This window comes from Phenylobacterium sp., assembly GCF_004799515.1.
Classification (GTDB): Bacteria; Pseudomonadota; Alphaproteobacteria; order Caulobacterales; family Caulobacteraceae; genus Phenylobacterium.
Genome location: NZ_SSMX01000047.1, coordinates 1 through 57,671, shown reverse-complemented (window position 1 = coordinate 57,671; position 57,671 = coordinate 1). Strand labels below are relative to the sequence as shown.

The 57,671-nt window shown below is 70.5% G+C and carries 46 protein-coding genes (1 of these 46 running past the window's edge); 24 read left to right on the top strand and 22 right to left on the bottom strand.

The window, feature by feature from the left end:
• On the top strand, positions 1-175 hold the 3' portion of the coding sequence (locus tag E8A49_RS18770; protein WP_293385140.1) for an acetyl-CoA C-acyltransferase. It extends 1,130 nt beyond the left edge of the window; the window shows 175 of its 1,305 coding nt (coding positions 1,131-1,305); its start codon lies off the left edge, out of view; its stop codon occupies positions 173-175.
• Between the two features lie 18 nt (positions 176-193).
• Here the strand turns inward: E8A49_RS18770 and E8A49_RS18765 are convergent, their stop codons facing one another.
• Positions 194-1,036, bottom strand: coding sequence for an alpha/beta hydrolase (locus E8A49_RS18765; protein WP_293385137.1), 843 nt, complete (start codon positions 1,034-1,036; stop codon positions 194-196).
• A 123-nt stretch (positions 1,037-1,159) separates the two neighbouring features.
• On the opposite strand from E8A49_RS18765, the gene E8A49_RS18760 reads away from it, so the two are divergent.
• The gene (locus E8A49_RS18760) at positions 1,160-1,957 is read left to right on the top strand and encodes a helix-turn-helix transcriptional regulator (protein ID WP_293385134.1); all 798 of its coding nucleotides are present in this window, start codon (positions 1,160-1,162) and stop codon (positions 1,955-1,957) included.
• Here E8A49_RS18760 and E8A49_RS18755 read toward each other — a convergent pair.
• Genes E8A49_RS18755 through E8A49_RS18740 form a run of 4 tightly spaced genes read right to left on the bottom strand, consistent with a single transcriptional unit; the run spans position 1,954 to position 8,114 of the window.
• A complete protein-coding gene (locus E8A49_RS18755; RefSeq protein WP_293385131.1) occupies positions 1,954-3,837 on the bottom strand; it encodes a biotin carboxylase N-terminal domain-containing protein in 1,884 nt (627 codons plus the stop codon). The two genes, E8A49_RS18760 and E8A49_RS18755, sit on opposite strands and share 4 nt — an antisense overlap.
• Positions 3,838-3,856: 19 nt before the next feature.
• A complete protein-coding gene (locus tag E8A49_RS18750; RefSeq protein WP_293385128.1) occupies positions 3,857-4,837 on the bottom strand; it encodes a DUF3667 domain-containing protein in 981 nt (326 codons plus the stop codon).
• A 2-nt stretch (positions 4,838-4,839) separates the two neighbouring features.
• The gene (locus tag E8A49_RS18745) at positions 4,840-6,429 is read right to left on the bottom strand and encodes a carboxyl transferase domain-containing protein (RefSeq protein WP_293385125.1); all 1,590 of its coding nucleotides are present in this window, start codon (positions 6,427-6,429) and stop codon (positions 4,840-4,842) included.
• A complete protein-coding gene (locus E8A49_RS18740) occupies positions 6,426-8,114 on the bottom strand; it encodes an AMP-binding protein (protein ID WP_293385122.1) in 1,689 nt (562 codons plus the stop codon). The genes E8A49_RS18745 and E8A49_RS18740 overlap by 4 nt, the downstream gene beginning before the upstream one ends.
• A 216-nt stretch (positions 8,115-8,330) precedes the next feature.
• Here E8A49_RS18740 and E8A49_RS18735 point away from each other — a divergent pair, with 216 nt between their 5' ends.
• The 7 genes from E8A49_RS18735 to glcF are packed head-to-tail and all read left to right on the top strand — an operon-like array spanning position 8,331 to position 15,838.
• Positions 8,331-9,485 (top strand): acyl-CoA dehydrogenase family protein, encoded by a 1,155-nt coding sequence (locus E8A49_RS18735; protein WP_293385119.1) that lies wholly within the window; start codon positions 8,331-8,333, stop codon positions 9,483-9,485.
• A gap of 1 nt (position 9,486) precedes the next feature.
• Positions 9,487-10,266 (top strand): enoyl-CoA hydratase-related protein, encoded by a 780-nt coding sequence (locus tag E8A49_RS18730; RefSeq protein WP_293385117.1) that lies wholly within the window; start codon positions 9,487-9,489, stop codon positions 10,264-10,266.
• A gap of 28 nt (positions 10,267-10,294) precedes the next feature.
• Positions 10,295-10,534, top strand: coding sequence for a hypothetical protein (locus E8A49_RS18725; protein ID WP_293385114.1), 240 nt, complete (start codon positions 10,295-10,297; stop codon positions 10,532-10,534).
• A 50-nt stretch (positions 10,535-10,584) separates the two neighbouring features.
• The gene (locus E8A49_RS18720; protein ID WP_293385111.1) at positions 10,585-11,853 is read left to right on the top strand and encodes a hypothetical protein; all 1,269 of its coding nucleotides are present in this window, start codon (positions 10,585-10,587) and stop codon (positions 11,851-11,853) included.
• A gap of 29 nt (positions 11,854-11,882) precedes the next feature.
• Positions 11,883-13,370 (top strand): FAD-linked oxidase C-terminal domain-containing protein, encoded by a 1,488-nt coding sequence (locus tag E8A49_RS18715; protein ID WP_293385108.1) that lies wholly within the window; start codon positions 11,883-11,885, stop codon positions 13,368-13,370.
• Entirely contained in the window at positions 13,371-14,546 is a 1,176-nt protein-coding gene (gene glcE, locus E8A49_RS18710) for a glycolate oxidase subunit GlcE (RefSeq protein WP_293385105.1), read from the top strand.
• Positions 14,546-15,838 carry a glycolate oxidase subunit GlcF gene (glcF, locus tag E8A49_RS18705; protein WP_293385102.1) on the top strand — a complete coding sequence of 431 codons (1,293 nt, stop codon included), beginning with the start codon at positions 14,546-14,548 and terminating at the stop codon, positions 15,836-15,838. Before glcE ends, glcF begins: the two co-directional genes overlap by 1 nt.
• On the opposite strand, the gene E8A49_RS18700 is transcribed toward glcF, so the two are convergent.
• A complete protein-coding gene (locus E8A49_RS18700) occupies positions 15,823-16,047 on the bottom strand; it encodes a hypothetical protein (RefSeq protein ID WP_293385099.1) in 225 nt (74 codons plus the stop codon). The genes glcF and E8A49_RS18700 overlap by 16 nt on opposite strands.
• Before the next feature lie 128 nt (positions 16,048-16,175).
• Here E8A49_RS18700 and E8A49_RS18695 point away from each other — a divergent pair, with 128 nt between their 5' ends.
• Positions 16,176-16,793 (top strand): glutathione S-transferase family protein, encoded by a 618-nt coding sequence (locus tag E8A49_RS18695; RefSeq protein ID WP_293385096.1) that lies wholly within the window; start codon positions 16,176-16,178, stop codon positions 16,791-16,793.
• Between the two features lie 49 nt (positions 16,794-16,842).
• Positions 16,843-18,318: an MFS transporter gene (locus tag E8A49_RS18690; RefSeq protein WP_293385093.1), complete on the top strand. Its 1,476-nt coding sequence runs from the start codon at positions 16,843-16,845 to the stop codon at positions 18,316-18,318.
• Here E8A49_RS18690 and E8A49_RS18685 read toward each other — a convergent pair.
• The 3 genes from E8A49_RS18685 to E8A49_RS18675 are packed head-to-tail and all read right to left on the bottom strand — an operon-like array spanning position 18,315 to position 21,604.
• Positions 18,315-19,871, bottom strand: a complete 1,557-nt coding sequence (locus tag E8A49_RS18685) for a long-chain-fatty-acid--CoA ligase (RefSeq protein ID WP_293385090.1) — start codon at positions 19,869-19,871, stop codon at positions 18,315-18,317. The genes E8A49_RS18690 and E8A49_RS18685 overlap by 4 nt on opposite strands.
• A 51-nt stretch (positions 19,872-19,922) precedes the next feature.
• Entirely contained in the window at positions 19,923-21,332 is a 1,410-nt protein-coding gene (locus E8A49_RS18680) for a hypothetical protein (protein ID WP_293385087.1), read from the bottom strand.
• On the bottom strand, positions 21,329-21,604 hold the full coding sequence (locus E8A49_RS18675; RefSeq protein WP_293385084.1) for a metal-sensitive transcriptional regulator: 276 nt from the start codon (positions 21,602-21,604) through the stop codon (positions 21,329-21,331). Before E8A49_RS18675 ends, E8A49_RS18680 begins: the two co-directional genes overlap by 4 nt.
• 297 nt (positions 21,605-21,901) lie before the next feature.
• Here E8A49_RS18675 and E8A49_RS18670 point away from each other — a divergent pair, with 297 nt between their 5' ends.
• The 3 genes from E8A49_RS18670 (at position 21,902) to E8A49_RS18660 (ending at position 26,807) form a co-directional block, all read left to right on the top strand.
• The gene (locus E8A49_RS18670) at positions 21,902-22,585 is read left to right on the top strand and encodes a response regulator (RefSeq protein ID WP_293385081.1); all 684 of its coding nucleotides are present in this window, start codon (positions 21,902-21,904) and stop codon (positions 22,583-22,585) included.
• Positions 22,586-22,681: 96 nt separating this feature from the next.
• Complete coding sequence (locus tag E8A49_RS18665) at positions 22,682-24,961, top strand: ATP-binding protein (protein WP_293385078.1); 2,280 nt, start codon at positions 22,682-22,684, stop codon at positions 24,959-24,961.
• 193 nt (positions 24,962-25,154) lie between these two features.
• Positions 25,155-26,807: a peptidase S10 gene (locus tag E8A49_RS18660; RefSeq protein ID WP_293385075.1), complete on the top strand. Its 1,653-nt coding sequence runs from the start codon at positions 25,155-25,157 to the stop codon at positions 26,805-26,807.
• A gap of 67 nt (positions 26,808-26,874) precedes the next feature.
• Here E8A49_RS18660 and E8A49_RS18655 read toward each other — a convergent pair whose 3' ends face one another.
• Positions 26,875-29,106, bottom strand: coding sequence for a glycoside hydrolase family 3 protein (locus E8A49_RS18655; protein ID WP_293385072.1), 2,232 nt, complete (start codon positions 29,104-29,106; stop codon positions 26,875-26,877).
• A gap of 137 nt (positions 29,107-29,243) precedes the next feature.
• Here E8A49_RS18655 and E8A49_RS18650 point away from each other — a divergent pair, with 137 nt between their 5' ends.
• Positions 29,244-29,708, top strand: coding sequence for a hypothetical protein (locus E8A49_RS18650; protein WP_293385069.1), 465 nt, complete (start codon positions 29,244-29,246; stop codon positions 29,706-29,708).
• Between the two features lie 77 nt (positions 29,709-29,785).
• Here E8A49_RS18650 and E8A49_RS18645 read toward each other — a convergent pair whose 3' ends face one another.
• Positions 29,786-30,307: a DUF1993 family protein gene (locus tag E8A49_RS18645; protein ID WP_293385066.1), complete on the bottom strand. Its 522-nt coding sequence runs from the start codon at positions 30,305-30,307 to the stop codon at positions 29,786-29,788.
• A gap of 91 nt (positions 30,308-30,398) precedes the next feature.
• Here E8A49_RS18645 and E8A49_RS18640 point away from each other — a divergent pair, with 91 nt between their 5' ends.
• Complete coding sequence (locus E8A49_RS18640; protein WP_293385063.1) at positions 30,399-31,346, top strand: ornithine cyclodeaminase family protein; 948 nt, start codon at positions 30,399-30,401, stop codon at positions 31,344-31,346.
• Here the strand turns inward: E8A49_RS18640 and E8A49_RS18635 are convergent.
• Positions 31,343-32,686, bottom strand: a complete 1,344-nt coding sequence (locus E8A49_RS18635) for an aspartate aminotransferase family protein (RefSeq protein ID WP_293385060.1) — start codon at positions 32,684-32,686, stop codon at positions 31,343-31,345. The genes E8A49_RS18640 and E8A49_RS18635 overlap by 4 nt on opposite strands.
• Positions 32,687-32,713: 27 nt before the next feature.
• Positions 32,714-34,024 carry a C69 family dipeptidase gene (locus tag E8A49_RS18630; RefSeq protein ID WP_293385057.1) on the bottom strand — a complete coding sequence of 437 codons (1,311 nt, stop codon included), beginning with the start codon at positions 34,022-34,024 and terminating at the stop codon, positions 32,714-32,716.
• Between the two features lie 216 nt (positions 34,025-34,240).
• Here E8A49_RS18630 and E8A49_RS18625 point away from each other — a divergent pair, with 216 nt between their 5' ends.
• Positions 34,241-34,603, top strand: coding sequence for a helix-turn-helix transcriptional regulator (locus tag E8A49_RS18625; RefSeq protein WP_293385055.1), 363 nt, complete (start codon positions 34,241-34,243; stop codon positions 34,601-34,603).
• A gap of 8 nt (positions 34,604-34,611) precedes the next feature.
• Here the strand turns inward: E8A49_RS18625 and E8A49_RS18620 are convergent, their stop codons facing one another.
• The 4 genes from E8A49_RS18620 to E8A49_RS18605 all read right to left on the bottom strand — a co-directional run bounded on the left by E8A49_RS18620 (position 34,612) and on the right by E8A49_RS18605 (position 40,140).
• On the bottom strand, positions 34,612-35,367 hold the full coding sequence (locus E8A49_RS18620) for a tetratricopeptide repeat protein (RefSeq protein ID WP_293385052.1): 756 nt from the start codon (positions 35,365-35,367) through the stop codon (positions 34,612-34,614).
• 17 nt (positions 35,368-35,384) lie between these two features.
• On the bottom strand, positions 35,385-37,526 hold the full coding sequence (locus E8A49_RS18615; RefSeq protein ID WP_293385049.1) for a TonB-dependent siderophore receptor: 2,142 nt from the start codon (positions 37,524-37,526) through the stop codon (positions 35,385-35,387).
• A 132-nt stretch (positions 37,527-37,658) separates the two neighbouring features.
• Positions 37,659-39,164: a sulfatase gene (locus tag E8A49_RS18610; protein WP_293385046.1), complete on the bottom strand. Its 1,506-nt coding sequence runs from the start codon at positions 39,162-39,164 to the stop codon at positions 37,659-37,661.
• A gap of 22 nt (positions 39,165-39,186) precedes the next feature.
• Positions 39,187-40,140, bottom strand: coding sequence for an SUMF1/EgtB/PvdO family nonheme iron enzyme (locus tag E8A49_RS18605; RefSeq protein ID WP_293385043.1), 954 nt, complete (start codon positions 40,138-40,140; stop codon positions 39,187-39,189).
• 102 nt (positions 40,141-40,242) lie between these two features.
• Here E8A49_RS18605 and E8A49_RS18600 point away from each other — a divergent pair, with 102 nt between their 5' ends.
• The 6 genes from E8A49_RS18600 (at position 40,243) to E8A49_RS18575 (ending at position 48,954) form a co-directional block, all read left to right on the top strand.
• Positions 40,243-40,923: a response regulator transcription factor gene (locus E8A49_RS18600; RefSeq protein ID WP_293385040.1), complete on the top strand. Its 681-nt coding sequence runs from the start codon at positions 40,243-40,245 to the stop codon at positions 40,921-40,923.
• Positions 40,910-42,268 carry a HAMP domain-containing sensor histidine kinase gene (locus tag E8A49_RS18595; RefSeq protein ID WP_293385037.1) on the top strand — a complete coding sequence of 453 codons (1,359 nt, stop codon included), beginning with the start codon at positions 40,910-40,912 and terminating at the stop codon, positions 42,266-42,268. The genes E8A49_RS18600 and E8A49_RS18595 overlap by 14 nt, the downstream gene beginning before the upstream one ends.
• 7 nt (positions 42,269-42,275) lie before the next feature.
• Positions 42,276-42,929, top strand: coding sequence for a response regulator transcription factor (locus tag E8A49_RS18590; RefSeq protein WP_293385034.1), 654 nt, complete (start codon positions 42,276-42,278; stop codon positions 42,927-42,929).
• Positions 42,930-43,080: 151 nt separating this feature from the next.
• Complete coding sequence (locus tag E8A49_RS18585; RefSeq protein WP_293385031.1) at positions 43,081-46,272, top strand: efflux RND transporter permease subunit; 3,192 nt, start codon at positions 43,081-43,083, stop codon at positions 46,270-46,272.
• Complete coding sequence (locus E8A49_RS18580) at positions 46,265-47,533, top strand: efflux RND transporter periplasmic adaptor subunit (RefSeq protein ID WP_293385028.1); 1,269 nt, start codon at positions 46,265-46,267, stop codon at positions 47,531-47,533. Before E8A49_RS18585 ends, E8A49_RS18580 begins: the two co-directional genes overlap by 8 nt.
• A gap of 11 nt (positions 47,534-47,544) precedes the next feature.
• Positions 47,545-48,954: an efflux transporter outer membrane subunit gene (locus E8A49_RS18575; protein ID WP_293385025.1), complete on the top strand. Its 1,410-nt coding sequence runs from the start codon at positions 47,545-47,547 to the stop codon at positions 48,952-48,954.
• Here the strand turns inward: E8A49_RS18575 and E8A49_RS18570 are convergent.
• Complete coding sequence (locus E8A49_RS18570; protein WP_293385021.1) at positions 48,951-49,598, bottom strand: AraC family transcriptional regulator; 648 nt, start codon at positions 49,596-49,598, stop codon at positions 48,951-48,953. The genes E8A49_RS18575 and E8A49_RS18570 overlap by 4 nt on opposite strands.
• Positions 49,599-49,714: 116 nt before the next feature.
• Between E8A49_RS18570 and E8A49_RS18565 the strand changes: the two genes are divergently transcribed.
• Positions 49,715-51,562 (top strand): aspartyl protease family protein, encoded by a 1,848-nt coding sequence (locus E8A49_RS18565; protein WP_293385018.1) that lies wholly within the window; start codon positions 49,715-49,717, stop codon positions 51,560-51,562.
• A 16-nt stretch (positions 51,563-51,578) separates the two neighbouring features.
• On the opposite strand, the gene E8A49_RS18560 is transcribed toward E8A49_RS18565, so the two are convergent.
• From E8A49_RS18560 to E8A49_RS18545, 4 genes are all read right to left on the bottom strand, one after another.
• Entirely contained in the window at positions 51,579-52,946 is a 1,368-nt protein-coding gene (locus E8A49_RS18560) for an amidohydrolase family protein (protein WP_293385015.1), read from the bottom strand.
• Entirely contained in the window at positions 52,946-54,409 is a 1,464-nt protein-coding gene (locus E8A49_RS18555; protein ID WP_293385013.1) for an amidohydrolase, read from the bottom strand. Before E8A49_RS18555 ends, E8A49_RS18560 begins: the two co-directional genes overlap by 1 nt.
• Before the next feature lie 147 nt (positions 54,410-54,556).
• Positions 54,557-56,503, bottom strand: coding sequence for a glucans biosynthesis glucosyltransferase MdoH (gene mdoH, locus E8A49_RS18550; RefSeq protein ID WP_293385009.1), 1,947 nt, complete (start codon positions 56,501-56,503; stop codon positions 54,557-54,559).
• 133 nt (positions 56,504-56,636) lie between these two features.
• A complete protein-coding gene (locus E8A49_RS18545; protein WP_293385006.1) occupies positions 56,637-57,311 on the bottom strand; it encodes a DUF998 domain-containing protein in 675 nt (224 codons plus the stop codon).
• Between the last annotated feature and the right edge of the window lie 360 nt (positions 57,312-57,671).

The following is a 57,671-nucleotide window of genomic DNA, read 5'->3' as shown; positions in this document are numbered from 1 at the left end:
GCTGAACCCGAACGGCGGCTCGACCGCCATCGGCCACCCATTCGGGGCCACCGGCGCGCGCATCCTCAGCCAGGCGGTGAAGGAACTGTCCGCGATGCCGTCGGGCGCGCACGCCATCGTCTCGATCTGCGCCGATGGCGGGCAGGGCACGGTGGCCCTGCTCCGCCGCGACTGACGCTTCAGGCCTGGGGGATCAGGCCTTCGCGAAGTCGACGATCGCCCGGTTCACCGCCTCGGCGTGGGTCAGGAAGAGGCCGTGCGGCGCGCCCTTCAGCACCTGCAGCTTCGCCCCGGGGATCAGCGCTGCCGTGGGCTGGCCGGTGATCTCCAGGGGCGCCGAGGCGTCCACGTCGCCGTGCACGATCAGCGCCGGGACATCGATGGCCCGCATATCGTCCCGGAAATCGACGTCGAAGTAGGCAATCAGGGTGGCCATGGCGACGCTGAGCGGACAGTCCAGCAGCATGTCGATCAGCCAGCGCATCGTGGGCTCCGGGGTGTCTGGCGTGAAGAAGGGCCCGGCGTTGTCGGCCACCCAGGCGGTGAAGTCGGCCCGCATGGCCGCCCGGCTCTGGGCGACCAGTTCGGGGTCGAGGCCTAGCGGGTTGTCGTCGGCCTTGACCAGGCAAGGCGTGGCCGGCGCCAGCAGCACCACCTTCACCACCCGTCCTGAGCCGTGGCGGCTGAGGTAGCGGGAGATTTCCGCGCCGGCCATGGAGTGGCCGACCAGGACCGCGTCCTTCAGGTCGAGCTGGTCGATCACCGCGGCCAGGTCGTCGGCCAGGGTGTCGATGTCGTAGCCTTGGCCATTGCCGCCGGAGCGGCCGTGGCCGCGGCGGTCGAAGGCCACGGCGCGGAAGCCGGCGTCGGTGAGCGCCGGGATCTGCTGGCGCCACATGGCCATCTGCATAGCCCAGCTGCTCACCAGCACGATGGGCGGGCCATCGCCCCAGCTCTCATAGGCCAGGGCCAGGCCGTCGGCGGTCTGGATGGCGGCCGGATAGTGAGCGGCGATCGTTTTCAGGGGGGCGTTCATGGGGGCTCCTTTCGGTTGACGCCCCAAGCCCACCACCGCCGGGTCATGACGTCGATTACGCGCCAGGTAATGGCTTCGCCGTCCGCAGGCGGCTTAGATCGGCCGGCAAACGCGGAGCGGACCATGAGCCCAGCCCAAGCCCGAACCTCCCCGGCGGTCGGCCCTCTGCTGCGCGAGTGGCGCGAGCGGCGCCGGCTGAGCCAGATGGACCTGGCGCTCGACGCAGGCGTCTCCACCCGGCACCTGAGCTTCGTCGAGACCGGCCGCGCCCAGCCGAGCCGCGAGATGGTGCTGCACCTGGCCGAACAGCTCGACGTGCCCCTGCGCGCCCGGAACGTCCTCCTGCTGTCGGCGGGCTATGCGCCGGCCTATGCGGAGCGGGCGCTGGACGACCCGGCGCTGGCCGGCGCGCGGCGGGCGATCGACCTGGTGCTGGCGGGCCATGAGCCGTGGCCGGCCCTGGTGGTCGATCGGCACTGGCAGGTGATCGCCGCCAACAACGCCATCCCGTCGCTGCTGCAGGGCGTCGATCCGGAGTTGACGGCGGGGCCGGTGAACGCCCTGCGGCTGGCGCTGCACCCTAAGGGCCTGGCCCCGCGCATCGCCAACCTGGCGCAATGGCGCGCCCACCTGCTGCACAACCTCCATGCCCAGATCGAGGCCACCGCCGATCCTGTGCTGGCGGCGCTGGAGGCGGAAGTCAGCGCCTACCCGGTGGACGATCCCGGCGAGGACGCCAGCGATGACCTGGGCGGCGTCGCTGTGCCGCTCCGTCTGCGGACGAGCGGCGGCGGCCTGCTGAGCTTCATTTCCACGACCACGGTGTTCGGCACGCCGCGCGACGTCACCCTGGCCGAACTGGCGCTGGAGACCTTCCTGCCGGCCGACGCGGCGACCGCCGCCGCCTATGCGCGGCCCTAGGCGGGCGTCAGCTTCGCCAGCACCGCGCCTTCGCTGACCTGGGCGCCTAACTGAACGGCGACGCTCTCCACCGTACCGTCGAAGGGCGCGGTGAGCGCGTGCTCCATCTTCATGGCCTCGAGGGTCAGGAGGCCCTGGCCCTTGGTTACCTTGTCGCCGGCCTTGACCGAAAGACCGGTGACCTTGCCGGGCATGGGCGAGCGGATCTGGCCGTCGGAGGCGCCGCCCGCCTCGCCGGCCGGCGGCGGGTGGCTGGCGAAGACGAAGGCCCGGCCGGACTCGAAGACCACGATCTCGTCGTCCTCGGTGAGCAGCGCCGAGCGCGGGGCGGCGGTCTCTGACAGGCGCGCCATCACCGGCTTGCCGTGCAGGAAGAGCCTGGTGGCGCTTTCCGGCTCGGCGTTCAGCCGGAAGCCCGCCAGGTCGCGCCAGGGCGACGGCGCGGGATCGAGGGATTCGTCCACCATCATCGCGGCTTCGGCGGCGGCGGACAACGCGGCGGGCGAGGGCTCCGGCGCGGCGGTGAGCTCGGCCAGGTTGCGCTCGATGAAGCCGGTGTCGAGGTCGCCGGCGATGAAGTCCGGCGCCTCCAGGCAGCGGGCCAGGAAGCCGGCGTTGGTCTTCACGGGCCAGACCTCGACGGCGTCGCAGGCCTCGGCCAGCTCGCTCAGCGCCATCTCGCGGGTCTCGGCGTGGGCGATCAGCTTGGCGATCATCGGGTCGTAGAAGGGCGTGACCTCGCCGCCCTCCTCGACGCCGGTGTCGGCGCGCACGTTGGGCGGCAGGACGAAGTGCTCCAGGGTCCCGGTGGACGGCAGGAAGCGGCCGCCGTCGACGCTCTCGGCGTAGAGCCGGGCCTCCACCGCATGGCCAACGAGGCCGATCTCCGCCTGTGTGGCCGGCAGGGGCTCGCCGCCGGCGACGCGGAACTGCCATTCCACCAGGTCGAGGCCGGTGACCATCTCGGTCACCGGATGCTCCACCTGCAGGCGGGTGTTCATCTCCATGAACCAGATGCGGTCGGGGCGCAGGCCCTGGCTGGCGTCGGCGATGAACTCCACGGTGCCGGCGCCGACATAGCCCACCGCCTGGGCGGCCTTGACCGCCGCGGAGGTGACGGCCTCGCGGGTTGCCGCGTCCATGCCGGGCGCCGGGGCCTCCTCGATCACCTTCTGATGGCGGCGCTGCAGGGAGCAGTCGCGCTCGTAGAGGTGGACGACGTTTCCGTGGGCGTCGCCGAACACCTGCACCTCGATATGGCGCGGGCGGCTGACATAGGTCTCCAGCAACACCCGGTCGTCGCCGAAGGCGGCCTTGGCCTCGCGCCGGGCCGCGCCAAGGGCGGTCTCGAAGTCGCCGGCCGCCTCCACCTTGCGCATGCCCTTGCCGCCGCCGCCGGCCACCGCCTTGATCAGCACCGGATAGCCGATGCGGCCGGCCTCGCGGGCCAGGGCCCCGGCGTCCTGGTCCTCGCCCAGATAGCCCGGGGTCACCGGCACGCCGGCCTTCTGCATCAGGGCCTTGGCGGCGTCCTTCAGCCCCATGGCGCGGATCGCCGCGCTGGGCGGGCCGATCCAGATCAGGCCGGCGGCCACCACGGCGTCGGCGAAGTCGGCGTTCTCCGACAGGAAGCCGTAGCCGGGATGGATGGCCTCGGCGCCGGTCGCCTTGGCGGCGGCGATGATCTTGTCGCCCACCAGATAGCTCTCGCGCGCCGCCGCCGGGCCGATCGGCACCGCGCGGTCGGCGTCGGCCACGTGGGCGGCGCCGGCGTCGGCCTCGGAGTAGACCGCGACGGTCTCGATCCCCATCCGACGCGCGGTGGCGAACACCCGGCGGGCGATCTCGCCGCGGTTGGCGACCAGGACGGACTTGAACATCAACGCCTCACCAGCCGGCTCATCGGACCGTCGCCAGGCCGAGCATCATCAGCGCCACGATCATCAGAGAGAATATGATCGAAGAGACAAAGAACAGCATCAACATCCGCAGCAGAGTGCCGATCACGCTGGTCCGGTACGTCCCGCGCATATGGACGAAGAGGTGCACGGGCGAAAGCCACAGGACGTTCCACGCCGCATCCGTCGCCATCGCCCCGAAGAAGCCCACCGAGAGCAGCAGGCCCTGGAACGACAAGGAGTGCATGGAGAAGATGAGGTGGTCGAAAACGTAGACGTTCTTCTTGAACAGGAAGAGCGCCGACAACATCAGGGCCGCGATCGGCAGCATGACCACCGCCAGCTCATGCGCCCACTCCACCGCCGAGGCGATGAAGGCTTGGGGATTGGCCGCGGCCTTGCGGATCTGGCCGCCCCAGAAGGCGCGGGCGCCGGGCGACTCCATGCCGATGCCCTGGATATCGGTGTCTTTCAGATCCTGCAGCCGGGCCATGGCTTGCTTGAAGCCGGCCTTGTCCTTGTCCGACATGTTCGCCGTGACGCTCGGGTCGTCCGGCGTCGCGATCTTGAAGTTCACGTTCTGGCCGTTGTGGCTGTGCTGACTGAAGCTTTGCCCGCCCGCGAAGAACACCAGCAGCAGCACGATCAGGAAGATGCGGAATGGCGGCACCTGGGTGGCGCGGTGGCCGTCCAGGTAGTCGCGGGTCAGCTTGCCGGGCCGCAGGATGAGCCGCGGGAACGTCTGCCAGATTCGGCCGTCGAGATCGGTCAGCCCCTCGAACGCCTCGCCCATCAGCCGCCAGATGGAGCGGTTGAACTTCTCCGCCCGCTGGCCGCAGGCGTAGCACCAGGGTCCGGCGAGCGCGGTGTGGCAGTTCATGCAGGGCGCGCCGATCGGCAGGCTGTGCTTCGAGGCGCGGTCGATCTCGTGGGCGATGGTGTCCGCCGTCACGGCCTCGAGGATTTCGTCTCCGGACGCCATGGCTACATCCTGAAGACGCCGAAGCGCGTCTCGGGGATCGGCGCGTTCAGCGAAGCGGCGATGGAGAGGCCCAGGACGTCGCGGGTCTGGGCCGGGTCGATGACGCCGTCGTCCCACAGGCGCGCGGTGGCGAAGTAAGGATTGCCCTCGTCCTCATAGCGCTGGCGGATCGGCGCCTTGAAGGCCTCTTCCTGGTCCTTGGTCCATTTGTCGGCGTCGCGGTGGACGGTGGCCAGTACGCTGGCCGCCTGCTCGCCGCCCATGACGCTGATGCGGCTGTTGGGCCAGGTCCACAGGAAGCGGGGCGAATAGGCGCGGCCGCACATGCCGTAGTTGCCCGCCCCGAAGGAGCCGCCGATCAGCACGGTGAACTTCGGGACCTCGGCCGAGGCGACCGCCGTCACCAGCTTCGCGCCGTCCTTGGCGATGCCGCCGGCCTCGTACTTGCCGCCGACCATGAAGCCCGAGATGTTCTGCAGGAAGATGAGCGGAATCTTCCGCTGGCAGGCGAGCTCGATGAAGTGCGCGCCCTTCAGCGCGCTCTCCGAGAACAGCACCCCGTTATTGGCCAGGATCGCCACCGGATAGCCCCAGATGCGCGCGAAGCCGGTGACGAGCGTCGCGCCGTAGAGCGGCTTGAACTCGTCGAACTCCGAGGCGTCGACGATGCGGGCGATCACCTCGTGGACGTCGTAGGGCGCGCGGACGTCGGTGGGGACGACGCCGTAGAGCTCTTCCGGATCGAAGGCCGGTGGCCGGGGTTCGGCCATCACCGGGCCCTCGGGGCGCGCGGTGTTCAGGTTGGCCACGATGTTGCGGACGAGGCTGAGCGCGTCCTCGTCGTCCTCGGCCACATAGTCGACCACGCCGGAGCGGCGGCCATGGGTGTCGGCGCCGCCCAGCTCCTCGGCCGAGATCACCTCGCCGGTGGCGGCCTTCACCAGCGGCGGACCGCCCAGGAAGATCGTGCCCTGGCCGCGGACGATCACCGTCTCGTCGCTCATCGCCGGAACGTAGGCGCCGCCGGCGGTGCAGGAGCCCATGACGCAGGCGATCTGGGAAATGCCCGCCGCGCTCATGCGGGCCTGGTTGAAAAAGATGCGCCCGAAATGGTCGCGGTCGGGGAAGACCTCGGCCTGGTGCGGCAGGTTCGCGCCGCCCGAGTCCACCAGATAGATACAGGGCAGGCGGTTCTGCAACGCGATCTCCTGGGCGCGGAGATGCTTCTTCACAGTCATCGGGAAATAGGCGCCGCCCTTCACCGTGGCGTCGTTGGCGACGATCATGCACTCGCGGCCGGAGACGCGGCCCACGCCCACGATGACGCCCGCGCCCGGGGCCTCGTCGTTGTAGAGGCCGTTCGCGGCCAGCTGGCCCACCTCCAGGAAGGGCGAGCCGGCGTCGATCAGGCGCATGACCCGTTCGCGCGGCAGGAGCTTGCCGCGGCCGACGTGGCGCTTGCGGCTTTCCTCCGGCCCGCCCAGGGCGGCGGCGGCGCGCTCGTGCAGCTCCGCCGCCAGCTTGCGGTTGACCTTGGCGTTGGCGGCGAAGCCCTGGCCGGCGGTGTCGATGCTGCTCGTCAGCTTCCTCATGCGGTCTTTTCCAGCACGAGGCCCATTTCCGCAATCATCGCCTCGCGCATGGCGAACTTTTGCACTTTCCCCGTAACCGTCGTGGGAAAGCCTTCCACGAATCGGATGTGCCTTGGAATCTTGTAGTGGGCGATCTGGCCGCGGCAAAAATCCTGGACCGCCTCGGCTGTCAGATCGGCGCCCGGCTTCAGCACGATCCAGGCGCAGAGCTCCTCGCCGTACTTGGGATCGGGAACGCCGATCACCTGCACGTCCTGGATCGCCGGATGGCGGTAGAGATATTCCTCGATCTCGCGCGGATAGACGTTCTCGCCGCCGCGGATGACCATGTCCTTGATCCGGCCCACGATGTTGGCGCAGCCGTCCGCGTCGAGGGTGGCGAGGTCGCCGGTGTGCATCCAGCCGGCGGCGTCGATGGCCTCGTCGGTCTTCGCCGGATCGTCCCAGTAGCCCAGCATCACCGAATAGCCGCGGGTGCAGAGCTCGCCCGGCTGGCCGCGCGGGACGATACGGCCGGCGTCGTCGACGATCTTCACCTCCAGGTGCGGATGGATGTGGCCGACGGTGGCGACGCGGACCTCCAGGCTGTCGTCGGCGCCGGACTGGAAGCTGACCGGCGAGGTCTCGGTCATGCCGTAGGCGATGGTCACCTGCGGCATGTGCATCCGCTCGATCACCTCTTTCATCACCTCGATCGGGCAGGGCGAGCCGGCCATGATGCCGGTGCGGAGCGAGGTCAGGTCGAAGCGGCCGAACTCGGGGCGCCCCAGCATGGCGATGAACATGGTGGGCACGCCGTAGAGGCCGGCGCAGGCCTCGGCCTCCACCGCCTCGAGCGTCGCCAATGGGTCGAAGCCCTCGGCCGGATAGACCATGGTCGCGCCATGGGTGATGCAGCCGAGGTTGCCCATCACCATGCCGAAGCAGTGGTAGAGCGGCACCGGGATACACAGCCGCTCGCCCGGCTGCAGGCCGATGGCCTCGCCGACGAAATAGCCGTTGTTCAGGATGTTGTGGTGGCTGAGCGTCGCGCCCTTCGGAAAGCCGGTGGTGCCACTGGTGAACTGGATGTTGATCGGGTCGTCGAACTGCAGGCCGGGCCCGATCTCGGCCAGGCGCGCGGCGTCGGCGGGCGTGCCCGCGTCGCAGGCCTGGTGGAAGGCCAGGCAGCCGGCGTGCTCGATCTCGCCCAGGGTGATGACCCAGCGGAGCGCCGGCAGGCGGCTGGCCAGCAGGGCGCCGGGCCGGCAGGAGGAAAGCTCCGGCGCCAGCTCGCGGATCATGTGCAGGTACTGGCTGGTCTTGTGCGCGACCGCGGTGACCAGCGCCTTGCAGCCCACCTTGTTCAGCGCGTACTCGGCCTCGGTCACCCGGTAGGCGGGGTTGATGTTGACCAGGATCAGGCCGGCCTTGGCGGTGGCTGCCTGGGTCAGCGCCCACTCCGCGCAGTTGGGCGCCCAGATTCCGACGCGGTCGCCGGGCTCCAGCCCGAGCGCCAGCAGGCCGGCGGCCAGGGCGTCGGCGCGGGCCTTCATGTCCTCATAGGTCCAGCGGATCTTCTGATGGCGCGAGATCAGCGCCAGCTGATGCGGATGCGCCGCGGCCGTCGCGTCGAACGCCGCGCCGATGGTCATCCCCAGCAGCGGCCGCGTGTCGGCCCCATGGACATAGCTCAGCTCTGTCACCGCTTCCTCCCGCCGCCGGGAAACCTACCGCCTTCCTCCCACGTGTCATCCCGGTTTCGCGAAGCGAAGACCGGAACCCATCGACATCTACTTCGGCAAGACTTTCGCGGCGTCGCGACCACGCTCGATCCGGCGCGACGGAGTCTATGGGGCCCGGACAAGCGCTGCGCGCTTTCCGGGATGACACTTGCGGGAGCAGGCGCCAGAGATGCCCGGGTGAGCGCCGAAACATTCCCCGAAATCCGCGAGGCGGTGCGCAGGCTTTGCGCGCGGTTTCCCGGCGCCTACTGGCGGGCGCTGGACCGTGAGCGGCAGTATCCCACCGAATTCGTCGCGGCGCTGACCGAGGCGGGGTTCCTGTCGGTGCTGATCCCGGAGGCCTACGGCGGCTCGGGGCTGGGCCTGGCGGCGGGCGCGGCGGTGCTGGAGGAGATCCACCGCTCGGGGAGCAACGGCGCGGCCTGCCATGCCCAGATGTACACCATGGGCGTGGTGCTGCGGCACGGCAGCGCCGAGCAGAAAGCCGCCTATTTGCCGAAGGTGGCGTCGGGCGAGCTGCGCCTGCAGGCCTTCGGCGTCACCGAGCCGGACGCCGGCACCGACACCACCCGCATCACCACCTTCGCCCGCCGCGACGGCGACCGTTACATCGTCAACGGCAAGAAGCTGTGGATCAGCCGCGCCGAGCACTCCGACCTGATGGTCCTGCTGTGCCGCACCACGGCCCGGGACGCCGCCGCCAAGCCTTCCGACGGGATGAGCGTGCTGCTGGTCGACATGCGCGAAGCCGTGGGCAAGGGCCTGACCGTCCGCCCGGTGCGGACCATGCTGAACCACGCCACCACCAAGCTCTTTTTCGAGGACCTGGAGGTCCCGGTCGCCAACCGCATCGGCGAGGAGGGCCAGGGCTTCCGCTATATCCTGGACGGCATGAACGCCGAGCGGATCCTGATCGCGGCGGAGTGCATCGGCGACGCCAGGTTCTTCATCGACCGCGCCGGCGCCTACGCCCGCGAGCGCCAGGTGTTCGGCCGGCCGATCGGCGAGAACCAGGGCGTCCAGTTCCCCATCGCCCGCGCCTACGTCCAGATGACGGCGGCAAGCCACATGGTCGACCACGCCGCGGCCCTGTTCGAGGTCGGCCAGCCCTGCGGGACCGAGGCCAACATGGCCAAGCTCGCGGCCTCGGAGGCCTCCTGGTACGCCGCCGACATGTGCGTCCAGACCCACGGCGGCTTCGGCTTCGCCGAAGAGTACGACATCGAACGCAAGTTCCGCGAGACCCGGCTCTACCAGGTGGCGCCGATCTCCACGAACCTCATCCTCAGCCACGTGGCCACCCACGTGCTGAACCTGCCAAAGAGCTTCTGACGTGCCCGAAACCATCCTCCTGACCGAGCCGCGAGCCGGCGTCGCCGTGGTCGCTTTCAACCGGCCCGAAGCCGCCAATGCGCTCTCGACCCAGATGGGCGAGGAGTTGCTGGAAGCCTGGACCGGCCTGGGCGCGCGCGACGACCTGCGCTGCGTGATCCTCACCGGCCAGGGCCGTCACTTCCAGGCCGGCGCGGACCTCAAGGAACGCAACGGCATGACGGACGAGACCTGGGCCCTGCAGCACCGGGTCTTCGAGGCCATGGTCCGCGCCCAGCTCTCCGTGCCCGCGCCGATCATCGCCGCGGTGAACGGGGCGGCCATGGGCGGTGGCTGCGAGATGACGTTGGCCTGCGATTTCGCCTACGCCGCCGAGACCGCCCGCTTCGGCCTGCCCGAGGTGGGCCTGGGCATCATGCCGGGCCTGGGCGGGACCCAGCTTCTGCGCCGCTGCGCCGGCGAGCGCCGCGCCATCGAGATCCTCACCACCGGCCGGCCGTTCACCGCCGCCCAGGCGCTGGAGTATGGCGTGGTCAACGGCGTCACGGCGCCGGACGCCTTGATGGAGACGGTGCTGGGCGTCGCCGCCGAGATCGCCGCCAAGGCGCCCCTGTCGGTCCGCGCCCTGAAGCACGTGGTGCGCGAGGCCCATTCGCTCGACCTGGCGGCGGCCATGGAGATGGAGCTGTCCGCCTACAACCGCCTGTTCAAGACCGCCGACCGCCGCGAGGGCGTGGCCAGTTTCAACGAGAAGCGGACGCCGGTGTTCAAGGGCGAGTAGGATGCCGTCTCACCCCTGGAGATTCCCCATGAAGTTCGTCACCGCCTCCGCCCTCACCCTGGCCTTCGCGCTCAGCGCCAGCGGCGCCGTTGAGGCCAAGGGCTGCGTCAAGGGGGCGGTGGTGGGCGGCGTCGCCGGACACCTCGCCGGCCATCACGCCGTGCTGGGCGCCGCGGCCGGCTGCGTTGTCGGCCATCACATGGCGCACAAGCAGGCGGTCGAACAGCGCCGCGCGGCCCAGGCCGCGGCGACCCAGCCGCATCGCTGACTTTCAGCGGCCGCCATGGACTTAGGGCGCAGTCCGTTCAGGGGTGTGAGATGACGCAGCTTGATCGGCGGACCGCTTTGATTTCCGGCCTTGGCGCCGCGGCTCTTCCGCTTGTGGCGCACGCCGCGCCAAGCGACCCGCTCTCCGGCGACGCGCTCTACGCCAATGTGAAGGGCTATTCGCTTCTCGGCGAGCACCGCACCGGGACGAGCGGCGATGCCGCGGGCACGGGTTGGCTGATGACGTCGCTGGAAGCGCGGGGCTTCAAGGCTGAGCGCCAGGGCTTCGACTATCCGGTGTTCGAGCTCGGAGCCTGCGGGATCGCGCTGGGCGGCCAGGCGCTGGAGGCCTTCCCTTACTGGACGCCCACGGCGACGCCGGCGGGCGGGGTCACCGCGCCGCTGTCCCTCGCCGGCGGGGCGGGGAAGATCGCGCTGGTCGACCTGCCGCCTGGAACCGGCGCGGGCCTCGACGCGCCGCCGCCGGCCCAGATCATAGCCGCCGTGGACAACGGGTCCGCGGCGGTGATCGCCGTCACCGAGAACCCGTTGGGCGAACTGCTGGCGATGAACCGCAACCCCAAGGCGCCCGCCTGGCGCTGCCCGGTGCTGCTCGCCGCCGGCCGCGACCTGGGCGCGCTGAAGGCCGCCGCCCAGGCCGGAGCGCCCGTCACCGTGCGGCTGGAGGGCCAGGTGCGGCCGCATCAGGCGCAGAACGTGATCGGCCGCCGCGTCCGTCCGGGAAAGCCGGTGGTGATCTCCACGCCCAAGAGCGGTTGGCGCCATTGCGCGGGCGAGCGCGGCTCGGGGATCGCCATCTGGCTGGGCCTGGCCGCGGCCCTGGCGAAGCGCGACGACCTCAATCTGATCTTCGTCTGCTCGTCCGGTCACGAATTCGACGGCTATGGCGCCCACCTCTTCACCGAGACCCTGGCGCCCAAGCCGGCCGAGACGCGGCTGTGGGTCGCCATCGGCGCCAATGTCGCGGTCTACGACCACGCCCTGCGGGATGGGACGGTCACGCGCCTGCCCGGCCCGCCCAAGGCGCGGACCATCGGGGCCAGCGCGCCGCTGACAGCGATGACGGCCCAGGCCTTCGCGGGCCAGCCGGGCTACGAGACGCCGCTGGACCTCGACGCCCACGACGCGCCCGGCGAGCTCGCCACCTTCCGCAAGCTGGGCTACCGGCCGCTGATCGGCCTGGTCGCCGCCTCGCCCCTGCACCACAGCGCCAAGGACCTGCCGGAGGTCACCGGCCCGGCCGTACTGGAGCCCGTGGCCAAGGCGCTGCACCGGACGATCCTCGGCGCCCTGACCTAGGGCGCGGAACAGGCTAGGTAGGACCGGCCATGAAGATGCCTGTCCCGGACGCCGCCATCATCGCCCGCAAGGCCGAGATCGTGCGCGCGCTGCAACGGCTGGTCCCCGGCGAGGGCGTGATCGGCGATCCCGCGGGCCTGATCCCGTTCCAGTCGGACGGCCTCTCGGCCTATCGCCAGACGCCGCTGGCCGTGGTGTTGCCGGAGACGGTGGCGCAGGTCTCCGCGGTGATGGCCTGGTGCCAGGCCAACGGGGTCAAGGTGGTGCCGCGCGGCGCGGGGACCTCGCTGTCCGGCGGGGCGCTGCCGCTCACCGACGGGGTCGTTCTCGGCATGGCCAAGTTCAACCGGGTGCTGGAGGTCGACCTCGCCAACCGCTGCGCGGTGGTCCAGCCCGGCGTCACCAACCTGGCGATCAGCGCGGCGGTGGAGGCGGATGGCTTCTACTACGCCCCCGATCCATCCAGCCAGATCGCCTGCACCATCGGCGGCAATGTCGCCGAGAACTCCGGCGGGGTGCACTGCCTGAAGTATGGGCTGACGACCCACAACGTCCTGGGCTGCGAGATCGTGCTGATGAGCGGCGAGGTGGTGCGGCTGGGCGGCAAGGGTTTCGACGCCGCCGGCTACGACCTCTTGGGCGTGGTGACGGGCTCGGAGGGCCTGTTGGGCGTGGTCACCGAGGTGACCGTCCGCCTGCTGAGGAAACCGCAGACGGCGCGGGCGCTGCTGCTGGGCTTCCCCTCGGTGGAGGCGGCGGGCGGAGCGGTGGGCGACATCATCGCCGCCGGCGTCATCCCCGCAGGGCTGGAGATGATGGACAACCCAGCCATCGTGGCCGCCGAGGCCTTCGTCCACGCGGGCTACCCCACCGAGTGCGCCGCCCTGCTGATCGTCGAGCTGGACGGGCCGGAGGCGGAGTGCGCGGAGCTCTCGGCGCACGTCGCCGAGCTGGCGCGGGCGCGGGGCGCCACGACCATCCGCACCTCCGCCAGCGACGCCGAGCGGCTGGCCTTCTGGGCGGGGCGCAAGGCGGCCTTCCCGGCGGTGGGGCGGCTGACGCCGGACTACTACTGCATGGACGGCACCATCCCGCGCCGGGAGCTGCCGCGGGTGCTGGCCGCGATCGGCGAGATGAGCGGCCGCTATGGCCTCAGGGTCGCCAACGTCTTCCACGCCGGCGACGGCAACCTGCACCCACTGATCATGTACGACGCCGACAAGGCCGGCGAGCTGGAGGCGGCCGAGGCCTTCGGGGCGGAGATCCTGAAGCTGTGTGTCGCGGTCGGCGGGGTGCTGACCGGCGAGCATGGGGTCGGCGTTGAGAAGCGCGACCTGATGGGCGAGATGTTCTCCGAGACCGACCTTGCCTGCCAGCAGCGGGTGAAGTGCGCCTTCGACCCTGACCTGCTGCTGAACCCCGGCAAGGTGTTCCCGCGGCTGCACCGCTGCGCCGAGCTGGGCCGGGTCCACGTCCATCGCGGCCAGACGGCCTTCCCCGAGCTGCCGCGGTTCTAGATGCTGGACGTCGCCGCGCCCCGCACCGAGACGCCGAAGACCGCCGACGAGGTGGCAGAGCTGGTGGCCGACGCCAACGCCACGGGGCGCCGCCTGGAGGTCGTGGGCGGCGGCACCAAGCGCGGAGTCGGCGCGGGCGTGGGCGGGGACGCCGTCATCAGCCTGGCGGCGTTGGACAAGGTCGTCGACTACGCGCCGGAGGAGCTGGTGCTGACCGCCCAGCCGGGCGTCACCTTGGCCGCCCTGGAGAAGCTGGTCGCTGCCCACGGCCAGATGCTGCCCTTCGAGCCGCCGCGCCTGGCGCGCCTGCTGGGGACTAAGGGCCACGCGACCCTCGGCGGGACCCTGGCCGCCAACCTTTCGGGGCCGCGGCGTTTGCGGGCCGGGGCCGCGCGCGACCACCTGCTGGGGCTTTCCGTCGTCACTGGCCGGGGCGAGGTGGTGAAGGCGGGCGGCAAGGTGGTGAAGAACGTCACCGGCTACGACCTGCCCAAGCTGATCGCCGGCTCCTGGGGAACCCTGGCGGTGATGACCGAGGTGACCATCAAGGTGCTGCCGGCGGCGCGGACCGAGGCGACCTTGCTGCTGTTCGGCCTGGAGGGCGCCCGCGCCGGCGAGGCCATGACCTTGGCGCTGAACGAACCCGCCGAGGTCTCGGCCGCCGCCCACCTGCCGGCGCGGACCGCCGCGCGGGCGCCACTGAAGGGCTCCATGTCGGTGACGGCGGTCAGGCTGGAAGGCTTCGCGGCGTCCGTGGCGGCCCGCGCCGAGCACTTGGCGCAGGCGCTGAAGGGCTTCGGGCGGCTGGAGCGCCTGGACGCCGAACACAGCCGCGCCTTCTGGCTCCAGGTGCGCGAGGTCGAGGCCTTCGCCAGGGACCCGCGTCCGTTGTGGCGCCTGTCGGTCCCGCCGGCGCACGGCTGGCGGCTGGGCGAGGCCCTGGCCGGCGACCTCATCTACGACTGGGGCGGCGGCCTGGTCTGGCTGTTGGCGGAGAGTGAGCCGGCGGCGGTGCGCGATGCGGCCCGGGCGCTGGGCGGCCACGCGGCGGTGTGGCGCGGCGAGGGGTCGGCGCTCGCGCCGGTCGAGGGGCCGCTGGCGGCGCTGAACGCGCGGGTGAAGGCGGCCTTCGATCCGAACGGCGTGCTGAACCCCGGCCGGATGGGCGCCGCCTGATGCAGACCGCCTTCACGCCCGAGCAGCTCGCCGATCCGGACTATGCCGCCAGCCACGGCGAGATCCGCAAGTGCGTCCACTGCGGCTTTTGCACGGCCACCTGCCCGACCTATGTGCTGCTGGGCGACGAGCGCGACAGCCCGCGCGGGCGGATCGAGCTGATCAAGGCGATGCTGGAGACGCCCGGGGCGCCGTCGCGCGAGGCGGTGACCCATATCGACCGCTGCCTGTCGTGCCTGGCCTGCAAGACCGCCTGTCCCTCGGGGGTCGACTACGCCCAGCTGATCGACCACGGCCGCGCCCACATCGAGGCGCACTATCGCCGCCCGCCGCTGGAGGCCCTACTGCGCTGGGCGATTCCGCAGGTGCTGACCCGGCCGGGCCGGCTGCGCCTCAGCCTGGCGCTGGGCCGGCTGGCGCGGCCGCTGGAGCCGGTGTTGGAGGCGCTGAGGCTGCGGCCGCTGGCGGCGCTGCTGCGGCTGGTCCCCTCGGCCGGGCCGAAGGCGACGGCGCAACAGGCGCATCCCGCGGAGGGCGCGCGCCGAGGCCGCGTCGCCCTGCTGCAAGGCTGCGTCGAGCCGGCGATGGCGCCCTCGGTCCGCGCCGCGGCGATCCGGCTGATCACCCGCGCCGGGTTCGAGGTGGTGCTGGCCGACGGCGAAGGCTGTTGCGGGGCGCTGTCGGAGCACCTGGGCCGCGGGCGCGAGGCCGCGCGGTTCGCGGCGGCCAATGTGCGCGCCTGGACCCGGGCCGGGCCCTTCGACGCCATCGTCACCACCGCCGCCGGCTGCGGCACGACGCTGAAGGCCTATGGCGAACGGCTGGAGGGCGACGTGGCCGCCGTGGCCGCCGCCGCCCGCGCCCGCGACGTGCTGGAGTTCATCGGCGAGGTCGGCCTGCCGCCGGTGAGGCGGCCCGGCAAGCTTAGCGTCGCCTACCACGCGCCGTGTTCGCTGCAACACGGCCAGGGCATCAAGACCGGCCCGGCGGACCTGCTGGCCCAGGCCGGCTATGAGGTGCGGGCGATCGCCGAGGGCCACCTCTGCTGCGGCTCGGCCGGGGTCTACAACATCCTGCAGCCGGAGCTGGCGGGGCGGCTGCGCACCCGGAAGGCGGTCAATATCGAGAAGACCGGCGCGGCGGTGGTGGCCGCCGGCAACGTCGGCTGCATCGCCCAACTGGCCCCTGTCCTTAGCCGGCCGGTGATTCATCCGGTCGAGCTGTTGGACTGGGCGACGGGCGGACCGCGGCCTGCCGCGCTGGACCTCTTAGCGCCTCAAATGGGCGCATAGGCGTCCGCGGCCGGTCTGTCGCAGGGGATCGGCGCTTCGGCCCCGCCCGCGCCGCGCGGCGGCCGGCGTGAGGTGACGAAACTGTCCCAGTCGTTGGGCCCATCGCGCCGCGGGCGAGCCGGGCGCAGGTTCATGCGGAGACGGGCGAGGAGGCTCTCGAGCGTTTCGCCAGAGCCCGCGAGGTCGGGTTTGAACTGTCGATCAGCCATGGGGCGCTCCTATACCCCAAAGTGCGTCGAAACGCCACGTTCGCCGGTAAAAATTTGGTTAATGGCTGATTCGTTGACCCTCCCCGCGGCGCCGCTTAACGGTCGCGCACAAAGCAGAGGATGCGTCCATGAAGCTCCATGTCTCGATCGGTCCGAACCCGCGCGTGGTGAAGATGTTCCTGGCCGAGAAAGGGCTGGAAATCCCCTTCGTGACGGTCGACCTGATGGGCGGCGAGAACCGCCGCGAGCCCTATGCCGTGGAGATCAACCCCGCCGGCCAGACCCCGGCGCTGCAGCTGGACGACGGGACCTGCGTCACCGAGATCACCGCTATCTGCGAATATATCGACGAGCGCCATCCGGACCCGCCGCTGATCGGGACAACGCCGGAAGAGCGGGCGGCGACGCGGATGTGGACGCGCCGGGTGGACATCAAGATCTGCGAACCGATGGTCAACGGCTTCCGCTACGCCGAGGGCCTGCGCCTGTTCGAAAGCCGCATGCGCGTGCTGCCGGAAGCCGCGCCGGGCCTGAAGGCCTTGGCCTGCGATGGGCTGGAATGGCTGGAGGGGCATTTCGAAGGGCCCTGGATCGCCGGCGGGCGCTTCACCCTGGCCGACATCCTGCTGTTCAGCTTCCTCGACTTCGGCGCGACGGTCGGCCAACCGCTCGACCCGAAGTTCGGCAAGTTGGCGGCGTGGGTCGAGCGGGTGAAGGCCCGCCCGAGCGCCGCGGCCAGCGCCTGATCGTGAGCCACCCGCGCCACCAATCGCCCGCTTGCGGGTTTGAGGCCCGATGCTGACCCCCGCCGGCAAGGCCACCCCCGCCGAGATCGCGCGCGAGGACAGCGACGCCCACGCGCCGTCCAGCATGCCGGACGGCCTGCCGGTCCCGCGCCGCTATTGGTCGGTGGCGGCGATCTGGCTGGCCATGACCATGTCGGTTCTGGACGGGGCGATCGCCAATGTGGCGCTGCCGACCATCGCCCATGAGTTGAACGCCTCGGCCGCCTCCTCGATCTGGATCGTCAACGCCTACCAGCTGGCGATCACGGTGACGCTGCTGCCCCTGGCGGCGCTGGGCGACCGGCTGGGCTACCGGCGGGTCTATATGATCGGGCTGGCAGTCTTCACCCTGGGCTCGCTGGGCTGCGCGCTCTCCCACACCCTGCCCAGCCTGACCGCGGCGCGGGTGCTGCAGGGCCTGGGCGCCGGCGGCATCATGAGCATCAACGCCGCCCTGGTGCGCTTCACCTATCCGAAGAAGTTCCTGGGCCGCGGCATCGGGCTGAACGCCCTGGTGATCTCGGTCTCCGCCGCGCTCGGCCCGACCATCGCCGCGGCCATCCTGGCCAAGGCGTCGTGGGAGTGGCTGTTCGCCATCAACGTGCCCCTCGGGTTCGTGGCCATCGCCATCGCCTGGCGGTCCCTGCCGGTGACGGTGGGCTCCGACCGCAAGTTCGACTGGATCTCGGCGCTCCTGAACGCGCTCACCTTCGGCTTCCTGATCACCGGGGCCGAGAGCCTGGCGCGCGACGGCGTCGTCCCCGGCCTGTCGCGGCTGGCCGTGGGCGCCGTCGCCGGCGGCCTGCTCACCTGGCGGGAGCTGCACCGCGAGGCGCCCCTTGTGCCCTTCGACCTCCTGAAGCTGCCGATCTTCGGCCTTTCGATCCTGACCTCGATCGTCTCCTTCGCCGCCCAGATGATGGCCTACGTCGGCCTGCCCTTCTATTTCCAGGCCGAGATGGGCCGCACCGCGGTGGAGACGGGCCTCCTGATGACGCCCTGGCCGCTGGCGGTGGGCATCTCCGCGCCGATCGCCGGACGCCTGGCCGACCGGCACCGGGCCGGGACCCTGGGCGGCATCGGCCTCAGCGTCTTCGCGCTCGGCCTCTTCGCGCTTTCGATCATGCCGGCGCACGCGGGGAACTGGGACATCGCCTGGCGGATGGCGCTCTGCGGCCTGGGCTTCGGCTTCTTCCAGTCGCCCAACAATCGCGCCATGGTCACGGCCGCCCCCATGCACCGCAGCGGGGCTGCCGGCGGGGCGCTGGCCACCGCGCGCCTGCTGGGCCAGACGGCGGGCGCGGTGACCACGGCGGTCTTCTTCCACCTGGCGGGGACGCGAGCGGTGACCAGCGCGCTCGCCACCGCCGCGGGCCTGGCGGCCCTGGCCGCGGTGGTCAGCCTGTCACGCCTGGCGCTGGCCCCGCGTCCACGGCCCGAGCCGCTCGACCGGATCGACCCCGCGCCGTCCGGCCCGACGCCCTAGCCGACGTTGCGGCCGAGGCCTTCCCAGTAGGGCTTGCGCAGCTCGCGGCGCAGCACCTTGCCCGAGGCGTTGCGCGGCAGGATGTCGATGAAGTCCACGGACTTCGGGGCCTTGAAGGCGGCGATCCGCTCGCGGGCCCAGGCGATGACCACGGCGGGGTCGCAGTCGCCGTCGGCGGCGCGCACCACGATGGCCTTCACCGCCTCGCCCCAGCGCTCGTCCGGCACCCCGATCACCGCGGCGTCGGCGACGCCCGGGCAGCCCAGGATCGCGTTCTCGACCTCGGCCGGATAGACGTTCTCGCCGCCCGAAACGATCATGTCCTTCACCCGGTCGTGGACGAAGATGTAGCCCGCCGCGTCGCGGTAGCCGGCGTCGCCGGTCTTCAGCCAGCCCTCGGGCGTCACCGCGTCGGCGGTGGCTTCCGGGCGGTTCCAGTAGCCGGCCATGACCATGCCGCCCTGGATGGCGATCTCGCCGATCTCGCCGACGCCCGCCTCGGCGCCGTCGTCGTCCAGGATGCGCACCGCCATGTTCGGCCAGGCCTTGCCGCAGGAGCGCAGCAGTTCGGGCCGGTGGTCCGTGGGCGTCAGGAAGGTCCCCGCGCCGCTGGACTCGGTCATGCCGTAGAACTGGATGAAGCCGCAGCCGAACCGCGCGGTGGCCGCCGCCAGCACCGCCTCGCCGATCGGCGAGGCCCCGTAGGCGACGCTCTTCAGGCTGGAAAGGTCGGCGCCCTCGATCCCAGGCGCCTGCAGCAGCATGTTGATCATCGCCGGCACCAGGAAGACGTGCGCCACCCGCGCCTGTTCGACCTGCTCCAGCACGGCGGCCGGGCTGAACTCCGGCAGCAGGATCACCCGGCCGCCCGACGCCAGGCCGGAGAAGCTGATGTTGGTCCCGGCCACGTGGAACAGCGGCATGACCACCAGCACCGTGTCGTCGGCGCCGTAGTCGAAGCCCTCGACCTTGGTCCGCAGCTCCAGGAAGGCGCGGTAGTTGGCGTTGTTCAGCCGCACGCCCTTGGGCAGGCCGGTGGTGCCGGAGGTGTAGAGCTGCAGGACGTCGTCGGAGAGCTGCGGGTCGGCGGACGGGGCCGGCGGGGCGGCGTCACGCAGAGTCTCGTACCGCTCGAAGCCCTCGGCGTCGGCGCCCACGCCGATCAGGCGGATCGGCCGCTCCAGGCGGGCGACCACCGCGCGGGCGGCCTCGAAGAAGCTCGGCGTCACGAAGAACAGGTCGGCGCTGGAGTCGTCGAGGATGAAGGCGATTTCCGGGATCGCCAGGCGCGAGTTGATCGGCGCCATGCAGATCCGTGACTGCGCCGCGCCGAAGAAGATCTCGAAGAAGGCCTCGTGGCTGCGGCCCAGCCAGGCGATCCGCTCGCCGGGCTCGACGCCGGCCTGGGCCAGCAGGCCCGCGGCCTGTCCAGCGCGCCGGTCGAGTTCCGCATAGGTCAGGCTGCGGCCTTCGCATTCGAGGGCCACGTGATCGCCGCGCGCGGCGGCATGGACGGCGGGGATGTCGGAGAGGAGGTTCAGCTCGGCGGTCATGGACGAATTGCTAGCGGATCATCGACGGCCCGCAAGCTCGGACGCGTTTCGCTAGCGTAACTTGAGCCGAACGAAGCCCATGACCCCGTGCGGATCGTCGCCGTAGGCGTCGCTCAGCGCGCCGGGGACGAAGTCGAAGGCGTAAAGCGCGCCCAGGCCCAGGAGCAGGTGCTCGGCCACCGCGAAGTCGCGGATCGCGCCGATCGAGACCTTGCCGACGGAGAACACCGGGCCGCGGTCGCCCAGGTCCGGGATAAGTTCATTGTTGTCCTCTTCTTCGGCCCTGGCGAAGATTGTCCAGTCGGCGTTGGGCTTGACCGCGCTTTCCAGCACCCAGGCGTCGAGGTCGACGCCCTGGCTGGAGCGCCGGCCCCACGCGGCGGTGGAGGACCACCAGCCATGGTCGCCGAAGGGGACGGTGTAGATGGCGCTGGCGGCGATCTTGCGCTGGTTCACGCCGGGCTCGAGCTGTTCGGGGCTGAGTTCGTTGGCCCAGGAGGTCTCCAGGGACAGCATCTTGGTGGGGTTCCACGACAGGCGCACGGCGGTGGAGTCCAGCGGCCCGGGCTCGATGGCCCAGCGGTTCTGGTCCGGCTCGCGGCCGTTGTAGGCCGAGGCTTCCAGTTTCCAGTCGCCATGCACGACGCCACCGGTGACCACGCCCTCGGTGATGTGGGTGGAATCCAGCCAGTGGTGGCTGATCGGCGCCTCGGGGCTGTCCTCGATGGACAGGCGGTGCATGAAGGCCGGCGGCCCGAAGGCCGGCTCGCCCGGCAGGCCCGCGTAGACGAAGACGCTGCTCTCCTTGTCCAGCCGGTAGGCATAGGAGACCGAGAGCTCCATGAAGAAGTTGTGCGGATGCTGGCGGTCGACCAGCGGGGTCTTGCCGTTGGCGGTCTCGCCGGTGGCCAGCAGCAGGGGATAGCCGGCCGGGCCCATCAGCGGCTCGGGGCTCAGCATGGCGCGCAGCTGCAGGGTCCCGGCGTCGCCCACCGGCCGCTGGGCCATGCCCATGACCATGCCGGAGACGAAGCCCATGTCGCCCCCGCGCGGGCCGCTCTGGCTGTCGTAGACCGCGTTGAGGTCGCCGTGGAGCATGACCATCCACGGCCCCTCGGTGAGATGCATCCCCTGGTCCGGTGAGGCGTCGGGCTGCCAGGCGGTGCCGGAGGCTTCCCGGCTCATGGAATAGGGGCCGTAGGCGCCGGTCATGCCGCCCTGCATTGCCCCCATGTCCATGCCCGCCATGTCCCCCGACATGTCCATGCCGGCCATGTCGTGGTCGGCCAGCGCGGGCGGAGCTCCGGAATGGTTCATCTTCGAATGGTCCATGCCGGGCATGTCCGGCATGTCCGGCAGAGGCGCTGCGGGGGGCGCGGCCGGCGGCGTCGCCGGCGAGGCGTCCTGGGCGCGCGCAGCCCCGGCGGCCAACACCGCGGCCGCCACGAAAAGCCATCTCATCGCGCGCTGTGCTCCAGGAGTTCGATCAGTTCGGCGGCCTTGCGGCGCTGCTCATCGCGGTCGCCGCTGACGATGGCGCCCTCGATGCAGTGGCCGAGGTGACCCTTGAGCAGCTCGGTCTCCACCCGCGCCAGGGCCGCGCGGGCGGCGCGCACCTGGGTCAGGATATCGATGCAGTAGCGCCCCTCGTCGACCATCCTCGAGACGCCGCGCACCTGGCCCTCGATGCGGCTGAGGCGGTTGAGCAGCTTCGGCTTGTCCTGGCGATCCATGCGCGGGTCCTCTCGGCGGCTTCCCAGGCGTTAAGCGTCGCCGCGCTGAAAGGCAATATGCCCCTGGGGGGTATGCGAAAATTTCACCGTTCGACTGACCGTCAAGGCAACGCTCAGAATAGGATCCTACGTATATCTACGTATACTTGATTCCGTAAACATACGGAGGTTGCAGGGAGCCAAAAAAACACCAACCATTAAGTGCAATCGACTAACCTTGGCCACAGTCCGGCAAAGTAAGAAGTGAAATCGGGCGGAGGCGCGGAAATGTATACTTACGGCGGCATAACTCCTGATATGAACCTGATCGCCTTGGCGGTGGTCATCTGGCTGGTGGCCATGAGCGTCGCCTTCGGCTTTTACATTCCCGTCCTGCGGGCCGAACGACGGATCCTGGCGCGCGGGCCGCAGTGGACGCCCGAACCGGTCGGGGACGACCTCGATCATGCCGCGTCATCGATGACAGCTTTCGCTGCCGAGGGGGCGGCGCCCCCGGTTCCGGCGCAAGTTCCCGCCAAAGCGGTCACCGCCCAGGTCATTCCGCTCGATCCCGCGCCACTCTCCGTCGCCGCCATGCGCCCGGCCGAGCCGGACGCGTTCAGCGTCCTCATCGTCGACGACAACGCCATCAACCGTCAGGTGCTGGAGCTGATCCTGGACAGCGTCGGCATGGCCCATGCCTCGGTGGAGAACGGGCTGGAGGCGGTGCGGGCCATGGAAGGCTGCGCCTACGATGCGGTCCTGATGGACCTGCAGATGCCGGTGATGGACGGCTTCGAGGCCACGCGGCGCATCCGCGCCCTTGAAGCTGCGCGCGGCGGGCGTTCCACCATCATCGTGGTCTCGGCCAACTATCTCGACGAGGATGTCGACGCCGGGCGCAGCGCGGGCGCCGATGCGCACCTGCCCAAGCCGATCTCCGCCGCCACCCTGGTGCAGCAGCTGGCGGCCTGTCCGGCGGCCAATCGGATGGCCGCCTGAGCCCCGCGAACCTTTACGGCGTAAGACTTCGGGCAGCCAATTTTGTTAACCCGCGAACCCTAGTTTCGCCCCGGTAAGCAACGGAAAGTCCGAAGTTTGTTCGCCGTCCTGACCTGCATCTTCGCGCAGCATGACCTGCGCCTGGTGGCGGCCGCGGCGTTGATCTGCGTGGTCGCGGCGAGCAGCGCCTTTGGATTCCAGGCCCGCGGCCTCGCCGTCACAGGGGGCCTGCGCTGGGCCTGGCTTTTCCTGACCGCCCTGGTGGCCGGCTCCGGCGTCTGGGGCACCCACTTCCTGGCCATGTTGGCCTACCAGCCGGCGCTGCGCATCGGCTACGACCTGCCCGAGACTTTCGCTTCCCTGGCCGCCGCCATCGTCGGCATGGGTCTGGGCTTCTCGCTGCCGGCCTGGCGCCACGGCCGCGGCGGGGACCTGATCGGCGGGACGCTGGTGGGCGCCAGCGTCGTGGTCATGCACTTCATGGGCATCGACGCCATCCGCACCCAGGCCCATGTGTCCTGGGACCCGCGCTATGTGGCGGCCGCGCTGCTGGCCGCGGCGGCCGGCGGCATGGCGGCGTTCTCCCTGCGCCGCGCGACTAGGGGCCGATGGGCGTGGGCGCCGCCCGCCGCGGCCCTGGTCCTCGGCATCGTCGGCCTGCACTTCATCGCCATGACCGCGATCACCCTGGTCCCGGATCCCCGCCTGACCATGCCGGCTGAGGTGATGGACCGCGCGGGCCTGGCGCTCGCCACCGGCGGCCTGGCCGCGCTCATCCTGGGCGCGAGCGCCGCCCTGATGCTGATGGAGCGGCTGGGCCGGCGCGGCGCCTTCGTCATGGTGCGCCAGGCGCTGAACGCCGTGCCCGCGGGCATCGTCTTCTACGACCCCCAGGACCGGGTCCGCGACTGGAACGCGGGCTTCGCCGCCCTGATGGCCGAGTGCGGGATCGCGCCGCAGGTGGGCCGTTTGCGAGCCGACTATGTGCAGGCCTCCGCCGCCGCCGGCTGGGAGGCCGAGATCGAGGCGGAGCGTCCGCATTGGGTGGAAGAGCATTCCTCCCAGCGCCTGACCGGGACCCGGGACCTGCAGCTCCCCGATGGCCGCCACCTTCGAATCGAAATGTTCCGCACCGACGACGGCGGCGGAGTCACGGTGATGAGCGACATCACCGCCGAAAAGCGGAGCGCCGCGGCCATGGCCGCAGCCCGCGACGCCGCCGAGGCCGCCAACCGCGCCAAGAGCGACTTCCTGGCCAATATGAGCCACGAGATCCGCACCCCGCTGAACGGGGTGCTGGGCATCGCCGAGGTGCTGCTGCGCACCGAACTCAGCGACGACCAGCGAAAGCTGGTGGGCGTGATCCAGCAATCCGGCGGCCTCCTGAACGGCCTGCTGAGCGACCTCCTGGACCTGGCCCGGGTGGAGGCCGGCAAGGCCGACCTGCGCATCGAACGCGCGCGGCTGGATGAACTGGCGGGGGTGGTGGGCGATCTCTTCGCCACCGCCGCGCAGGAAAAGGGCCTGACGCTCGACATCCAGGTCGCCCCCGGCGCTGAGGGCGAGGTCGCATGCGATCCGCTGCGGCTGCGCCAGGTGCTGGGCAACCTGGTGAGCAATGCGGTCAAGTTCACCGACGCCGGCCAGGTGACGCTGGGCGTCGCGCGGAACGGGGCGCGGGTGCGGTTTGCGGTCCGCGACACCGGCCAGGGTATCGATCCAGCCGAGAAGGCGGTGATTTTCCAGCGCTTCCACCAGGCCGACAGCTCCGCGACGCGGCGGCATGGCGGCGTGGGCCTGGGCCTGTCGCTCTGCGACAGCTACGTCCGCAAGATGGGCGGCGAACTCACCTGCGAGAGCACGCCCGGCGAAGGCTCGCTGTTCGCCTTCGAACTCGAGCTGCCGGCCCTGGCGCCGCTGAGCGCCGGCGAAGCCGCGGTCTTGGCGCACGAAGAGGACGCCGTCTCGGTGTTCGACCGCTTCAACGTGCTGGTCGTCGACGACAATCCGGTCAACCGTCAGATCATGGAGCTGATCCTGGGCAGCGTCGGCATCCCACACGCCTCGGTGAAGGACGGGCTGGAAGCGGTGGAGGCGATGACCACCGGCGACTTCGACGCGGTCCTGATGGACATCCAGATGCCGGTGATGGACGGCCTCGAAGCCACCCGGCGCATCCGCGAGTGGGAGCGCGGGGGTGGGCGCAAGCGCTCCCCGATCCTGATCGTCTCGGCCAACGGGCTGAAGGAACACATCGAGGCCGGCCGAGCGGCGGGCGCCGACGCCCACCTCAACAAGCCGATCTCGGCCCAGGTCCTGCTGAACGAGCTGGAAGCCCAGCGCGCCGCCGTCGCGGCGCAGCAACAAGCCGCCTAGCGGCGAAACTTTCCGACGAGCGCCCTGCCTACTGTCTCGGCAGGCCCCGCTCTGCGTCGGATTGCGACGGTATCGAAATGCTTCGGCAAAACAGCGGCGCAAGGTTGCGCAGCGTCAGCGCGTGGGCTCATGTCCCACGCCTGGGCGCGGTCGGGAGCCGCGCCGTCGAGAACCAAATTCAAGGGGTGCACGTATGATCCGTAAGACCGCGGCCGCTGTGGTCGCGTTGGGCCTTTCCGCCACCGCCGCCTTTGCACAGCCGCCAGCGCCGCCGACCGCGCCGAGCGCCGCGGGCCGCGCCGCCCGTGTCACCCCCGATGAGCCGCCGAACAACGCCGGCCCCGTCGTCGAGCGCCGCTCGGACCGCGGCGCCATGGCCAGCGAGCGCAAGATCGGCGACAGCGACATCGCCACCGCCCCGATCAACGAGGTGGCCAAGACCTCCCACCACACCGTGACCATCGGCGGCAAGACCATCCCCTATACGGCCACGGCCGGCACGCTCACCCTGCGCGACGACGACGGCAAGCCGATCGCCAGCATGTTCTACGTGGCCTACACCGCCGACGGCCCGCGCGATCCCAGCCGGCCGGTGACCTTCAGCTACAACGGCGGCCCGGGTTCGGCGTCGCTGTTCGTGCACATGGGCCTGGCCGGTCCGATGCACGTGATGACCGACTCGCCCAACGCCACCCACAACGCGCCGTTCACGATCACCGAGAACCACGAGTCCCTGCTGGACAAGTCGGACCTGGTGTTCCTCGACGCCATCGGCGCCGGCTATTCGCGCCCGCTCGGCGACACCAAGGGCACGGCCTTCTGGGGCGTGGACCAGGACATCGACGCCTTCGCCCGCGGCATCCAGCGCTACATCACCATCAACCACCGCTGGAACTCGCCGAAGTTCCTGTTCGGGGAAAGCTACGGCACCACCCGTTCGGCGGGCCTGGTCTACGCCCTGCAACAGCGCGGCATGCAGGTGAACGGCGTCCTGCTGCTCTCCTCGGTGCTGAACTACGGCGCCCATGACTCGGGCTTCGACCATTCCTATGTCAGCTACGTCCCGAGCTTCGCGGCCACGGCCGTCTACTGGAAGAAATCGGCGACCCAGCCCGCCGACCTTCCCGCCTATCTGCAGGAAGTGCGCGCCTGGGCGTCGGGTCCGTACCTGACGGCCCTGACCAAGGGCTCGAACATCTCGCCGCAGGAATTCGACGCCACGGCCAAACAGCTCTCGGCCTACATCGGCCTGCCGGTGGACTACATCAAGCGGGCCAACCTGCGCATCGACTTGAGCCGCTTCCGCACCGAACTGCTGCGCGACCAGGGCCGCATCCTCGGCCGCTACGACACCCGCTTCACCGGCATCAATTCGGACAACGCCGCGGAGAACCCGGAGTACGATCCCTCCGACACCGGCATCAACGGCGCCTATGTCGGCGCCCTGCACGACTGGCTGGAGCAGGGCCTGGGCTACACCACCGACCTGAACTACTGGCCCTCGGGCCCGGGCATCAACCAGGCCTGGGATTGGAAGCACCGTCCGCCGGGCGGCAACTTCGGCGGCGGCGGCCGGCGCGAGCCGGTGGCCAACACGGCCGAGGACATGGGCGTGGCCATGCGCCAGAACCCGCACCTGAAGGTGTTCTCGCTGAACGGCCTCTACGACATGGCCACGCCGTTCTTCGGCACCGAGTACGACATCGCCCACCTGTGGCTGGACCCCGCCGTGCGCGGCAACGTCCGCTTCGGCTACTACCCGTCCGGGCACATGGTCTATCTGAACCAGGACGCCCTGAAGACGATGAAGGCCGACGTGGCGAAGTTCTACGACGACGCCAAATAGGCCGGACAGACGTCCGATCTCGATAAGCCTCCCTCGCAGCCGGGCGCCGCGGGGGAGGTTTTTCGTTTCAGGGCCTGATCGTCGCGGCGGCCACGATCGCCGAGCCCTGGAGCGCGGCCGTGGCGGCGTCGGGGCCGACGGCCACCTTGTAGGCGCCGGCGTCAAGGCGCCAGCCGTGGGCGGCGACGTCCCAGTTGGCCAGCATGCGGGCCGGCGCGGTCACCGTCACCCGCTGAGCCTCGCCGGGCTGCAAGGCCACCTTCGACCAGCCGATCAGCCGCTGCTGGGTCCGCCTGGGCCCAGACGTCAGGTAGAGTTGCGGCGTGTCGGTCCCGGCGACGTTCGAGACATTGGTGACCATGAAGCTGGCGGTGAGCGTCCTGCCGCCGGTCACCTTCAGCCCCGAATAGCGGAACACCGTGTAGGAAAGGCCGTAGCCGAAGGGGTACAGCGGCGTCTGGCCGGCCTTGGGGCCCGAGGGTGCGAAGGCGCGGTAGCCGACGTCGGAGCCCTCCGGATAGGTCACCGTGAAGGGCTTGATGTCGAAGGTCGGCGTCAGCGTCTCCACCGCGTTCTGGTCCGAGCCCGGCAGCACCGGGCGCGCTAACTGCGCCTCGCTGGCCGGGAAGGTGATGGGCAGTCGGCCCTGCGGGTCGACCTCGCCGAACAGCACCTTGGCGATGGCCTCGCCGCCGCGGGCGCCGGGATACCAGGCCTCGAGGATCGCGCCGGCCTGGTCGCGCCAAGGCATGGCCACCGGCCCGCCGGTCTCCAGCACCACCACGGTCTTCGGGTTGGCGCGGGTCACCGCATCGATCAGCACGTCCTGGTCGCCGTCCAGCTTCATGGCGATGTCCATGCCCTCGCTGGACCACTGGGTTGCGAAGACCACGACCTCGTCGGCGATGCGGGCCAGCGCGGCGGCGGCGGCCGGGTCGGAGCCGTCGTAGAAGCTGATCTCCGCGGCCCCCGCCCGCGCCTTGATCGCCGCATAGGGCGCGGACGGGTGATAGACCGGGCCGATGCCCCACTGCGGGGCGATCTTCGGCTTGGGATAGACCTTCGAGCCCAGCGGGACGACCTGCGACGAGCCGCCGCCGGACAGCACGCCCAGGTCCGCGTGGCCGCCGATCACCACGATGCGGTGGACGGCGGGTTTGAGCGGCAGGGTGAAGTCGTTGTTCTTGAGCAGGACGATGGCCTGCTCTTCCTCCTGGCCGGCCACCAGCCCGTCGGCGGCGGTGTCGAGGCCGCCCGCGACCACTGGATCGTCCACCGCGCCCGTCGCGAACAGGCTGCGCAGATAGCGGTGCGCCATCTCTCGCACCCGCGCCGCCGGGATCTGGCCGCTGGCGACCGCGGCCTTCAGGGGCGCGTCGAAGAACACCTGCTTGTCGAGCTGCTGGCCGCTTTGCTGGTCGAGCCCGGCCACGGCGGCGCCGACGCTATGCACCGCGCCCCAGTCGCTCATCACCCAGCCCGGCCAACGCCAGTCGCGCCGCAGAACCTCCGTCAGCAGAAAGGGGTTCTCGCAGGCGTAGGTCCCGCCGACCCGGTTGTAGGCGCACATCACCGAACCCGGCTGGCCCTGCTCCAGGGCGATCTCGAAGGCCAGGAGGTCGCTTTCGCGGAACGCCGCCTCGTCGATCCGGGCGTCCAGCACCATGCGCCCAGTCTCCTGGTCGTTGAGCGCAAAGTGCTTGAGGGTCGAGACGATATGGTTGGACTGGATGCCGGCGATGGCCGCGCCGTCGAGGGTCCCGGCCAGCAGCGGGTCCTCGCCCAGGTATTCGAAGTTGCGGCCGTTGCGCGGGTCGCGCGCCAGGTTCACCCCGCCGGCCAGGAGGGTGTTGAAGCCCTTCTGCCGCGCCTCCTTGCCGATCATCGCCCCGCCGGCGTAGGCGGTCTTGGGGTCCCAGGTCGCGGCGAGCGCCAGGCCCGAGGGCAGGGGCGTCGCATCATCGTTGGTGCGCCCGGCGTTGGCGACGCCCAGGCTGGCGTCGCTTTCGGTGAGGTCGGGAATGCCCAGTTCGGGGATGCCCGGCATGTAGCCGGCGGATATCTGCACATTGGGCGGCCGCTTGGCGCCGAGGAACAGCGGCATCACGCCGTGCAGCAAGGCGACCTGCTGGTCGAGGCTGAGCTTGGCCAGCACCAGGTCGGCGCGGCGGTCCGGGTCCAGTTTCGGATCCATCCAAGGCTGGCCGGCCGGCGGCGCGGCCAGGGCGGGCGGGGCAAGGGCCGGCAGGGCCAACATCAGCGCCGCGGCGCACGCGCCGCCCATCCAACCCCGCCGCATGGCCACGACCTCCCCGTTCCTTATTGCCGATAAGCTAGCCCAAGGCGGCGCTTGCGCCAGCCGGAATCGGCGGCCCTTGCGACGCAGGCGCGATGGTGCGCACCCTCATCGTCAATAGGGAATCGGGGAGGATATCGATGCGTTATGTGATCCTGGCCGCGGGTCTGTTCGCCGCTCTCGGCCTTTCCGCCTGCGACAAGTCTAAATCCGACGACGCCACCGCCGCGGCGCCCGCCGCTCCGGCCGCGCCCAAGTACGCCGGCCGCTCACAACAGATGTACCAGGGCCAGGAGATGGTCTCGTCGGTCGACAGCGCCACCGTCAAGGTGGGCAAGGCCGGGACCCTGGAGATGCAGGCCGCCGCCCACGTCGATATGCCTGGCTACAAGAACGCCGGCTTCCTGCCGCGCATCAACGCCGCCGCGCCCAAGGACGGGATTTATGAGGTGGACGTGGTGGCCGACAAGCCGGCGCCCGGCGCGTCCGCCGACACGCCGCTCGACGTCAAGGGCGCCTGGTCGTCCTATCCGGCGGAGCACCTGAAGGGGGTGAAGTTCATCTCCAAGACCAATTCCGTCGTGGCCATGCTCCCCGCCGGCTGATTCCGGACGATCCGCGGCTGACGACATCCGAGGCCCAAGGGCCCTCGCCGCGGCGAGGGCCCGAGAGTTGCTGTGGGTTAGCCCGCCGAGGCCGCCGCGCCGGCCAGATAGTCCATCTTGCCGAGCGGCACGCCCTGGCTGCGCAGGATCGCGTAGGCCGTGGTCACGTGGAACAGGAAGTTCGGCAGGGAGAAGGTGGTCAGGAACGACAGGCCGGTGAACTCCAGCGTCCGGGTCGGCATCTTCAGCTCGATGTGGCGGTCCTCGTGGCCGTCGACATCCTCGCGCTTGATCCCTTCCAGGAAGGCCATGGTTTTCTGGATACGGACGACCAGCTCTGGGAAGGTGGTCTCGGTGTCGGGCATGGCGGGCGCCTCGACGCCGGCCAGGCGCGCGCCGCCGCCCTTGGCCGCGTCGCTGGCCAGCTGGATCTGGCGGGCGAGCGGGAACATGCCGTGGCCGAGGCTGGCGTCGGCATAGGTCTTCAGGTCGACGCCGCCTTCGTTGGCGTGCGCTTCGGCCTTGTCGAGGAAGTGGGCCAGGTTGCCCAGCATGCGGATGTAGACGGGGATCGAGACGTCATAGAGCGATAGGGACAAGGCGTTTCTCCGATTGCGAAGCTTGAGAGATAGTGCCGCCGCCGCGCGAAACCCAGGCGTGTCGCAACATCTTCACGCGAGGGCCAGAGCCATGCGCATCATCGACGCCGCCGAAATCCGCGCCAACCTGACCTACGAGCTGGCCATCCCGACCGTGCGCGCGGCGATGATCGCCTTTTCGCGGGGCGAGACCCTGCAGCTGCTGCGCTCGATCCTGCCCATGGCCGAGGGCCGGATGTTCGGGGTTATGCCCGGCGCGCTCGGCGACCGCGACGCTTTCGGCGCGAAGATCCTCAGCGTCTTCCCCGGAAATTTCGACAAGGGCCTGGCCTCGCACCAGGGGGTGATCCTGCTGTTCGAGCCGGAGAATGGCGTCCTGGCCTGCATCGCCGAGGCCGGGGAGGTGACGGCCATCCGCACGGCCGCGGCCAGCGCGGTGGCCACCGACGCCCTGGCGCGGAAGGATGCCAGCGCGCTGGCCATCCTCGGCTATGGCGAACAGGCCCTCAGCCACGCTCGGGCGATCAGCCGTGTACGGAACCTGCGGTCGATCGCCGTCTGGGGGCGGTCCGCCGATCGCGCCGCGGCCTTCGCGGCCAAGGTCGGCGCGGAGCTGGGCGTGAAGGCCCACGCCTCGCCGACCGCCCGCGAGGCGGTGGCGGACGCCGACATCGTCTGCACCGTCACCCCATCGAAAGAGCCGATCCTGCTCGGCGCCTGGGTCGCGCCGGGCGCCCACGTCAATGTGGTGGGCTCCAGCTACGCCGGCCCGGTCGAGGTCGACAACGACCTGGTGGTCCGCTCGCGGTTCATCGCCGACAGCCGCGAGGGCGTGCTGGCGCAGGGCGCGGAGTTCCTGCGCGCAAAGGCCGCCGGCCTGGTCGGCGACGACCACGTCGTGGCCGAAATCGGCCAGGTGCTGGCCGGGACCGTCCCGGGCCGGCGCTCGGACGACGAGATCACCGTCTATAAGTCGCTCGGCCACATCGTGCAGGACCTGGCGAGCGTCCGGGCCCTGATGGACATCCCGCCGGCCTAGGCGATCTCGTTCAGCACGCCACGCACGACGCCAACGAGCTCAAGCAGTTCGTCCGGCGTGGCGATCAGCGGCGGGGAGAGGGCGATGGTGTCGCCGGTGTAGCGGATCAGCGCGCCCGCCCGCATCGCCCGGTTCAGCGCCTCATAGCCGCGCGCGCCCGGCGCGCCCTCGCGGGGGCTGAGCTCGACGGCGGCCATCAGGCCGAGGTTGCGGATGTCGATCACGTTCGGGCAATCGCGAAGGCCGTGCACCGCGGCCTCGAATCCCGGCGCGAACTCGGCGGCCCGGGTCAGGAGGGCCTCGCGGCGATAGATCTCCAGCGTCGCAAGGCCGGCCGCGCAGGCCGCCGGATGGCCGGAATAGGTGTAGCCGTGGAACAGCTCGATGGCGCCGCCCGGCCCCTGCATCATGGCGTCGTGGACATGGCGGCCGACGAACACCGCGCCCATGGGGAAGGCGCCGTTGGTGACGCCCTTGGCGGTGGTCATGATGTCCGGCGTCACCCCGAAGAACTGCGCGGCGAACGGCGCGCCGAGCCGCCCGAAGCCGGTGATCACTTCGTCGAAGATCAGCAGGATGCCGTGCCTGGTGCAGAGCTCGCGCAGCCGCTCCAGATAGCCCACCGGCGGCGGCAGGACGCCGGCGGAGCCCGCCACCGGCTCGACGATCACCGCGGCGATGGTCTCCGCCCCATGCAGGGCGATCAGCCGCTCCAGGTCGTCGGCGCGTTCGGCCCCGTGCGCCGGCTGGCCCTTGGAGAAGGCGTTCCGCGCCAGGTCATGGGTGTGCCCGATGTGCTCGGCGCCCGGCAGGGTGAGGAAGGCCCGGCGGTTGTTGACCAGGCCGCCCACGGAAATGCCGCCGAAGCCCACCCCGTGATAGCCCTTCTCGCGGCCGATCAGGCGGGTGCGCTGCCCCTCGCCGCGGGCGCGGTGGTAGGCGAGCGCGATCTTCAGCGCGGTGTCCACCGACTCCGAGCCGGAGTTGGTGAAGAAGATGCGGTCCAGGCCATCGGGCGCGATCTTCGCCAGCGCGGTGGCGAAGTCGAAGGCCAGAGGATGGCCCATCTGGAACGAGGGTGCGTAGTCGAGGGTCAGCAGCTGCTGACCCACCGCCGCGGCGATCTCCTCCCGCCCGTGGCCGGCGTTGACGCACCACAGGCCCGACGCCCCGTCCAGGATGCGGCGACCGTCCTCGGTCTCGTAGTGCATGCCCTTGGCGGCGACCAATAGGCGCGGGTCGGCCTTGAACTGGCGGTTGGCGGTGAACGGCATCCAATAGGCGTCGAGGTCCGGGCGGTTCTTCAGCCCGGCGTTACGGCGGTCGGAGATGTCGTTCATGGCGCGCCCTCTTCTGCCGCTACGAAATCAGGTTCGGGGCAGGGCCGCCAGATGATTGAGCCTGGCCCAGCTGCGGCCATGTGCGCCGTGGCCGGCCGGGCCGCGGGCGGGAAGCCTCGCCAGCCAGCGAGCTTCAGCCGCCTCGGCCTCGCGCCAGCAGGCGGCGACGGCGGCCTTCATCGCCGCCGGACCGCTGTCGAACGCCGCGTCGATCCGTGCCTGGAAGCCAGCCTCCAGGCCGTTGCGCTCGCCTGCGATCGCAGCAAGCCCCGCCTGGAAATCATGCAGCAGGCCCCGGTGCAGGCGCTCATGCCGCCACCAGGGCGTGGCCGCGTCGAAGGTGTCGCCAGGCGCGGGCCCCTGCGGCGGCAGGCCGGTCTCGAACAGCACGGGCTTGAACAGTCCGGTGCAGGGCGCCGAGGTCGCGGTCACCCAGTGGACCGCGCGGCGGGACTTGAGCTCGCTGACCATCGAGGCCACGGACTGGCTGCGCCGGGCGCCCTCGGCGGCGTGCATGCAGATCGTGCGGTCATGCGTCCGCGCTGGGGTCCAGTCCGTATCCTCTCCGTGGTCGCGAAGGATCGCCATCATCGCTTGCGGCGTGAGCCGAGGCGAGACCCGGTCCAGCAGGGCTTTGCCACGCGCGCAACGCCCGCGGCCGAAGCTTGTCCGGTCGCGGACCTCGTCGAGCAGTTCTCCCGCCACGTCGAAGCGGCCATCCGCCCCCATCCAGCCCGCGGCGCGGGCGTGGGCCGCGAGGTCGGCGCTCACCGCATCGTAGCTCCGGCCGATCGAGTAGGCGTTGGACAGGGCGCGCGGTTCGCGCACCCGCTCCACCGCCCACCAGCGCCCGGCGGTCTCCAGCACATAGGCCTCGGCCGGATCGGCGATGATGAAGCCGTTATTGTAGTAGAACCGCCCCAGGTGCCCGCAGTCGCCGCCCTGGCCGTGGCGCTCCAGGAGGCCGGTGATCACCTCCACAGCCTCGGCGGCGGTGGCCGCGCGCTCCAGGCCCAGGCGCACCAGGTCCATGCCGGTCAGCGCACGCTTGCGCTGGGCCGGCGTCTTGGCGTGCAGGGCCTCGTTGCCGATGGCCACGCCGTGCTCGTTGGCGCCCATCTCCGCGCCCCACATCCAGAACGGCCGGCTGATCAGGCAACCGTGGGTCGCCGGCGCGTCCTCGATGGTGAGGTAGGTCAGCTTCAGCGGCCCGCCGCCGGTTCGGCGCGGGACCATCTCCAGGGTTTGCGCCTCGTTGCGCTCCCGGTCGCTGTTCTTGGCGAACAGGGCCGCGCCGTGGGCGGTGGCGCGGGCGGGGGCGGTCAGGGTGTCACACATGGCGGCGTCTCCATCCGGCGGACCGCCTGGCGGGTGCGCGGCATGGTTGCGCCAGGGCCCCAGCGGCCGCAACCGTCGCGTCGTGGCGAAGCAGTCGCGGCTTCGGCTATAGCCGAATCAAACGGATTTCAGCGTTCGGTCAGTGTGGGGCTGCAGGCCGCAGCACTACCGCGGGATGGCGCTGGGTCTGCCGTATCGGCTACCCTGGGATCATAGATGGCTGCTGAAACCCGCAATCCCCGCCATGGCGTGCTCGACGCCCTGCTTGGCGAGCGCATCCGGAAACGGCGGCGCGAGTTGGGCCTGTCGCAGTCGGCGCTGGGCGGCAAGCTCGGCATCACCTTTCAGCAGGTCCAGAAGTACGAGAACGGCACCAACCGGGTCTCGGCCACCATGCTGCTGAAGCTTTCCGACGCCCTGGCGATGCCGGTGACGGAGATCCTGCAGGAAGCCGACCCGGGCGCCGCGGCCGATTCCAGCGACCAGGGCGCACAGCTCCTGGCGGCCTTCGCCAAGATCCAGTCGGCGGAATTGCGCGCAGCGGTCCTGACCCTGGTGGCGGGGCTGACGGCGCGCTAGAACTGGCGTCAGGCCGGCGCCGCCAGGTCCGTGAACCCCCAATTCTCCACGCCCACCCGGCGCATCAGCCCTTGCGAAGCGGCCGGGGCCTGGGCGATCGCCGCCTCCAGCCACTGGCGGGCCTCCTCGCGCCGGCCCTCGGCCATCAGCAGGCTGGCGTGATTGTACTGGCCGCGGAAGTAGCCGCCCTCCGCCGACAGACGATACCAGCGCGCGGCCTCGCCCGGGTCGCGGGTCACGCCCCAGCCCTGCTCGCAGCAGCGGCCGAGCAGGTTCATGGCCCGCGGATGGCCCTGGTCGGCGGCGGCGCGGTAGCAGCCGACCGCGCGGGCGGGGTCGCGCCGCACGCCCTGGCCGTTCAGATTGAGGTGGCCCAGATTGTACTGAGCCCAGGCGTCGCCGGCGTCGGCGGCCCTGGCGAACCAGTGGGCCGCCCCGGCGAAGTCGGCCGCCACACCCCAGCCGTTCTCCAGGCAGCGGCCCAGCATGTTCCAGGCCTCGACGCAGCCCTGCTCGGCGGCGCAGTGGAACCAGCGGAAGGCCGCCTGGCGGTCCTGCGGCAGGCCCGCTCCCTCGAGCAGCATGCGCCCCAGGCGGAGCTGGCCCTCCGCCAGGCCCACCTCCGCAGCGGCCTGGACCAGGGGCGCCGCCTCGGCGGGATCCGCCGCCAGCGCCTCGGCCAGCGCCGCCGGCGGCAAGGTCAAGAGGGCGGTGAAGAGGGCGCTGGCCCCGTTGGGCGGCGGGGCGTCCGGACCCTGAGACACGCGCCCGCCCCGCCGGCCTAGTAGCTGATGGAGGCGGTGAGCAGCACCGTGCGGCCCGGCCCCGGCAGCACGTGGTTCTCCTCCGGCGAGGAGAAGTAGGAATTGGCGAAGTAGTACTTGTCGGTGAGGTTGGTGCCGTTGAGCTGCAGGGTCAGGTGGCTGTTCACCCGGTATTTCACCATGGCGTCGAGGGTGACGTAGCTCGGCACGTGAGCGGTGTTGTCCACGTCGGCGGCGCGGCGGTCGAGGTAGTTCAGGCCGGCGCCGATCTCCCAGGGGCCGGTAAACTCGTACTCCAGCCACAGGTTGGCCTGGTTGGGCGCGGTGTTCAGCAGCGGCGCGCCGACCGACAGCGGGTCGGTGGATTTCAGCGTCACCGAGTCCAGGTAGGTGTAGCCGGCGATGATCTCCAGGTGCTCGGTCAGGTGGCCAATGGCGTCGGCCTCGAAGCCGCGCACCCGCTCCTCGCCGGCCAGGATCTGCGGATTGGCCGGGTTGGTGGGGTCGCCCACCCGGGCGTTTTCCATGTTGGTCTGGAAGATCGCCGCCTGCAGGGCGAGCTTGCCGTCCAGCGCCTGGCCCTTCACGCCCACCTCGTAGGTGTGGTCGCGCTCCGGTGCGAGCGAGGCGGTCTTGGCGCTCAGCGACAGGTTTTCAGCCGACGGATCGTAGGAGGTGCCATAGGCGGCGTAGACGCTGATCTTGGAGGTCGGCTTGTAGACCAGGGCCACGCGCGGGCTGGCGATGGTGTCGGTGTGCTCGAAGTGCTGGGCGGTGATCGGCTCGTTGTAGGTGGCGTTGAAGCGGTCGAGGCGCACGGCGGTGGTGGCCTCGAAGTGCTCGCCGAAGTCGAGGGTGTCCTCGATCAGGCCGCTGACGGTCTTGGTGACGGTGTCCGGCCGCGAGGTGACCTGGGTCTGGCGGCCTGGGAAGGGCTCGTTGGGATCGGGATCGAGGATCGGCGTGCCGGGGATCTGGTTCAACTGGTTGGCGAAGCGCTCCAGGTCGGACTCCTCGCGGTCGAGTTCGATGCCGAAGATGGCGTGGTTGCTCACCGGCCCGAGGTCGAATTTCCAGTGCAGGTCGGCGTCGTTCATCAGGGTCGAGACCGTGCCCGCCACGCTCGGCCGGTCGCGGAAGGTCAGCACGTCGGCCAGCGGCGTGCCGGGCGCCGGCGGGGTCGCGCCATAGTGGGCGGCGGTCATCCGGCTGTCGAAGTAGTAGTTGCCGGCGCGTGCGGTATCGGTGAACCAGACCTTGTCGCTGATCTCGGCGCGGAACAGGGCGGTGCCAATGTCGTCGCGGGTGATGGTGCGGTCGTCGGACGGCAGGCCGTAGTAGGTCTTGCGTGGCACCGGAACCGGCGCGCCGAAGGCGAACGGGATGCCGTAGTCCGGCGTGTCGTTCTGCTCCTGGTGCAGGTAGTTCAGGGTAAGGCTGACGGGCTTGCCGATGCCGAACGACACAGACGGCGCCACGCCCCAGCGGCGGTTCTCCACATAGTCCCGGCCGGCGACGCCGGCGTCTTCGCCCATGGCGTTCAGTCGCACCGCGGTGTCGTCGTTGATCGCGTAGTTCAGGTCCGCCGTGGCGCGGCCCTCGCTGTTGGCGCTGCCGACCAGGGTCCCGTTGTAGAAATCGGAGAGCTGCGGGGTCTTGGAGACCTGGTTCACCACCCCGCCGGTCGAGCCGCGACCGAACTGGGCGGAGGCCGGGCCCTTGTAGACCTCCAGCGCCTCAAGGTTGAAGCTGTCGCGGGTGTAGAAGCCGGTGTCGCGCAGGCCGTCGAGGAAGAAGTCGTCGCTGGCCGCGAAGCCGCGCAGGTTGATGTTGTCTCCGTGCGTGCCGCCCTCGCCGGCGTTCAGCGTTATGCCGGGGACGTTCTTCAGCGCCTCCTGGACCGAGCTCACCGCCTGATCGGTGAGGACCTGGGCCGGGATGACGTTCACGTTCTGGGCGGTGTTCTGCAGGGTGCCGGAGAAGGCGCTGATGCTGGGGCTGGCGGTGACGATCAGGTCTTCGACCGTCTTCGACGCGTTGGCGTCGGCGTCGGCGGCCTGGGCCTGGAGTCCGAACGAGGTCGCCAGACAGATGGTGGCCGATCCCACGCCCGCCTGCGCGCGCCGGACCCGGCGGGCGGCGATACCTTGCATACTCATGACTGCCCCAAAGCAAATGCGAATTAGTCGCATTAGCGATGCGGCAGAGCTGGTGTCAACGTGCGATTGCCGGCGAGGACCTCCACCAAAGGGATTTCAGACGCCCGCGTGGCGCGCGCCCGAGTGGGGCATCTAGCGCGACTGCGGCCGCCAGGGCTCGGGGACCGTGGTGGGCGGGTCGAAGATCACCCAGGGCTTGGGCGCGCGGCTGGGCTTGTAGACATAGGTGTCGTGGGTCTCGGCCCGCAGGGCCTCCAGACGCGCCTTCAGGGTCGCGGTGAGCTCGGCATACTCAGGCCGGCCATAGAGATTGTGGTCCTCGCCTGGGTCGGTCTTCAGGTCGTAGAGCTCGAACTCCTGCGGCTCAGTGAAATAGTGGATCAGCTTGTAGCGCTCGGTGCGCACGCCGCGGTTGGGCTTCACGTTCTCGTAGCCGGGGTATTCGTAATATTCGTAGAGCCAATCCTTGCGCCAGTCGGGAAGGGCGCGGCCCTCCGCCAGCTCCAGGAAGCCACGGCCCTGCATGGTGGCCGGGATCGGCAGGCCCGCGATCTGTAGGAGGGTCGGCGCCGCATCGACGTTCAGCACCATCTCCTCGCGGCTCTGGCCGGCCCTGGCGTGGCCCGGCCAGCGGACGATCATCGGCACCCGGATCGACGGCTCGTACATCAGCCGCTTGTCGTAGAAGGTGTGCTCGCCCAGGAAGAAGCCGTGGTCGGAGCTCAGCATCACGGCGGTGTCGTCGTACTGCCCGCGCGTCTGCAGGGCGGCCACGACACGGCCAACGTTCTCGTCGTTGGATTCCACGCCCGCCCAGTGGTCCTTGACCAACTCCTCCAGCGAGCGGGGATCGTCTGAGAAGACGGCGCTGGTGCCGATCTTGTTGGCGGCGTTGGCCACCGCCCGGGGCTTGCCAGCGTAGTCGGTGAGGTCCTCGTCGAAGTCGGCCGGCACGGGGACCTTCACCCCGTTGAAGCGGTCCAACAGATGGCGCGGCCGATAGAAGGGCGCGTGCGGCGACCAGAACCAGACGAAGAGGCAGAGCGGCTTGTCGCCCTTGCGGCGCTCCAGCCAGCTCACGGTCCGGTCGGTGAGCAGGTCGTCGACGTAGGTGTTGCGATAGGTCTTGGTCACCGCCTCGCCCGCGCCGACGCGCTCGGTGATGGTGGGGTTCAGGTAGTCGGCCTGGCCCTTGAAGCCGAAGTAGTAGTCCCAGGGATGGTCCAGGAGGGCGCCTGAGACGTGGCTCTTGCCGATGAAGGCGGTCTCGTAGCCCGCCTCGCGCAGGATGTCCGAGACCAGCCGGAAATTGATCGGGACCGTCGCCTCCTCGTTGGTCGTGGCGCCGGTGGTGTGGCTGTAGGCGCCGGTGAGGAAGCTGGCGCGCGAGGGCAGGCAGAGGGCGTTGGTGACGAAGGCGTTCTTGAACACCGTCCCCTCGCGGGCGAGCGAATCCATATGCGGCGTCTTCAGCGCCCGGGCGCCCATGAAGCCGAACTCGTCGCTGCGCAGGCCCTCGCCCAGGAAGAAGACAATGTTCGTCCGCTTGGCGGGCTGGGCCTGCGCCGCGGCGGCCACGCCGACGGTGGCGGCGAGGCCGGCCACAAGGGCGCGGCGACTGGGCTCTATTCGACTCATGGCGCGTCTCCCCGACGCGGGATCATCGGCGCACGACGCAACGGAAGCCCAGATGCGAGGTGGTGGTGTCGATGGGCTGCGGCCAGCGCGCGGCGGGGCGGTAGCGCTGGCAGTAGTTCGGCGCGCACAGGTGCGAGCCGCCCTTGGCCACCCGACGTGGGATGCCGGCCACAGGCGAGGCCGGGTCGCAGCTCTGCTCGCGGGCCAGGACCTCCGACCGCGGCTTGCCGCAGCAGGCCGCCCCGGACGTCGGCTGGGCGGCGTACCAGTCGTCCGTCCATTCCCAGACGTTGCCGATCATGTCGTGGAGGCCAAAGCCGTTGGGCGGGAAGCTGCCCACCGGCGAGGTGCGCTCCAGCCCTGGCGCGGCGCGGTTGTCGTGCGGGAAGACGCCCTGCCAGGTCTTGGCCATGATCCGGCCGTCCGGCTCCATCGCCTCGCCCCAGGCGTAGGCCGCGCCCTCCAGGCCGCCGCGCGCGGCGTATTCCCACTCCGCCTCGCTGGGCAGCTGCTTGCGCGCCCACCGGGCGTAGGCGGCGGCGTCCGCGTGGGCGATGTGGACCGCCGGATGGTCGGGCAGGGCTTCCGGGCCTTTGAGCCCCAGCGGCCGGCGCCAGCAGGCGCCGAACACGAAGCCCCACCAGGTGGCTGGTCCCTTCAGGTCCACCGGGCCGTCCGGCGGGATGAACACCAGGGAGCCGGCGCGCGCCATCTCCGGCGCCATACCCGGATAGTCGCGCGGATCGGGGGCGACCTCGGCGAAGGTGACGTAGCCCGTGGTCTCCACGAAGCGGGCGAAGGCGGCGTTGGTCACGGGGGTCTCGTCGATCCAGAAATCGCCCACTGTGACGGGGCGCACCGGCCGCTCGTCGACGTAGAAGTCGTCCGAACCCATGGCGAAGGTCCCGCCGCGCACGAGCTTCATGCCGGCGAAGCGGCCGGCGCTCCTGACCTTGCCCGCGCTGACGTCTCCCAAGGCGATCCTCCGACCTCGTCTTCCCCGCAGTTATGGGCGCGGCGGCGGGTTCGCGCTACAGACGCGGGGAACGGATGCGGCGGGGCCGCGGCAGGAACTGCGATGCCGAAGATCCTGGCGATCGAGGACGACGCCACCACGGGCAAGGAGATCGTCGCCGAGCTCAAACAGCACGGCTTCGACGTGGAATGGGTGGCCGACGGCCGCGACGGCCTGTTGCGCGCGGTGAGCGGCGACTTCGACGCGGTGATCCTGGACCGCCTGCTGCCGCGCATGGACGGCCTGGCCATCGTCACCGTGATGCGCGGCGCCGACGTCAACATCCCGGTCCTCATGATCAGCGCGCTCAGCGACGTGGACGAGCGCATCCGCGGCCTCAGGGCCGGCGGCGACGACTATATGACCAAGCCCTTCGCCTCGGAGGAGCTGGCCGCGCGGCTCGAGGTGCTGCTGCGCCGACGCGAGGCTGCGCCGCGTCAGTCGACGCTGTCGGTGGCCGACCTCGACCTCGACCTGATGAGCCGCACCGCCCGGCGCGGCGGCGCCGACATCAAGCTGATGCCGACGGAGTTCAAGCTCCTGGAGTTCATGATGCGCAACTCCGGTCAGATCCTCACCCGCACCATGATCTTCGAAGCGATCTGGGGTTATCACTTCGATCCGGGCACCAACCTGATCGACGTCCATCTGGGGCGCCTGAGGCGCAAGATCGACCGGCCGGGGCTCGCGCCCCTGATCCAGACAATCCGCGGCTCGGGGTACGCCATCCATGCGCCCGAGTGAGCTCTGGCGCACGACGCCCTTCCGCCTGACCCTGATGAACGGGGCGGTGTTCGGCCTGGCCGTGCTGGCGCTGATGGGGGTGATCTACCAGCAGACCGCCGGCTACCTGACCCGCCAGATTGACGGCATCGTGGTCAGCGAGGCGCGCAACCTGGTCTCCGGCGGCTCCGAACACCTGCCCGAGCGGGTGACCCAGGCGGTGGCCACCGACGCCCGCCACATCGGCTACTACGGCCTGTTCTCAGCCGAAGGGATCTGGATCTGCGGCAATGTGCGGATGCTGCCGCCGCGCTTCCCCATCGACGGCGTCCCGCGCGAGATCCACTCACCTAACCTGCAGCCGGGCTCGCGCGCCCTGGTCGAGCGCCTGCCCTGGGGCGAGATCCTCTATGTCGGCCACGACGCCCTGGTGCTGACCGGCCTGCGCAGCATCGAGGTCAATGCGCTGCTGTTCAGCGGCGGCCTGGCTCTGGTCCTGGGCCTCGCCGCCGCCGCCCTGCTGAGCGTCCGGCCCCTGCAACGGATCGACAACCTGCGCGAGGCCAGCCGCGCGGCGCTGAAGGGCGAGCTCGGCCTGCGCCTGCCGGTGTCGCGCCGCCGTGACGAGATCGACATGCTGGCAGGCGTCGCCAACGCCATGATGGACGAGGCCGAACGCCTGCTCTGGGAGGTGAAGAGCGTCGGTGAGAATGTCGCCCACGACCTGCGCACCCCGCTCAACCGCCTCAGGGCCCTGCTCTACCGGGTGAGCCAGGAGACCCGGCTGGAGGGTCCCGAGCGCCAGATGATCGACCAGGCCCTGGCCGAGACCGACGAGCTGCTCACCCGCTTCCGCGCCCTGCAGCGGATCGGTGAGATCGAACGGCGCGACCGCCAGGCCTTCTTCGAGCCGGTGCGGCTGCAGAGCGTGCTGGAGCATGTGATCGAGCTGCACGAGCCCCTGGCCGAAGACCGCGGCGTGGAGCTGGCCGCCGACATCGCCGCCGACGCGCCGCAGGTGCAGGCCGACCCGACGCTCCTGTTCGAAGCGGTGAGCAACGTCGTCGACAACGCGCTGAAGTTCACGCCCAGCGGCGGCAAGGTCTGCATCCGCCTGGTCACCCGGCCGGAAGGCCCGCGGATAGAGGTGTCGGACAACGGCCCCGGCGTGCCGCAGGCCGAGCGCGAGGCGGTGCTGCAGCGCTTCTACCGCGCCGCGCGCACCCGCAACGAGCCCGGCTCGGGCCTGGGCCTCAGCATCGTCACCGCCATCGCGCGCATGCACCACTTCACCCTGGTGCTGGAGGACGCCCGGCCGGGCCTGCGGGTGGCGCTGAACTGCTGGCCGCGCGGGCTGGAGGCCTGAAGCCGCCATGCGCCTGCTCTATGCCGCCTTCACCGGCGATCCCTACATCGGCCACGCCCTGGCCGAGGCGGGCCACGTGGTGGAGACCGCCCAGGACCTGGCCGAACTGCTGCTGTTGGCGGAGGAGGGCGGCGACTACGACGCGGTGCTGATGGAGCTGGCCGAGCCCGGCCCGGCGCTCGCCGAGGCGGCCCGCGCGGCGCAGGGGCTGGTCGTGGTGGCGGTGCTGGACCGCGCCGCGCCGCGCGAGCGCGCCGCCCTGCTGCGCGCCGGGGTGGACGCGGTGTTCACCCGCCCGGCGCACTTCCGCGAGCTGGAGGCCAGGCTGGCGGCGCTCTCCCGGCTGGGCCGCGCCGCCGAGCCCGCGCCCGATACCGCCTCGGCCTTCAGCCTGGACGCGGCCAGCCGCACCGCCCGCCTGGGCGGGCGAACCTTAAGGCTCACCCAGCGCGAATACGCCCTCCTGGACTACCTGGCGGCGCGGGCCGGCGAGGTGGTCGCCGCCCAGCAGGTGGTCGACCACGTCTGGGGCGATGCGGCCGACGCGGGGCCGGAGCGGCTGCGCAGCGCGCTGGCCCGCCTGCGCGGCCGGCTGGCGGAGGCTTTCGGGCGGCCGCTGATCGAGACCGTGCGCGGCCACGGCTACCGCTTCGATGGCTAGATGAAACAATCTTCATCTGGCTGACACGGCCGATTTAAGCGGCGGGGTCCAAGAGGCTCCCGCGCGGTTCCCTATCCCCGCGCCGGTTCCGCGTGCGCCCCGCCCCCAAGCCACGCACGCGGAACCCCCAATTCCGCCGGAGCCCTGTTCGTTGAACGCCCTCGTCCGTATCGCGCTCTCGCGACCCTATACCTTCATTGTCATGTCGGTCCTGATCCTGATCTTCGGGATCATGGCGGCGCTGAAGACCCCCACCGACATCTTCCCCGACATCCGCGTGCCGGTGATCGGCGTGGCCTTCAACTATGCGGGCCTGTCGCCCAACGACATGTCCAACCGGATTGTCACCCAGTTCGAGCGCTTCCTGACCACGACGGTCAACGACGTGGAGCACACCGAGAGCCAGTCGCTGCCCGGCATCGGCATCGTGAAGATATTCTTCCAGCCGGGCACCGATATCCGCACCGCGACCGCCCAGGTGACGGCCACCGCCCAGACCTCGATCCGGCAGATGCCGCAGGGCGTGACGCCGCCGCTGGTGCTGAACTATTCGGCGGCGACCGTGCCGATCCTGCAGTTGGCCGATTCCGACAAGACCCTCTCCGAGCAGAAGCTGTTCGACCTGAGCCAGGTGGTCATCCGCCCGGTGATCACCACCGTGCCCGGCGCCGCCACGCCCTATCCCTACGGCGGTGTGGTGCGGCAGATCCAGATCGACCTCGACCCCAACGCCCTGCAGTCGAAGGGCGTCTCGGCCAACGACGTGAGCAACGCGCTGGCCGCCCAGAACCAGATCCTGCCGGCCGGCTTCGTGAAGATCGGCTCCTACCAATACAACGTCCGGCTCAACGACGCGGCCGACACCATCGAGGACCTCAACAACCTGCCGGTGAAGACAGCGGGCGGGGCCACCATCTTCATGCGCGACGTGGCGCAGGTGCGCGACGGCTCCGGCCCGCAGACCAACATCGTCCACGTGGACGGCGGTCGGGCGGTTCTGTCGACCATCCTGAAGACCGGCTCGGCCTCGACCTTGGCGGTGGTCCAAGGGGTGAAGGACAAATTGCCGCTCCTGGCCGAACAACTCCCGTCGACCTTCAAGATCACCGCCCTGAACGACCAGTCCCTGTTCGTGAAGGGCTCGATCTCGGGCGTGGTGAGGGAGGGCGCCATCGCTGCGGCGCTCACCAGCGTCATGATCCTGCTGTTCCTGGGTTCCTGGCGTTCGACGCTGATCATCGCCGTCTCGATCCCGTTGTCGGTGCTGGCGGCGATCGCAACGCTCTCCGTCACCGGCCAGACGCTGAACATCATGACCCTGGGCGGCCTGGCTCTGGCCGTGGGCATCCTGGTGGACGACGCCACCGTGACCATCGAGAACATCAACTGGCACCTGGAGCAGGGCAAGGAGGTCCGCGAGTCGATCCTGGACGGCGCGGCCCAGATCGCCACGCCGGCCTTCGTCTCCCTGCTCTGCATCTGCATCGTGTTCGTACCGATGTTCCTCTTGAAGGGCGTGGCGGGCTTCCTGTTCGTGCCCATGGCGATGTCGGTGGTCTACGCCATGATCGCCTCCTTCATCCTGTCGCGGACCCTGGTCCCGACCATGGCCCTCTACCTCCTGAAGCCCCACGCCGAAGAGCAGGCCAAGGCGCAGAGCTCGCGCAATCCGCTGAGCCGCCTACAGCAGCGATTCGAGGAAGGCTTCGCCGCCGGCCGCTCGATCTATGCCGGCCTGCTGGAACGGGCGATGGGCGCGCGCCGGCCGTTCCTGTTCGGCTTCCTGGCCCTAATCCTGCTGTCCTTCGGGCTCGCGCCCTTCCTGGGCAGCAACTTCTTCCCGTCGGTGGACGCCGGCACCATGACCATCCACATCCGCGCCCCGGTCGGCACGCGGCTGGAGGACACCTCGGTCGAGTTCGGCCGCATCGAGTCCACCATCCGCCAGGTGATCCCGCCGGACGAACTGGGCTCGCTGATCGACAACATCGGCATCCCGAACAGCTCCATCAACATGGTCTATTCGAACTCCGGGGTGATCGGTCCGCAGGACGGCGACATCTATGTCAGCCTGAAGGAGCACCACCATCCGACGCCCGGCTATGTGAAGCGGCTGCGCGAGGTGCTGCCGCGCCAATTCCCGGGCACGGTCTTCGCCTTCCTGCCGGCCGACATCGTCAGCCAGATCCTGAACTTCGGCTCGCCCGCGCCCATCGACCTGCAGGTCTCGGGCCCCAACGCCGCGGCCAACAGGGTCTACGCCAACATGCTGCTCGAGAAGATCCGCGGCGTCCGCGGCCTGGCCGACGTGCGCATGCAGCAGCCGGAAGGCGGGCCGGAGCTGCGCGTCGACATCGACCGCGCCCGCGTCGCCCAGCTGGGTCTGGCCGAGCGCGACGTGACCAACAGCCTCTTGGCCACCCTGTCCGGCAGCGGCCAGGTCGCGCCCACCTACTGGGTGAACCCGCAGAACGGCGTGTCCTATCCGATCGTCGCCCAGACGCCGGAGTTCCGCGTCCCGTCCATCGCGGGCCTGGAGAGCGTGCCGATCAACGGCCCGACCGGCGGAGGGGAACAGACCCTGGGCGGCTTGGGCGTGATCACCCGCGACTCTTCCCCCGCGGTGGTCAGCCACTACAACGCCCTGCCGGTGATCGACATCTTCGCCACGACCCAGGACCGCGACCTGGGCTCGGTGACCCGCGACATCAACAAGATCCTGAAGGACGCCGCCAAGGACCGGCCGAAGGGCGCCACCATCACCCTGCGCGGCCAGATGGTGACCATGAACGACGCCTTCTCGGGCCTGTTCTTCGGCATCATCGCGGCGATCGTGCTGATCTACCTCCTGATCGTCGTGAACTTCCAATCCTGGCTGGACCCGTTCGTGATCATCACCGCTCTGCCGGCGGCGCTGGCCGGGATCGTCTGGATGCTGTTCGCCACCGGCACGACGCTCTCGGTGCCGGCGCTGACCGGCGCGATCATGTGCATGGGGGTGGCCACCGCCAACTCCATCCTGGTCATCGCCTTTGCGCGGGAACGGCTCGACGCCACGGGAGATGCGATCCGCGCCGCCACCGAGGCCGGTTACACCCGCTTCCGCCCGGTGGTCATGACCGCCTCGGCCATGATCATCGGCATGGTGCCCATGGCGCTGGGCCTGGGCGAGGGTGGCGAGCAGAACGCGCCCCTCGGCCGCGCCGTGATCGGCGGCTTGATCTTCGCCACCATCGCCACCCTGATATTCGTCCCCGTGGTCTTCAGCCTGGTGCACGGCCGCCGCCACGCGCATGCGCCGCACCCGGTCGCGGGGCCGATCCCCGGAGAATCCTATGCCTGACTCATCGCCCGTGAATTTCCCGGAGACCCCGGAGCCGAGCGTTGGCGCGCCGCATGGCGGCCACGATTCAGGCAGCCATGACTTCACCACGCCGGTGGTGACGCACGTCTCCGACGGGCGGCTGAGGCTCCTGGGCCTGGCCGCCGCGATCGTGGCGGTGATCGTGGTGGCGGTCGGCCTGTTCAACCGCTTCAGCGCCGACCGGAGCATGAAGACCTGGACGCACGAGCAGACCATCCCGACCATCGGCCTGGCCAAGATACAGGCTGGCGGCGACCGTGCGCTGGTCCTGCCCGGCGATGTCGAGGCCTTCTACAACGCCCCGATCCACGCCCGCGTCTCGGGCTATCTCAAGAAGTGGTACGTCGACATCGGCACGCCGGTGAAGGCGGGCCAGGTGCTGGCCGACATCGACACGCCGGACCTCGACCAGCAGGTGCTGCAGGCCCGTGCGGACCTCGCCACCGCCGAGGCCAACCAGAAGCTCTCCTCCACCACCGCCGATCGCTGGAAGGGCCTGGTGGCCGCCGACGCCGTCTCCAAGCAGGAGGCCGACGAGAAGTTCGGCGACCTGGCCGCAAAGACCTCCCTGGTCAATTCGTCCAAGGCCAATCTGAACCGCCTGCTGGCCCTGGAGTCGTTCAAGAAGATCACCGCGCCCTTCGCCGGCGTGGTCACCGCGCGCAACACCGACATCGGCCAGCTGATCGCCGCCGGGACGCCTACCGACCAGGCGCTGTTCACCGTCGCCGACCAACACAAGCTGCGCGTCTATGTCCGCGCGCCGCAGAACTATTCGGCCCTGATCCACAACGGCATGACGGCAGACCTGACCCTGCCGGAATACCCGGGCCAGACCTTCAAGGCGACGGTCGCCACCCAGGCGCAGTCGGTGGGCGCCGCCAGCGGGGCCGAACTCATCGAGCTGTCGCTCGACAACACCGACGGCAAGATCAAGTCCGGCGATTACGCCCAGGTGACCTTCCATCTGATCGCGCCGCAGAGCACGATCCGCGTGCCCTCGACCGCCCTGCAGTACCGCAACCAGGGCCCGGTGGTGGCCGTGGTCGGTCCCGATAGCCGCGTGAAGCTGCGCAAGGTGGTGATCAACCGCGACCTGGGTTCGTCCGTGGAGATCGGTTCGGGCCTCGATCCGGACGACCGTGTGGTCGACAACCCGCCGGAAGCCCTCGTCGACGGGGACCTGGTCCGCGTCGCCGGCGCCTCGGCCCAGAAGATCGCGCCGAAGGCCGGCGCGTGAGGTCAGGTCTGATGAAACGCCTGGCGCTGGGCGCGAGCACGCTGGCCCTCCTCGGCGGGGTTCTGGCGGGCTGTTCGCTGGCGCCGCCCTATGCGCCGCCGGCGACGCCGGTGGCCGCCGCCTACAAGGAAAACGGGCCCTGGACGCCCGCCGCCCCTGCCGACGCCCAGCCGCGTGGCCAGTGGTGGGCGATGTTCTCCGATCCGGTGCTCGACGACCTGGAAGCGCGCGCCGAGAAGGCCAACCCGACCCTCGCCGCCGCGGTGGCGGCCTACGACCAGGCCCGCGCGCTCGCCTCCCAGGCCCGCGCCGGCCTTGTGCCGGAGATCGACGGGACCGCGCTCAACAACCGCCAGCGCCGCTCGGACAACGAGCCGCTGCGGGTGGGCGGGCCGAACAACTACACCACCAACCAGGTGGGCGTCTCGGTGGCCTATGAGATCGACCTCTGGGGCCGCTTGCGCAACCTGGCCCGCGGCGCCGGCGAACGCGCCCAGGCCAGCGAGGCGGACCTGAAGTCCGCACGCCTGTCCCTGCAGGCCGATCTGGCCGACGACTACATGAGCCTGCGCGGCTTCGACTCCCAGATCCGCCTGCTCGACTCGACCGTGACCGCCTACGAGCGCGCCCTGCAGCTGACCCAGATCCTGCATAACGGCGGCAACGCCACAGGCCTCGACGTCGCCCGCGCCCAGACCCAGCTCTCCTCCGCCAAGGCCCAGCTCACCGACACCCAGGCCAGCCGCGCCCTGATGGAGCACGCCATCGCCGCCCTGGTGGGCGAGAGCGCCTCCAACTTCAGCCTGGCGGCGGTCGACAAGGACCTGCCGCAGCCGAAGGTCCTGGTCAGCGCGCCGTCGGTCCTGCTGCAGCGCCGCCCCGATATCGCTGCAGCCGAGCGGCGCGCGGCCGCGGCCAACGCCGATGTGGGCGTGGCGCGCGCGGCCCTCTATCCGACGCTCACCCTGGACGGCTCGGCCGGCTGGCAGAACGCCGGCGCCGGCAACAGCCTGCTCACCGCGCCCAACACCTTCTGGCTGCTGGGTCCGCAGCTGGCCGGAGCGATCTTCGACGGAGGCCGCCGCGCCGCTGGCGTGCGCGCCTCCAAGGCCGCGTTCGAGCAGGCCAGCGCCAACTACCGCGAGACGGTGCTGAACGCCTTCCGCGATGTGGAGGACCAGATGGCCCTCGCCAACCGTCTGGCCGTCGAGGCCAAGGACGCCAACGACGCGGTCACCGCCGCGGAGCGCACGGTGGACCTGGCCAACATCCGCTACCGCCAGGGCGTGGCCACCTACCTCGACGTGGTCACCGCCCAGACCGCGGCGCTCACCGCCGAGCAGACGGCGATCCAGCTCACCACCCGTCGGCTGCAGGCCAGCGTCGACCTGACCCGCGCGCTCGGCGGCGCCTGGAGCTAGGCCGCCAGGCGGCGTAGGCCGGCCGGCGTCGTCCGCGCCAGCGTCTGGATCGCACGGCTCATGTGCGCCTGGTCGGCGAAGCCGCAATCCTGGGCGATCAGGCTGAGCGGTTCCGGTGAGTCCCGCACCGCGGCGATGGCGCGCCGCGTCCTCTGGACCAGGCGATAGCTCACCGGGGCCATGCCGAACACCTGCCGGAAGCCGCGGCTGACGCTGCCCAGATGCAGGCCGCGCTCGCGCGCCCAGGCGCCCAGGCAAAGCCCCGGATCGTCGTTCAGCGCCCGGGCCAGCAGGTCGGGCCAGTCGGCGGGCGCCGCCGCCTTAGGCCTCAGCTCCGCGAACAGCCGCCGGGCGGCCTCGCCGCGGTCCCGCTCGGCCATGCGAGCGAGCGCGTCGGGATCGGCGACCCGGCCCTGCAGCCGATGGGCGTCCGCATCGGCGATCTCCAGCACCAGCACCTCGGCCCCGCGGCCGTCGAAGCGGTCGAGGTGGCTCTCCCAGGCCTGGTGCAGCAGGACATCGCCCGCCTCCATCCGGTGCCGCCCGGTGTCGCCGGCCTCCACATAGCCGCCGGACAGGACCACCGCGGCGAAGGCGTGGTCGTGCAGGTGGCGCGGCAGCGTCTCGCGCGGGGCATGGCGCATGCGGCCAGGCTCGGCATCGCGCAGCGCCGGCGCGCCTGCCTGTGAAATGCGTTCAAGATCGCCCATGGACCAAGGGCTAAGGCGGGGATCGGTGCGTTGCAATTTAAAGAGACGTCATGAAAACCTTCCTCGCCGCCGCCCTAACCCTCTCCTTCGCCGGCGTCGCCAACAGCCAAGCCGCCGCGCCGACGGCCGCCGCCGTGCTTGACGCCAACCACGCCGCGGTGGGCGACCTGCCGGCGGCCGGCGCCGCGGAGTTCGACTACAGCCACACCGGATCGGGCCTCACCGGCCCCGCGGTGACGCGGTTCGACCTCGCCACCGGCGCCTATGTGGAGAGCCAGGACGCTGACGGGGTCCACAACAGCGACGGCTACGACGGTTGCGTCCCCTGGCAGCAGGACATCTCGCTCGCCTACACGCCCCAGCAGGGCGGCGACCGGGTCCCGATGGCGGTGGACCTGGCCTACCGCAACGCGAACCTCTGGTGGCGCCCCGACCGCGGCGGGGCCGAGGTCGCCTACGTCGGCCGCGAGATCGAGGGCGGCCGGGCGCTGGACCACCTGTCGGTCGCGCCGCGCGGCGGCAAGCGCTTCGACGCCTGGTTCGACGCTGAGACCCACCGCCTGGCCAGGATCGCCTACGACACGCAGTTCCTGCACATGAAGGAGACCTATTCGGACTACCGGCGCGAGGGCGGGCTCAACCTGCCGCACAAGATCGCGTCCGATCCGGGCATGGGCGCCGAGGGCGTCGAGACTTCGGTGCTCGACAAGGTGAGCTTCGGGCCGGCGCGGCCGCTCTCGGCCTACGCCATGCCCACCGCCCCGCCGACGGGCGCGGTCATCGCCGGCGGCGCGGCCAGCACGACGGTCCCGTTCCGCCTGCTCAACAACCACATCTATGTGCAGGCCACGGTGGACGGCAAAGGGCCCTACACCTTCATCGTCGACACCGGCGGCCACACCCTGCTCTCGCCGCAGCTGGTCCAGCAGGTGGGGCTGAAGTCGGTGGGCGAAGGGGTCTCCAGCGGCGCGGGCGAGGGGCATTCCTCCCTGGGCTTTGTCCGCTATGGCGAGATCGCCATCGGCGGCGTTCGGCTGAAGGACCAGATGGGCTTCGCCACCGGCATCTACGATCCCTCGATCGAGGGCATCGCGGTCGACGGCATGGTGGGCTTCGAGCTGATCCGCCGGATGGTCACCACCGTCGACTACGGCAAGCAGACCATCACCTTCACCGATCCCGCGAAGTTCAGGCCGAGCCCGGCGTTGGGCGTCGCCGTGCCGTTCGTCTTCTACGACCACCTGCCGTTCGTCGCGGGATCGGTGGCGGGCCTGCCGACCCACTTCGACATCGACACCGGCTCGCGCTCGCAGATCGACTTCACCAGCCCCTTCGTGAAGGCCCACGACCTGAAGGCGCGGTTCTCGAAAGGCGCCAGCGCCGTGGTCGGCTGGGGCGTCGGCGGCCCGTCGCGGTCCTATGTGGTGCGCCTGACCTCGCTGACGCTGGGCGGCGTGCCGGTCGAGGGCGTCGCCGCGGGTCTGGTCGAGGACAAGGGCGGCTCGATGACCGACCCCAACTACGACGGCAATGTCGGCAGCGGCCTCCTGAAGCGCTTCGTGGTCACCTTCGACTACGCCCACCAGGTCATGTACCTGAAGCGGATCACGCCGACGCCGCCGGACGTGGGGACCTTCGACCGCTCGGGCCTGTGGATCAACGCCAAGGACGGCGGCTACGCGGTGACCGACGTCGCCAAGGACAGCGCCGGGGCCGAGGCCGGCGTGGCGGTCGGCGACGTGATCACCGCCATCGACGGCCAGCCCGCCGTGGCCGATCAGCTGGCCGACGCGCGCCGCAAGCTGCGGTCTGAGCCGGTCGGGACCAAGGTCGCGCTCACCGTCCGCCGCGGCGGCGAGAGCCGCGCGGTCACGCTCACCCTGCGCGACCAGATCTAGGCCGCCCCCGCCTGGGTTACGGGTGGACGTAGCCCGGCGGCAGCGGGAGGGCGAGGTCCTTGTAGCGGTCGCGCAGCTCGGTCTGGCGGGAGGTCATCGGCTGGGCCTGGCCGTGGATGAAGACCGCGGTCGGCTGGCTGAGCGGCTCGAAGGGGTCGCCGGTCCAGACCACCAGGTCGGCGTCCTTCCCGGGCTCCAGGCTGCCGGTGCGGTCGGCCACGCCGAAGATCTTCGCCGGGTTGATGGTGATGGCCGCCAGCGCCGCGCCGTAGGCCATGCCGTGGGAGACGGCGCTGCCGGCCTCATAGCGGGTCTCGCGCACGCGGGCCGAGCCGCCGGTGCTCTCGAAGGCCACGGTCACGCCGGCGGCGGAGAGGCGGCCGGCGTTATCCAGGGTGGCGGCGAGCTCTTCATAGCTCTCCGGCCGGTCGTCAAAGGGGTTCATCAGCACCGGCACGCCCGCCTTGGCGATCTCGGGCGCCACCACCCAGCCCTCCTGCGCGCCATCGAGGATGACCTTGATGTGCTCGTCGCGGGCGAAGGCCAGCACCTGACGGATGTCGGAGGCCCGCTTGACCACGGCCACAACCGGCATCTTACCCTCGACCACCGGGATCAGGGCCTCCAGGTCGCCCTTGGAGAGCCCGAGGTCCCGGTAGGCGGCTTTGTCGTAGGCGGCCTTGTTCTTCATGTAGTCGCGGACGTCGGCGAAAGCCTCCTTCAGCGCCACAAACTCCGCGCCGCGCGCCCCGCCGGCGAGGGCCGCGCCGCCGGACCCGAAGGGCGCGACCATGGCCACCCTGGCCTTGGTCAGGATCGTGTCGCCCGTGCCTAGGTCGATCACCGCGCCCTGGCCCGAAAACAGGGTGTGGGACTTGGAGCCCTCCCCGCTCGGGCCGGCGGTGTACTGGCTGGCGTCGTCGTCATCCTCTTCGTCGGCGTCGCCGCCGCGGCGGCCCGCGGGGATCGGCAGGACGACGGCGCTGGTCAGGCCGCCGAGGCGGGCCACGGGGAACAGGACCGATCCCGGGTTCAGCCCATACTGGATGTCGAAGGACGCCCCGATCTCGGGATTGTTCACCGAGAGGTCGTTGCCCAGGGAGCCCACCTCGACCTCGCCCAGCATCGAGCCGGTGGCGAAGAAGCCGGGCGCGACCACGCCGCCGCGCGCGTCGATCACCCGCGCGCCGGCCGGAACCGCGGCGCTGGCGCCGACGGCGGCGATCTTGCCGTCCTTGATGACCACCGTCCCGGACGCGATCTCGCCGGCCGGACCGGCGGTCAGAATCTTGGCGTTGGTGATGGCGACGGTCTCGGCGTTCGCCGCCGCCGCGCCGAGGGTAAGCGCGGCGAGCGCGCAGGCGCTGAACAGGACCTTGCGCATCAGCGGACTCCTTCGCCGGGCTGGCCGAGGTCGAAGTCCGAGCGCGGCTGGTAACGGGGATCGTGGCGGTCGTAGGAGATCGCGCCGTCGAGATAGACCCGGTCGGTTCGGGCGTAGATCGAGAAGGGGTCATGGTCCCAGATCACCAGATCGGCGCGCTTGCCGGGCTCCAGGCTGCCGGTCTGCTTGTCGATCCCGATCGCCTTGGCCGGGTTGGAGGTGATCCATCTTATGGCGTCGGCCTCGGTGATCTGCAGCCCGGCGGCGCGGCCGGCGGCGAGCGCCTCGGCGGCCTCCTGGTTCAGGCGCTGGATCAGGTCGGGGTCGTCGGACTTGATGACCGCGCAGCCGCCCTTGGCCGCGTTGACCAGGGCCGCATTGGCCTCAATGCCGTCCAGCATCTCCATCTTGCCGCCCCACCAGTTGGCCCAGGTGGCGACGCAGATGTGGTTGTCGGCCAAAAGGTCGGCGATCTTGTAGGCCTCCACCGCGTGGTGGAATGCGGCGACGTGGTAGCCGAACTCCTTGGAGATATCGATCATCTGGGCCATCTCGTCGGCCCGGTAGCAGTGGTTCTCCACCAGGATCTCGCCACGCAGCACGGCCGACAGGGTGTCGAGGCCCAGGTCGCGCTTCGGTGGGTCGGCCTTTTCGCCCTTGGCGACCTTGGCGCGGTACTCGTCCCAGCGGCGCTGATAGTCGGCGGCGTTGATCCAGGCGGCGCGATAGCCGGCGACATTGCCCATCCGCGTCGAGGGCGCCCGGCCCTTGGAGCCGTAGACCCGCTTGGGGTTCTCGCCGCAGGCCATCTTCAGCACGTAGGGCGCGTCGGGGAACTTCATGTCCTGCACGGTGCGCGCGGGAATGTTGCGCAGGATCACGCCACGGCCGCCGATCAGGTTGCCGGAGCCCGGCAGGATCAGCAGCGTCGTGACCCCGCCGATGCGGGCGGTGTTGAAGCCGGGGTCCTGCGGCCACACCGAATGCTCGGCCCAGACCTCGGCGGTGACCGGATTGGTGAGCTCGTTGCCGTCGGAATTGGCCTGGACGGCGGGCGAGGCGTAGACGCCCAGGTGCGAGTGGGCGTCGATGATGCCCGGCGTCACCCACTTGCCGTGGGCGTCGACGGTCTCGTAGCCGGCCGGCACCGCCAGGCCCGCGCCGACCGCCTCGATCTTGCCGTCCTTGACCAGGACCACGCCGTTCTCGATCAGCTGGCCCGTGCCGGTGAAGACGCTGGCGCCGACCACGGCAGTGGGCCGGCTGGGCATCGGCCGGTAGGTGGACGGGAAGGCGTCGGCCCTGGCCATCGGGTCGAGGCCGGGCGGCAAGGGTTTGGGCTTGGCCGGCGCGGCCGGGGCGTCGGCCTTGGCCTCTGCGACCTTGGCCGGCGTCGTCGTGGTGGCGCAACCGCTCACCGCTGCAGCCACGATCAGCGTGGCCGCCCAGGTCCATAGGCGCATGGATCTACCCCAATCCCCGAAACCGAAGGCGGACGATAGGCGCAGCTTTGCCGCCGCGTAAACAGAGGCGCGTCATATTCCGCCGTTCGGCGGCGCGGCGCCTATTTCTGGGCGCGAATCCGCGAGCATGCAGTCCCAGCGGGGCAGTCAGCCCAGATTGGTGACGGTCTTCGGCGCCTGCGGCGCGGGCGTCAGGCGCGTCGGCGCGCGGAAGACGACCGGCGTGGCGCTCATCCCGTGGTCGTCTGGCGTCGTCAGGTAGCCCGCGCGGGCGGCGGCCTGGCCGAGGCTGAGGCGCGAGGTCAGGACGGCCAGCGGCGCGGCCAGCAGCAGCGGCACGACGATGGGGGCGAAGCACACCGCCAGATCCGGGCGGACGGCCAGGCCGGCGCAGAAAGCGAGGCCGGCCAGCATCTGCCAGCGCATGGCCTTGAGCGCGTCGCCCCAGGCCAGGCCGTCGGCGTCGCGCCGCTGCGGCCGCCAGCCCACGTCGCGCCCGCGCAGCGTCAGGAAGACCGCGCGGGTGTTGGCCACCATCATCACCGGGGCGAGCGCGCCCGATAGCAGGATCTCCAGGCCCATGCTCTTCAGCACCGCGCCCGCGCCGCCGAACGCGCGGCGCTCGCCCGGACGGTTCAGCACCAGCAGACAGCCCAGGAGCTTCGGCCCGATCAGCAGCAGGCCGGACAGCAGCGAGGTCAGCATGAAGGGCGTGAAGCTGGGATGCAGGACGTACCAGAAGGTCGACCAGTCGACCGGGTAGCGTAGCTGTAGGATGAGCCCGATCGCCAGGCCCATGAACCACAAGGGCGAGGACAGATAGGCCATGGCGCCCATCACCAGCTGGGCGCGGCTCAACGGGTGCAGGCCCGGCGCGTTCAGGAGGCCCAGGTGCTGCAGGTTGCCCTGGCACCAGCGTTGGTCGCGCTGCAGGAAGTCCAGCAGGGTCGGCGGCGTCTCCTCGCAGCTGCCGTCCAGGGCGGCGGTGACGTGCACCGCCCAGCCGCCGCGGCGCAGGAGCGCGGCCTCCACCACGTCGTGGCTGAGCACGTGGCCGCCGAAGGGCTTCTCGCCCTGCAGGATCGGCAGGCCGGCGCTCGAGGCAAAAGCCTCGGTGCGCACGATGGCGTTGTGGCCCCAGTAGCTGGCCTCCGACCCGGCCCACCAGGCCAGGCCCGCGGCGGCGACGCGGCCGTACATGCGCACCCCGAACTGCGACATGCGCGCGAACAGGGTGCCGGCGCGGGTGATGGTCGGCGCGGTCTGGATCAGGCCAACGCCCGGATGGCGCTCCATGGCGTCCACCAGCCGCAGGAGGGTGTCGCCGGCCATGGTGCTGTCGGCGTCCAGCACCACCATGAACTCATAGGCGCCGCCGAACCGGCGCACCCAGTCGCCGACGTTGCCGGCCTTGCGTTCGACGTTGTCCGTCCGCCGGCGCAGGTAGAGGCGGCTGTGCGCCGCCGGCCGCAGGACGCGGAAGGCCGCCCGCTCGGCCAGCACGACCTCGGCCTTGCGGGAGTCGCTGAGCACGAAGATGTCGAAGGCTTCTGATACGCCCAGCCGGGCCAGCGATTGGTCGAGCGCCGCTAGCCGGGCGAAGGCCGCGCCGGCGTCCTCATTATAAAGCGGCATCAGCAGCGCCGTGCGAGTGGTGGGCGGCGGTGGGTGTGGCGCGAAGGCCAGGTCGTCCTGCTCGCAGCCGGTGCGCAGCACGAAATAGCCGGCGACCGCAGTGCAGAACCAGCAGGCGATGGCGCTGGCCAGCACCAGGAAGACCGCAAACCCCAGGGTCTCCAGCCCGTCGAAGCCGCCTCGGCCGTAGAGGATCCACGGCCCCACCGCGACCAGGGCGGTCAACGCCAGGGCGCCGCCGAACACGGCCCAGCGCCGCAGGGCGATGTGGCGTGGCGAGGTCGCCGGCGGGGGCCCTTGCTGCGGCTGGACGTCGGAGGCGTCCAGGGAATCGAGATGCTGGCGCGGCATGGCCAGCGGCGCTTCCGGCGGCAGCCAGGGTTGCGGCGCGGCCTCGGTCTCAGCCTCCGGCCCGGCCCAGGGGGGCGATACTTCGCGTAGCGACGCCAGATCGCTCATAGCCACGTAGCCCCCAAGGCCTGTCGACTCGAACTGCGCATCCGCAGTGCTGCGATGCAGCATCCTAACCGATTCGCGGACAATCAATCACGAACTCGTGATTTTCACCAAAACAGATTCAAGTGGGCGCGGTCTAGGCTGTTTTTGTCGCAGTCGCCTGAAACCGTAGGCTCCGCTGCAGGGCGAAGGCCGCCACGCCCACCCAGCCGACCAGGATGATGGCGTAGCCGCGCTCCCACCATCCGACGTTGTCGTCGTTGACCAGGTGGGGCGCCACGAGGTGCTTGGTCAGCACGGTCAACACCGCCATGGCCACGAAGACCAGGGCCAGGAAGGCCTTGAGCCGGGCGAGGTCGCGGCGCGGCCACAGGCCCCAGAGCAGCAGCAGCGGCGCGAGCTGGATGCCCAGCGCCAGGTTGATGGCCAGGTGGCGGCGGTCCGGCCAGTGGTAGATCGCGGCCTGGGTCAGGCCCCAGCCGGCCAGGACGAAGACCAGGGCGGTCAGCGCCCCGGCCAGCCGCGCGCGGGTCAGGGTGACGATGGCCAGGCCAAAGCCGCAGCCGGCCGCGGCGGCCATCACGCCGGCCACGAACACCCCGGCGTTGAAGATCAGCGGCTGGCTGGCCGAGGCGCCGCCCAGCTCGCTGAGATACTGCCGGGCGGGATTGAACCCGGGATAGGCGGCCATGGCGCCGAGGGTGGTGGCCAACGCCAGCAGCGGCGCTGCGACCCCGCAGGCCAGCAGGGTCCGCGACGGCGAGAGCAGGCCCAGGCGCGAGGCTGACGGCGGGGACGAGGAGGAACTCACGCCCCTATTGATCGGCGGATTTGGCGTGGGAGTCACGCCGCGCCCATGCCGCAGGCGCTCGGTGGGGGCGCCCAGAAGTCAGGCGCTACGCCTGCGGGATGGGCATCCGGGGCGCGATGGCCCAAAGCTGCGCCTTAGGCTTGGCGCGAATCGTCCATCTCGCCGCTCATGGGACCACATCGGCGCCCGGATTGAGCAGCGATCCGCGGAGCCGCTGGCGTCCAGAGGCCGCCGTCGCAGCTCCCCTGGGGCGGCGGCCTCACCCCAAAAAATCAAACCCGGCGGCGAGGGGGGCTCGCCGCCGGGTGATTTGGTTCGGTTCCGCAGGCCACAAGGACCTGCGGTATCCGTCAGTGGGTT

Coding starts and splice junctions, on each gene's coding strand:
- E8A49_RS18690 (WP_293385093.1), top strand. CDS start 16,843: ATGCTGACCCCCGCCGGCAAGGCCACCCCCGCCGAGATCGCGCGCGAG.
- E8A49_RS18580 (WP_293385028.1), top strand. CDS start 46,265: ATGCCTGACTCATCGCCCGTGAATTTCCCGGAGACCCCGGAGCCGAGC.
- E8A49_RS18745 (WP_293385125.1), bottom strand. CDS start 6,429: ATGAGGAAGCTGACGAGCAGCATCGACACCGCCGGCCAGGGCTTCGCC.
- E8A49_RS18765 (WP_293385137.1), bottom strand. CDS start 1,036: ATGAACGCCCCCCTGAAAACGATCGCCGCTCACTATCCGGCCGCCATC.
- E8A49_RS18565 (WP_293385018.1), top strand. CDS start 49,715: ATGAAAACCTTCCTCGCCGCCGCCCTAACCCTCTCCTTCGCCGGCGTC.
- E8A49_RS18635 (WP_293385060.1), bottom strand. CDS start 32,686: ATGAACGACATCTCCGACCGCCGTAACGCCGGGCTGAAGAACCGCCCG.
- E8A49_RS18610 (WP_293385046.1), bottom strand. CDS start 39,164: ATGAGTCGAATAGAGCCCAGTCGCCGCGCCCTTGTGGCCGGCCTCGCC.
- E8A49_RS18760 (WP_293385134.1), top strand. CDS start 1,160: ATGAGCCCAGCCCAAGCCCGAACCTCCCCGGCGGTCGGCCCTCTGCTG.
- E8A49_RS18560 (WP_293385015.1), bottom strand. CDS start 52,946: ATGCGCAAGGTCCTGTTCAGCGCCTGCGCGCTCGCCGCGCTTACCCTC.
- E8A49_RS18695 (WP_293385096.1), top strand. CDS start 16,176: ATGAAGCTCCATGTCTCGATCGGTCCGAACCCGCGCGTGGTGAAGATG.
- E8A49_RS18570 (WP_293385021.1), bottom strand. CDS start 49,598: ATGCGCCATGCCCCGCGCGAGACGCTGCCGCGCCACCTGCACGACCAC.
- E8A49_RS18660 (WP_293385075.1), top strand. CDS start 25,155: ATGATCCGTAAGACCGCGGCCGCTGTGGTCGCGTTGGGCCTTTCCGCC.
- E8A49_RS18755 (WP_293385131.1), bottom strand. CDS start 3,837: ATGTTCAAGTCCGTCCTGGTCGCCAACCGCGGCGAGATCGCCCGCCGG.
- E8A49_RS18630 (WP_293385057.1), bottom strand. CDS start 34,024: ATGTGTGACACCCTGACCGCCCCCGCCCGCGCCACCGCCCACGGCGCG.
- E8A49_RS18680 (WP_293385087.1), bottom strand. CDS start 21,332: ATGAGATGGCTTTTCGTGGCGGCCGCGGTGTTGGCCGCCGGGGCTGCG.
- E8A49_RS18555 (WP_293385013.1), bottom strand. CDS start 54,409: ATGCGCCTATGGACCTGGGCGGCCACGCTGATCGTGGCTGCAGCGGTG.
- E8A49_RS18750 (WP_293385128.1), bottom strand. CDS start 4,837: ATGGCGTCCGGAGACGAAATCCTCGAGGCCGTGACGGCGGACACCATC.
- E8A49_RS18675 (WP_293385084.1), bottom strand. CDS start 21,604: ATGGATCGCCAGGACAAGCCGAAGCTGCTCAACCGCCTCAGCCGCATC.
- glcE (WP_293385105.1), top strand. CDS start 13,371: ATGCTGGACGTCGCCGCGCCCCGCACCGAGACGCCGAAGACCGCCGAC.
- E8A49_RS18640 (WP_293385063.1), top strand. CDS start 30,399: ATGCGCATCATCGACGCCGCCGAAATCCGCGCCAACCTGACCTACGAG.
- E8A49_RS18595 (WP_293385037.1), top strand. CDS start 40,910: ATGCGCCCGAGTGAGCTCTGGCGCACGACGCCCTTCCGCCTGACCCTG.
- E8A49_RS18575 (WP_293385025.1), top strand. CDS start 47,545: ATGAAACGCCTGGCGCTGGGCGCGAGCACGCTGGCCCTCCTCGGCGGG.
- E8A49_RS18615 (WP_293385049.1), bottom strand. CDS start 37,526: ATGAGTATGCAAGGTATCGCCGCCCGCCGGGTCCGGCGCGCGCAGGCG.
- E8A49_RS18700 (WP_293385099.1), bottom strand. CDS start 16,047: ATGGCTGATCGACAGTTCAAACCCGACCTCGCGGGCTCTGGCGAAACG.
- E8A49_RS18725 (WP_293385114.1), top strand. CDS start 10,295: ATGAAGTTCGTCACCGCCTCCGCCCTCACCCTGGCCTTCGCGCTCAGC.
- E8A49_RS18590 (WP_293385034.1), top strand. CDS start 42,276: ATGCGCCTGCTCTATGCCGCCTTCACCGGCGATCCCTACATCGGCCAC.
- E8A49_RS18720 (WP_293385111.1), top strand. CDS start 10,585: ATGACGCAGCTTGATCGGCGGACCGCTTTGATTTCCGGCCTTGGCGCC.
- E8A49_RS18715 (WP_293385108.1), top strand. CDS start 11,883: ATGAAGATGCCTGTCCCGGACGCCGCCATCATCGCCCGCAAGGCCGAG.
- E8A49_RS18625 (WP_293385055.1), top strand. CDS start 34,241: ATGGCTGCTGAAACCCGCAATCCCCGCCATGGCGTGCTCGACGCCCTG.
- E8A49_RS18600 (WP_293385040.1), top strand. CDS start 40,243: ATGCCGAAGATCCTGGCGATCGAGGACGACGCCACCACGGGCAAGGAG.
- E8A49_RS18650 (WP_293385069.1), top strand. CDS start 29,244: ATGCGTTATGTGATCCTGGCCGCGGGTCTGTTCGCCGCTCTCGGCCTT.
- E8A49_RS18655 (WP_293385072.1), bottom strand. CDS start 29,106: ATGCGGCGGGGTTGGATGGGCGGCGCGTGCGCCGCGGCGCTGATGTTG.
- E8A49_RS18670 (WP_293385081.1), top strand. CDS start 21,902: ATGAACCTGATCGCCTTGGCGGTGGTCATCTGGCTGGTGGCCATGAGC.
- E8A49_RS18685 (WP_293385090.1), bottom strand. CDS start 19,871: ATGACCGCCGAGCTGAACCTCCTCTCCGACATCCCCGCCGTCCATGCC.
- glcF (WP_293385102.1), top strand. CDS start 14,546: ATGCAGACCGCCTTCACGCCCGAGCAGCTCGCCGATCCGGACTATGCC.
- mdoH (WP_293385009.1), bottom strand. CDS start 56,503: ATGAGCGATCTGGCGTCGCTACGCGAAGTATCGCCCCCCTGGGCCGGG.